Annotated in this window: 59 protein-coding genes and 1 pseudogene; 54 read left to right on the top strand and 6 right to left on the bottom strand. The window is 71.8% G+C overall.

Features of this window, described 5'->3' with window-relative positions; genetic code table 11:
* The 24 genes and pseudogenes from J7I97_RS33980 to J7I97_RS33865 all read left to right on the top strand — a co-directional run.
* A pseudogene (locus J7I97_RS33980) lies at nt 1-659 on the top strand (hypothetical protein); the annotation flags it as partial.
* A 130-nt stretch (nt 660-789) separates the two neighbouring features.
* Nucleotides 790-999 (top strand): hypothetical protein, encoded by a 210-nt coding sequence (locus J7I97_RS33975; protein ID WP_214943140.1) that lies wholly within the window; start codon nt 790-792, stop codon nt 997-999.
* Between the two features lie 91 nt (nt 1,000-1,090).
* A complete protein-coding gene (locus J7I97_RS33970; protein WP_214943137.1) occupies nt 1,091-1,621 on the top strand; it encodes a hypothetical protein in 531 nt (176 codons plus the stop codon).
* Between the two features lie 19 nt (nt 1,622-1,640).
* Nucleotides 1,641-2,255, top strand: coding sequence for a hypothetical protein (locus J7I97_RS33965; RefSeq protein ID WP_214943134.1), 615 nt, complete (start codon nt 1,641-1,643; stop codon nt 2,253-2,255).
* 88 nt (nt 2,256-2,343) lie between these two features.
* Nucleotides 2,344-2,817, top strand: coding sequence for a hypothetical protein (locus tag J7I97_RS33960; protein WP_214943131.1), 474 nt, complete (start codon nt 2,344-2,346; stop codon nt 2,815-2,817).
* The gene (locus tag J7I97_RS33955) at nt 2,814-3,086 is read left to right on the top strand and encodes a hypothetical protein (RefSeq protein ID WP_214943128.1); all 273 of its coding nucleotides are present in this window, start codon (nt 2,814-2,816) and stop codon (nt 3,084-3,086) included. Before J7I97_RS33960 ends, J7I97_RS33955 begins: the two co-directional genes overlap by 4 nt.
* A gap of 88 nt (nt 3,087-3,174) precedes the next feature.
* Nucleotides 3,175-3,456, top strand: a complete 282-nt coding sequence (locus J7I97_RS33950; protein ID WP_214943125.1) for a hypothetical protein — start codon at nt 3,175-3,177, stop codon at nt 3,454-3,456.
* Nucleotides 3,453-3,923 (top strand): hypothetical protein, encoded by a 471-nt coding sequence (locus J7I97_RS33945; protein ID WP_214943122.1) that lies wholly within the window; start codon nt 3,453-3,455, stop codon nt 3,921-3,923. The genes J7I97_RS33950 and J7I97_RS33945 overlap by 4 nt, the downstream gene beginning before the upstream one ends.
* Entirely contained in the window at nt 3,920-4,195 is a 276-nt protein-coding gene (locus tag J7I97_RS39285; protein WP_214943119.1) for a WhiB family transcriptional regulator, read from the top strand. Before J7I97_RS33945 ends, J7I97_RS39285 begins: the two co-directional genes overlap by 4 nt.
* Before the next feature lie 136 nt (nt 4,196-4,331).
* Nucleotides 4,332-5,456, top strand: a complete 1,125-nt coding sequence (gene dnaN / locus J7I97_RS33935) for a DNA polymerase III subunit beta (protein ID WP_214943116.1) — start codon at nt 4,332-4,334, stop codon at nt 5,454-5,456.
* A 111-nt stretch (nt 5,457-5,567) separates the two neighbouring features.
* Nucleotides 5,568-5,762 (top strand): hypothetical protein, encoded by a 195-nt coding sequence (locus J7I97_RS33930; RefSeq protein ID WP_214943113.1) that lies wholly within the window; start codon nt 5,568-5,570, stop codon nt 5,760-5,762.
* Nucleotides 5,759-6,265: a hypothetical protein gene (locus J7I97_RS33925; RefSeq protein ID WP_214943109.1), complete on the top strand. Its 507-nt coding sequence runs from the start codon at nt 5,759-5,761 to the stop codon at nt 6,263-6,265. The genes J7I97_RS33930 and J7I97_RS33925 overlap by 4 nt, the downstream gene beginning before the upstream one ends.
* 44 nt (nt 6,266-6,309) lie before the next feature.
* Complete coding sequence (locus J7I97_RS40510; RefSeq protein WP_214943106.1) at nt 6,310-7,104, top strand: hypothetical protein; 795 nt, start codon at nt 6,310-6,312, stop codon at nt 7,102-7,104.
* A 149-nt stretch (nt 7,105-7,253) separates the two neighbouring features.
* Nucleotides 7,254-7,730 carry a Pycsar system effector family protein gene (locus J7I97_RS33915; RefSeq protein ID WP_214943104.1) on the top strand — a complete coding sequence of 159 codons (477 nt, stop codon included), beginning with the start codon at nt 7,254-7,256 and terminating at the stop codon, nt 7,728-7,730.
* A gap of 323 nt (nt 7,731-8,053) precedes the next feature.
* Complete coding sequence (locus tag J7I97_RS33910) at nt 8,054-8,284, top strand: hypothetical protein (RefSeq protein WP_136214702.1); 231 nt, start codon at nt 8,054-8,056, stop codon at nt 8,282-8,284.
* A gap of 100 nt (nt 8,285-8,384) precedes the next feature.
* Complete coding sequence (locus tag J7I97_RS33905; protein ID WP_214943101.1) at nt 8,385-8,888, top strand: hypothetical protein; 504 nt, start codon at nt 8,385-8,387, stop codon at nt 8,886-8,888.
* On the top strand, nt 8,885-9,202 hold the full coding sequence (locus tag J7I97_RS33900) for a hypothetical protein (RefSeq protein ID WP_214943098.1): 318 nt from the start codon (nt 8,885-8,887) through the stop codon (nt 9,200-9,202). Before J7I97_RS33905 ends, J7I97_RS33900 begins: the two co-directional genes overlap by 4 nt.
* A complete protein-coding gene (locus J7I97_RS33895) occupies nt 9,199-9,882 on the top strand; it encodes a hypothetical protein (protein ID WP_214943095.1) in 684 nt (227 codons plus the stop codon). The genes J7I97_RS33900 and J7I97_RS33895 overlap by 4 nt, the downstream gene beginning before the upstream one ends.
* Nucleotides 9,883-10,011: 129 nt before the next feature.
* Nucleotides 10,012-10,434: an NUDIX hydrolase gene (locus J7I97_RS33890; RefSeq protein WP_214943092.1), complete on the top strand. Its 423-nt coding sequence runs from the start codon at nt 10,012-10,014 to the stop codon at nt 10,432-10,434.
* A 241-nt stretch (nt 10,435-10,675) separates the two neighbouring features.
* On the top strand, nt 10,676-11,248 hold the full coding sequence (locus tag J7I97_RS33885; RefSeq protein WP_214943089.1) for a hypothetical protein: 573 nt from the start codon (nt 10,676-10,678) through the stop codon (nt 11,246-11,248).
* Nucleotides 11,245-11,598 carry a hypothetical protein gene (locus tag J7I97_RS33880; RefSeq protein ID WP_214943086.1) on the top strand — a complete coding sequence of 118 codons (354 nt, stop codon included), beginning with the start codon at nt 11,245-11,247 and terminating at the stop codon, nt 11,596-11,598. The genes J7I97_RS33885 and J7I97_RS33880 overlap by 4 nt, the downstream gene beginning before the upstream one ends.
* Nucleotides 11,599-11,706: 108 nt before the next feature.
* A complete protein-coding gene (locus tag J7I97_RS33875; RefSeq protein WP_251059428.1) occupies nt 11,707-12,021 on the top strand; it encodes an HIT family protein in 315 nt (104 codons plus the stop codon).
* A gap of 17 nt (nt 12,022-12,038) precedes the next feature.
* Nucleotides 12,039-12,506 carry a nucleoside 2-deoxyribosyltransferase domain-containing protein gene (locus J7I97_RS33870; RefSeq protein WP_251059432.1) on the top strand — a complete coding sequence of 156 codons (468 nt, stop codon included), beginning with the start codon at nt 12,039-12,041 and terminating at the stop codon, nt 12,504-12,506.
* 39 nt (nt 12,507-12,545) lie between these two features.
* Nucleotides 12,546-13,442: an NUDIX domain-containing protein gene (locus tag J7I97_RS33865; protein WP_251059427.1), complete on the top strand. Its 897-nt coding sequence runs from the start codon at nt 12,546-12,548 to the stop codon at nt 13,440-13,442.
* A 105-nt stretch (nt 13,443-13,547) separates the two neighbouring features.
* On the opposite strand, the gene J7I97_RS33860 is transcribed toward J7I97_RS33865, so the two are convergent.
* Both J7I97_RS33860 and J7I97_RS33855 read right to left on the bottom strand, forming a co-directional pair.
* The gene (locus tag J7I97_RS33860) at nt 13,548-13,799 is read right to left on the bottom strand and encodes a hypothetical protein (RefSeq protein WP_214943080.1); all 252 of its coding nucleotides are present in this window, start codon (nt 13,797-13,799) and stop codon (nt 13,548-13,550) included.
* Nucleotides 13,799-14,020, bottom strand: coding sequence for a hypothetical protein (locus J7I97_RS33855; protein ID WP_214943077.1), 222 nt, complete (start codon nt 14,018-14,020; stop codon nt 13,799-13,801). The genes J7I97_RS33860 and J7I97_RS33855 overlap by 1 nt, the downstream gene beginning before the upstream one ends.
* Before the next feature lie 340 nt (nt 14,021-14,360).
* Here J7I97_RS33855 and J7I97_RS33850 point away from each other — a divergent pair, with 340 nt between their 5' ends.
* The 5 genes from J7I97_RS33850 to J7I97_RS33830 all read left to right on the top strand — a co-directional run bounded on the left by J7I97_RS33850 (nt 14,361) and on the right by J7I97_RS33830 (nt 20,860).
* Entirely contained in the window at nt 14,361-14,768 is a 408-nt protein-coding gene (locus J7I97_RS33850; protein ID WP_214943074.1) for a hypothetical protein, read from the top strand.
* A 56-nt stretch (nt 14,769-14,824) separates the two neighbouring features.
* Nucleotides 14,825-15,877 carry a DUF6292 family protein gene (locus tag J7I97_RS33845; protein ID WP_214943071.1) on the top strand — a complete coding sequence of 351 codons (1,053 nt, stop codon included), beginning with the start codon at nt 14,825-14,827 and terminating at the stop codon, nt 15,875-15,877.
* A 97-nt stretch (nt 15,878-15,974) separates the two neighbouring features.
* On the top strand, nt 15,975-16,781 hold the full coding sequence (locus J7I97_RS33840; RefSeq protein WP_214943068.1) for a hypothetical protein: 807 nt from the start codon (nt 15,975-15,977) through the stop codon (nt 16,779-16,781).
* Between the two features lie 122 nt (nt 16,782-16,903).
* Nucleotides 16,904-19,465 carry a DEAD/DEAH box helicase family protein gene (locus J7I97_RS33835; RefSeq protein WP_308369344.1) on the top strand — a complete coding sequence of 854 codons (2,562 nt, stop codon included), beginning with the start codon at nt 16,904-16,906 and terminating at the stop codon, nt 19,463-19,465.
* A 108-nt stretch (nt 19,466-19,573) separates the two neighbouring features.
* On the top strand, nt 19,574-20,860 hold the full coding sequence (locus tag J7I97_RS33830) for a hypothetical protein (protein ID WP_214943065.1): 1,287 nt from the start codon (nt 19,574-19,576) through the stop codon (nt 20,858-20,860).
* Between the two features lie 54 nt (nt 20,861-20,914).
* Here the strand turns inward: J7I97_RS33830 and J7I97_RS33825 are convergent, their stop codons facing one another.
* Nucleotides 20,915-21,934 (bottom strand): hypothetical protein, encoded by a 1,020-nt coding sequence (locus tag J7I97_RS33825; RefSeq protein WP_214943062.1) that lies wholly within the window; start codon nt 21,932-21,934, stop codon nt 20,915-20,917.
* Nucleotides 21,935-22,151: 217 nt separating this feature from the next.
* Here J7I97_RS33825 and J7I97_RS33820 point away from each other — a divergent pair, with 217 nt between their 5' ends.
* Nucleotides 22,152-22,517 (top strand): DUF6233 domain-containing protein, encoded by a 366-nt coding sequence (locus J7I97_RS33820; protein WP_136214722.1) that lies wholly within the window; start codon nt 22,152-22,154, stop codon nt 22,515-22,517.
* A gap of 318 nt (nt 22,518-22,835) precedes the next feature.
* Here J7I97_RS33820 and J7I97_RS33815 read toward each other — a convergent pair whose 3' ends face one another.
* On the bottom strand, nt 22,836-23,159 hold the full coding sequence (locus J7I97_RS33815) for a hypothetical protein (RefSeq protein WP_214943059.1): 324 nt from the start codon (nt 23,157-23,159) through the stop codon (nt 22,836-22,838).
* An 870-nt stretch (nt 23,160-24,029) separates the two neighbouring features.
* Nucleotides 24,030-24,230, bottom strand: coding sequence for a hypothetical protein (locus J7I97_RS33810; protein WP_052876005.1), 201 nt, complete (start codon nt 24,228-24,230; stop codon nt 24,030-24,032).
* Nucleotides 24,231-24,528: 298 nt separating this feature from the next.
* Here J7I97_RS33810 and J7I97_RS33805 point away from each other — a divergent pair, with 298 nt between their 5' ends.
* The 11 genes from J7I97_RS33805 (at nt 24,529) to J7I97_RS33755 (ending at nt 34,908) form a co-directional block, all read left to right on the top strand.
* Complete coding sequence (locus J7I97_RS33805) at nt 24,529-24,927, top strand: WYL domain-containing protein (RefSeq protein WP_214943056.1); 399 nt, start codon at nt 24,529-24,531, stop codon at nt 24,925-24,927.
* A 382-nt stretch (nt 24,928-25,309) separates the two neighbouring features.
* Nucleotides 25,310-25,867, top strand: a complete 558-nt coding sequence (locus tag J7I97_RS33800; RefSeq protein ID WP_214943053.1) for a hypothetical protein — start codon at nt 25,310-25,312, stop codon at nt 25,865-25,867.
* Nucleotides 25,868-26,076: 209 nt separating this feature from the next.
* Nucleotides 26,077-26,337: a hypothetical protein gene (locus J7I97_RS33795; RefSeq protein WP_214943051.1), complete on the top strand. Its 261-nt coding sequence runs from the start codon at nt 26,077-26,079 to the stop codon at nt 26,335-26,337.
* Nucleotides 26,338-26,951: 614 nt separating this feature from the next.
* Nucleotides 26,952-27,527, top strand: a complete 576-nt coding sequence (locus tag J7I97_RS33790; RefSeq protein WP_214943048.1) for a hypothetical protein — start codon at nt 26,952-26,954, stop codon at nt 27,525-27,527.
* A 282-nt stretch (nt 27,528-27,809) separates the two neighbouring features.
* Nucleotides 27,810-29,348, top strand: a complete 1,539-nt coding sequence (locus J7I97_RS33785; protein WP_214943045.1) for a hypothetical protein — start codon at nt 27,810-27,812, stop codon at nt 29,346-29,348.
* Between the two features lie 100 nt (nt 29,349-29,448).
* The gene (locus tag J7I97_RS33780) at nt 29,449-30,165 is read left to right on the top strand and encodes a hypothetical protein (RefSeq protein ID WP_214943042.1); all 717 of its coding nucleotides are present in this window, start codon (nt 29,449-29,451) and stop codon (nt 30,163-30,165) included.
* Nucleotides 30,166-30,386: 221 nt separating this feature from the next.
* On the top strand, nt 30,387-30,758 hold the full coding sequence (locus tag J7I97_RS33775; protein WP_214943039.1) for a DUF6409 family protein: 372 nt from the start codon (nt 30,387-30,389) through the stop codon (nt 30,756-30,758).
* 106 nt (nt 30,759-30,864) lie between these two features.
* Entirely contained in the window at nt 30,865-32,262 is a 1,398-nt protein-coding gene (locus tag J7I97_RS33770; RefSeq protein ID WP_214943036.1) for a hypothetical protein, read from the top strand.
* 202 nt (nt 32,263-32,464) lie between these two features.
* The gene (locus J7I97_RS33765) at nt 32,465-33,025 is read left to right on the top strand and encodes a hypothetical protein (RefSeq protein ID WP_214943034.1); all 561 of its coding nucleotides are present in this window, start codon (nt 32,465-32,467) and stop codon (nt 33,023-33,025) included.
* 168 nt (nt 33,026-33,193) lie between these two features.
* On the top strand, nt 33,194-33,595 hold the full coding sequence (locus J7I97_RS33760) for a hypothetical protein (RefSeq protein WP_214943030.1): 402 nt from the start codon (nt 33,194-33,196) through the stop codon (nt 33,593-33,595).
* A 77-nt stretch (nt 33,596-33,672) separates the two neighbouring features.
* Complete coding sequence (locus J7I97_RS33755; protein WP_214943027.1) at nt 33,673-34,908, top strand: phosphoadenosine phosphosulfate reductase family protein; 1,236 nt, start codon at nt 33,673-33,675, stop codon at nt 34,906-34,908.
* 391 nt (nt 34,909-35,299) lie between these two features.
* Here J7I97_RS33755 and J7I97_RS33750 read toward each other — a convergent pair whose 3' ends face one another.
* Nucleotides 35,300-35,644 (bottom strand): hypothetical protein, encoded by a 345-nt coding sequence (locus J7I97_RS33750; RefSeq protein ID WP_214943024.1) that lies wholly within the window; start codon nt 35,642-35,644, stop codon nt 35,300-35,302.
* A gap of 727 nt (nt 35,645-36,371) precedes the next feature.
* Here J7I97_RS33750 and J7I97_RS33745 point away from each other — a divergent pair.
* The 13 genes from J7I97_RS33745 (at nt 36,372) to J7I97_RS33685 (ending at nt 45,443) form a co-directional block, all read left to right on the top strand.
* The gene (locus tag J7I97_RS33745) at nt 36,372-37,028 is read left to right on the top strand and encodes a hypothetical protein (RefSeq protein WP_214943021.1); all 657 of its coding nucleotides are present in this window, start codon (nt 36,372-36,374) and stop codon (nt 37,026-37,028) included.
* A 93-nt stretch (nt 37,029-37,121) separates the two neighbouring features.
* Nucleotides 37,122-37,781 (top strand): hypothetical protein, encoded by a 660-nt coding sequence (locus J7I97_RS33740; RefSeq protein ID WP_214943018.1) that lies wholly within the window; start codon nt 37,122-37,124, stop codon nt 37,779-37,781.
* Nucleotides 37,782-37,833: 52 nt separating this feature from the next.
* A complete protein-coding gene (locus tag J7I97_RS33735; RefSeq protein ID WP_214943015.1) occupies nt 37,834-38,043 on the top strand; it encodes a hypothetical protein in 210 nt (69 codons plus the stop codon).
* A gap of 386 nt (nt 38,044-38,429) precedes the next feature.
* Nucleotides 38,430-38,801 carry a DUF3846 domain-containing protein gene (locus J7I97_RS33730; protein WP_214943012.1) on the top strand — a complete coding sequence of 124 codons (372 nt, stop codon included), beginning with the start codon at nt 38,430-38,432 and terminating at the stop codon, nt 38,799-38,801.
* Nucleotides 38,802-38,866: 65 nt separating this feature from the next.
* Nucleotides 38,867-39,133, top strand: coding sequence for a hypothetical protein (locus J7I97_RS33725; RefSeq protein ID WP_214943009.1), 267 nt, complete (start codon nt 38,867-38,869; stop codon nt 39,131-39,133).
* Nucleotides 39,130-39,678, top strand: coding sequence for a hypothetical protein (locus tag J7I97_RS33720; RefSeq protein ID WP_214943006.1), 549 nt, complete (start codon nt 39,130-39,132; stop codon nt 39,676-39,678). The genes J7I97_RS33725 and J7I97_RS33720 overlap by 4 nt, the downstream gene beginning before the upstream one ends.
* A gap of 329 nt (nt 39,679-40,007) precedes the next feature.
* Entirely contained in the window at nt 40,008-40,262 is a 255-nt protein-coding gene (locus tag J7I97_RS33715) for a hypothetical protein (RefSeq protein WP_214943004.1), read from the top strand.
* Between the two features lie 99 nt (nt 40,263-40,361).
* Entirely contained in the window at nt 40,362-40,859 is a 498-nt protein-coding gene (locus J7I97_RS33710) for a DUF6573 family protein (protein WP_214943001.1), read from the top strand.
* A gap of 184 nt (nt 40,860-41,043) precedes the next feature.
* Nucleotides 41,044-41,475 (top strand): hypothetical protein, encoded by a 432-nt coding sequence (locus J7I97_RS33705; RefSeq protein ID WP_214942998.1) that lies wholly within the window; start codon nt 41,044-41,046, stop codon nt 41,473-41,475.
* Nucleotides 41,476-41,733: 258 nt separating this feature from the next.
* The gene (locus J7I97_RS33700; RefSeq protein ID WP_214942995.1) at nt 41,734-43,620 is read left to right on the top strand and encodes a DUF3560 domain-containing protein; all 1,887 of its coding nucleotides are present in this window, start codon (nt 41,734-41,736) and stop codon (nt 43,618-43,620) included.
* 159 nt (nt 43,621-43,779) lie between these two features.
* Entirely contained in the window at nt 43,780-44,577 is a 798-nt protein-coding gene (locus J7I97_RS33695) for a methyltransferase (RefSeq protein ID WP_214942992.1), read from the top strand.
* Nucleotides 44,578-44,699: 122 nt separating this feature from the next.
* Nucleotides 44,700-45,050 carry a DUF3846 domain-containing protein gene (locus J7I97_RS33690; RefSeq protein WP_214942990.1) on the top strand — a complete coding sequence of 117 codons (351 nt, stop codon included), beginning with the start codon at nt 44,700-44,702 and terminating at the stop codon, nt 45,048-45,050.
* A gap of 132 nt (nt 45,051-45,182) precedes the next feature.
* Nucleotides 45,183-45,443, top strand: a complete 261-nt coding sequence (locus J7I97_RS33685) for a hypothetical protein (RefSeq protein WP_214942987.1) — start codon at nt 45,183-45,185, stop codon at nt 45,441-45,443.
* The last annotated feature ends 122 nt before the right edge of the window (nt 45,444-45,565 follow it).

Below are 45,565 nucleotides of genomic sequence, written 5' to 3'. Positions count from 1 at the left end.
CCGCTTACGCAGCACCCGCCGCCTATGGCACCCAGGTTCCCGACGTGAGCACGCGCCTCCTGGCCGACGAGGTCGAAGCCTGGCTCAAGACGATCACCCCCTACGCCGCGCCCGCCCCGGCCCCCTCCGAGCCCGCCCCCGCGGCCGGCTTCGACATTCCCGCCCTGGTGGCCGCCGGCCTCGCCGAGGTCGAGCGCAGCGAGCGGGCCACCGCTGCTGCCCAGGCCGCCGCCCGGCCCACCCTGTTCGACCGCATCACCCGCCGCCACCAGCGCCCGGCCACCCGCGCCAGCGTCCACATCCGCCGCGCCGCGGCCGCGCTGGCCGCTGGCGGCTGGTGCCGCGGAGAACTCCGCGACGCGACCGGCCGCCACTGCATCCTCGGCGCCCTCATGGCAGCCCCGGCCGACGCCGACACGACCAACCGCTCCCACATCTACATCCGCTCCGCGATGACCGAACCTGCCGCGTACGCCCAGCCGGCGCCCGCCTACCGCGCTCGGCTGGAGGCGCAGTGGCGCAGCGAGGGTCGCGACCCGAAGGCCCTCAGCCGCCAGTTCGACATCGCCGTGCACAACAACGTCGCCGTCCCGACCGTGGGCGCCGTCCTCGACCTCCTCCAGCGGGCCGCTGAGCTCGCCGAGCGAGCGGGGGACTGAAAGAGGCGATTCCCCTAGACGTAGTGATGAGTTGTGGGTATAGTTTTCTTGTCGGTGGGGGTTCGGATCCACCTCCGGATCCTCCCTGCTACCCATTCCTCCGCCTCCCAACGACCACAGGGGAACAGCCATGGACAGCAAGCGCCACTTCCGCGAGGCCGAGGACGCCCTCCAGGAGGCTCGCGACCTGCTCAACGGCCAGCCCGGCCAGTTGGCCGAGGCCGCCGTGTGGGTGCAGATGGCAGCCGTTCACGCGCAGCTGGCGGCCGTGGCCCAGAACGCCGAACGGTCCAACCCCACCTGGGACAACGACTGGCAGGGCCCGGTCCTCCCCGACTGAACGCCCGGTGTAGAGGGATGGCACCCCAGCGCGATGCGATCCCTCTGCGCCGGCCCCCCGATCTACCCGAACTCGATCCGGAAGGCACCCCATGCGCATCACCATCGAGCGCTTCCTCTTCGGAGGCGGCCGCTACAGCAAGTACGCCAAGAGCATCGCCCCCGACGCCGAGCAGCTGGTTCGCGAGAAGTTCGGCTCCCTGCCGTCGGCCATCCACGTGATCCTCAACGGCGACACCAGCCAGATGGACCACCTCGTGAACACCGCGGAGGCGCAGCTCCTGCCGGGCATCAACCCGACGCACGTCAACGCCGTCAGCCGCTCGGACCGCCACTCCCGGAGCGCGTTCGGCCAGACGACCATCGGCCGTGACGGCGTGCTGATCGTCCTCCAGATCCCCAACATGCGCAGCGAGCGGGACGTCGCCGAGACCTTCGTGCACGAGCTCGTCCACGCCCACCAGCTCGGCGACCGCACCGCCCGCGGCCTCCACCTCGACTACCTCAACCACGTCTGGGGCCGGAAGCCCATGAAGCCCAACACCGTCAGCGCCTACGAGCTGCTGATCGACCAGCGCGAGACCGAGGCCTACGGCGCCGAGTCCCTGGCCTCTCAGCTCTGAAACCGACAGGAGAACCCTCATGCCGATCCGACTTCCCTGGACCAACCGCGCGGACCGCCGCCGCTGGCGCGCCGCCACCACCTTCTCCGACCTCGCCGAGCTGACCGCACGCTGGCTCGAAGGCGACATCCGCACCCACCCCGGGGTCAAGCCGAACTACGGCCCCGACGACGAGATGCAGCCGCTCACCAGCCAGATGGCCGCCGCGAACCGGGCCGGATTCCTCACGGACTCCTTCCAGCCCGGCCACGACGCCGCCGACTACAACGGCAACCTGTGGGAGCAGCGCGCCGCCGTCACCGGCTTCGTCGCCGACCCCGCGGTCCGCACCCGCCTCGCCGAAGCCGCCGAGAAGGCCGGTCTTCTCCTGCTCGTCCAGTGCCCGGGCGACTATCAGCAGCGAGGCCTGGTCGTCACCCGCGTCAACGGCATGGACTACACCCGGTACGGCCGGACCTGGACCCGCTACGAGCTCCGCGGAGCCTGGCCCAGCAGCCTCATCAACGAGACCGCCTTCGACACGGTCGCCCGCGCCGCCCAGCTCACCATCGCCGCCCGCGCGTTCGAGCCCAGCACCACCCTCTGGACCGTACTGGACGAGGCCCTGCACCTGCCGGCCATGACCGGCCGCTGACAGCCCCCCGCGGTGCCCGGCCCGGTCACGGCCGGCCCGGGCGCCGCCGAGGACCGGACAGCCCGGCCCGCCATGAGACGGAGAACCGATGACCTCCACCACCGTCCCCCACCCCAACCCCGACCCCGCCACCGTGCTCGCCGACATCCGGCGCCGCGTCGCCGCCGGCACGCTGCGGCTCACCGCCGAGATGCTTCAGATCCTTGGCGCCACCATGGTGATCGAAGCCCGTCTGGCCGCGGCCGAGGCGGTCTTCCCCGGGATCACCCGCCTCACCGACGAGAAGTCGGCCGCGCTCGCGGTGTACCGCGTCTCACGCCGCAACATCCCGTACGCCACCTTCACCACCCAGGAGGCGGCCCGCGCCCAGGGTGAAGCATGGCTGAAGCGCTGCCCCCTCCCGGAGGGAACCCGCGCGGGGTGGGTGCCGGAGAACATCGACGGCTACACCGATGAGGACCTCGTGCTCTTCGGTCCCGGCCCGGACGACCAGTCCGTGACCAGTATCCAGATCACTGTGCTGCCTGTCCTCGCCGACTACGACCCGGACGCCGAGGGATGACGATGACCCAGTTCATGTGGGAGGTCGACGTCCCGATAGAGCACAGCGCCACCGGCGAACGCGGTGTCCACGTCTTCACCGGCCTCGCCGAGAACGGCCGCGAGGCCCGCCAGGCCGCACAGCGCGCCTGGGAGATGGCACTCCTGCACACGCTGGCCGGCCAGGACGTCCCCGCCGCCACCAAGCCGACCGACTGGTCCGCCCGCGGACTGCGTGCCGACTGGGACATGCGCTGGGACCAGGCCACGCACCACGACATCGAGCGCTAGATCCGCCCCGGGACGGCCGTCAAGGCCTGAGAAACCGCCGGCCGCCCCGGGCCCCTCACCCGCCAAATACGAGAGAGAGACCACCATCATGCACGCCACCCGCCGCAAGCAGCACAACACCTCCACCACCCGTAGCCTGGGCGCCGCCGGCCGGTTCCTGAAGTCCCTGGCCAAGGCCAACCCCCTCCTCGCCGACCGCGCGTTCGTCTGCAGCCGCTGCGACGTCTCCTGGACGGGCGACGAGGCCGACTGCTGGAACTGCGGCATGCCCGCCACCTTCGGCTCCCACCACCACGGCTCCGCGCTCCACCACCTCCTCGCCGCCACCAAGATCTCCCGCACCCTCATCCCGACGGGAGCGGCGTCATGACCGGCCTCGCCTCCCTGACCTGGCTGATCGGCACCCAGGCCCTCAGCGACCACATCGTGGCCCGCGTCAACGAACTCATTGAGGCCGGCACCACGTACCCGCAGGCCTGCACCGCAGTCACCGACGCGGTCGACGCCGGCGAGGCCTGGGCCATCGCCGCCACCCGCCAGACCTGGGTCCGCCGCCCGGACACCGACGAGGACGACGCCCCGATCCGGCGCCTCTACGTCCTGGAGCGCACCGGCGACACCGTCGTGGTGGCCGACCTCGACCTCGACGAAGACCCCGACGCCTACACCAACGACGGCCTGAAGCCCAGCCACCTGGACCTCGGCGACGAAGAGCAGGGCGCCGTGGTCGACGTCGACCTGCTGAACCTGTACGACCTGACGGCCTGGGAGCCCTTCGAGCACCTGCTGCCCACCGCCGCCGTCCCGGCGGCCGGCACCACGGGGGTGGGGGAGTGACCACCACCGAACCCGCCCCGTGGCCGCAGCTGACCGGCAACGAACCGTGCCGGGCGCCGAAGGCCGACCCCGAGGACTGGACCGGTACCCCGAAGCAGCGCCTGAACGGCAAGCGGGCCTGCCTCAGCAGCTGCCCGGAGTCCACCCGCGCGCAGTGCCTGGCGTGGGCCCTGGACCACCCGTCCCGCGCCGGATCCGCGATCTGGGCCGGCACCACCCTCAGCGACCGCCGCCGACTGCGCGCCGAGCGCCGCGCCGCCTCCACCGGTTGACGGCCACTCCCGCTCACCCGTCCGTCCGGCACGGCCTCTTCCTGCTACCGGACGGACGGCCCCGGCCACTCCCGCACACCCGGGTGCACCCCGGCCCCGGCCGGCCACCCGCCCGCACGCTCGGAAGGGAGCACCGATGAAGCTCCGTACAGACCTCGCCCCGCTCGCGGCCGCCGTCACCGACGCCGCCCGTGCCCTGCCCGCCAAGCCCCCCGTCCCCGCCCTCGCCGCGATCCGGCTGGAAGCCGCCACCGGCACCCTGACCGTCGCCGCCTTCGACTACGAGACCAGCGCCCAGGCCACCGTGGACGCCGAGACCACCACCCCGGGCACCGTCCTGGTCTCCGGCCGGCTCCTCGCCGACATCACCCGCACGATCAAGGGCACCCACCCGGTCGACCTTGAACTCGACGGCGCCCGCCTGCTGCTGACCTCGGGCCGCACCCGCTACACCCTGCACACCCTCCCGCTGGAGGAGTACCCCACCCTGCCCCGCCCCGCCGAGGCCAACGGCACCGTGGCCGGGCCCGCCCTCGCCGAGACGATCCACCAGGTCGCCACCGCCGCCGGCCGCGACGACGCCCTCCCCATCCTGACCGGCATCCAGGCCGAGATCACCGACGACACCATCACCTTCGCCGCCACCGACCGCTACCGCTTCGCCCTCCGACCCATCCCCTGGACCCCCGCCGCAGCCACCGGCGCCACCACCCAGACCACCATCCCCGCCAAGTCCCTCGCCGAAGCCGCCAAGATCCTCGCCACCGACGACCAGGTCCACCTCACCATCCCCGCCTCCCACGGCGTCCTCGGCCTGGCCGGCCGCACGCGGACGCTCACCCTGCGCGCCATGGACGGCCAGCTCCCCGACCACAAGGGCCTGTGGCCCACCGACTTCACCGCCACCGCCGACCTCGACGCCGCCGAACTCGCCGACGCCGTCAAGCGCGTGGCCCTCGTCGCCGAACGCGGCCACCCCGTCAAGCTCCACCTCACCGACGGCGCCCTGATGCTGAGCGCCGGCACCACCGACGACGCCTCCGCCCGCGACCAGGTCACCGCCACCACCGACCTGCTCACCGGCGCCCCCGTCACCATCGCCTTCAACCCCGGCTACCTCCTCGACGGCGTCACGGCGCTGAAGACGGACCGGATCCGCCTGCAGATCGTCAACCCGGTCAAGCCGGCGCTCCTCGTCCCCGCCGATGCGGACCCCACCGCGCTGCGCTACCTGATCATGCCGATCCGCCAGTCCGGCTGACCAGCACCCCGGGGCGGCCACCACGCAGGCCGGCCGCCCCGGTCCGCGGCGCCGACCGCCGCCCCACGTTCGGACACACCACCCCTACGCCAACCACGCGAGGAGAAGCAGATGTTCAAGGCCGGCGACGAGGTAGAGATCCTCGCCTGTGAGGACGACCCCCGGGCCAAGGGCAAGAAGGGCAGGATCGTCGACGAGGTACCGCCCGGCGAGCTCACCGGGGGCCGGTGGACGGTGAACAAGATCAGCATCTTCATCGCCCCGGTCCTGTGCCACGCGCACGAGCTGCGCGCCACGGGCCGATGACGATGGTGGACGCAGGCCAGCAGTGGATGCACTCGCTGCTGCTGTACCTGCGCTGGGGCGGAAGCGTTGTCGCCTGCATCGTCTTCACCTACAAAGCGCCCCACTTCATTGCGACGCTCACCGACATCCTCCGCCCCCGACCCAGCCGCCCGGCCCCGGATTCCAGGCCCAGTGCCGGGCGCTGGCAGGGGATCCAACGGGACCACGACCGCATCAAGGACGAGTACGGGCAGCTCTGCATCGACCCCTGCCGCAGCGCCGAGCTCGCCATTCTCGACGACCTCACGGTCCCCGAGGCCGTCGCCCTCATCCAGGCGCTCGCCGAGGCCAACGACGCCGCTGAGACCACCGACTACCGGACGTACGAGCAGGCCGTGCTGCACCTGGCCAAGGCCTGGCGTCACGCCCAGGCGCTTACCGAGAGCGTCGAACCCTGCACCGTGGTGTCCCGAGCCCTTGCACCTGCGACGCCCAGCACTTCCCCCGGCGCCGAGCTCGCTTGACACCGGGGACACCCGCCCATCCCGAGAGAACGAAGGACCCGTCGATGACCGAGCACCCCAACCGCGACCTCCAGGCCGCCGCCCTCATCGCGGCCGCCGCCCCCGCCACGACCGAGCAGCTGCTCAACCCGTCCGACAACTCCGTCGACCGGCCCAAGGTCGTTACCCTCTGCGGCTCCCCCCGCTTCTGGAGCGAGCTCATCGAGGCCAACTTCCGCGAGACGGTCGCCGGCCACGCCGTCCTGGCCCCCGGATGCGACATGAAGAAGGCCCATCCGCTGTGGGAAGAGCCCGCGGCCGCCGAAGAGCTCAAGGCCGCGCTCGACGCGCTACACCGCTGGAAGATCCGGGCCTGCGACGAGGTCCTGGTCGTCAACACCGGCGGCTATTACGGCGACTCCACCCGCGCCGAGATCACATACGCCCACCAGCTCGGCCGCCCCGTCCGCTACACCGAGCCGGTCGGCCACGCCGTCATCCTCCACCGGCCCGGCCTGGACCCGGTACGGATCGGCCCGTACGAACACGAGAGCCGCGCCGAGGAGATCGCCGCGGGCCTGCGCAGGCAGCTGCACCACACCTCGCACGTGGAGGGCACCGTCATCACCGTCGGCACCTTCCGCCCCGACCTCGACCACCTCGACCCGCAGGTCCCGAGGGACCCGTACGCGCTGGCCGACGCCATGGACAACGACCCCGCCGGCGACGGCACCGGCCGCAACTTTCCTGACCTCTACGCCCGCCTGTGCGCCCAGGAGCCGGAGGCCTACGCGAGCGACCTGTGGAAGAGGGCCTGCTGGGCGTACGACCACATGCACGCCGACCCCACCGACGCGTAGACCCCTGCGCCGCCTGCCCTCCAGCCGGGCAGGCGGCACCCATGGTTGGCAACCTGTAGTTGGCCAAGTATGTGTTGACATGCCTACTCAGACTTGGCATCCTTGGGGTGTGGGCAAGAGCCCGCACCGACGACCGGAGGCATCGAATCATGGAGCTGACCCAGCAGTTACCGCAGGCCGCCCCCACCGAGGCGCGCCTGGCCCAGGCCCGCACCGAGGTGATCGCCGAGATGGGCAGGACCGACGCCAAGGCGTCGGCGCTCCTGACCGTCCTCAGCCTCCCTCTCGCCGTCCTGATCGCCACGGTCCCCGGCCACCACCTCCCGGTCGCCGCCACTGTCGCCGCCGGGATCGGCGCGGCCGCCCTGGCCGCCGCGATGCTCCTGGTCCTGCTGATCGTCCGCCCCCGCCTCGGCGGCGACGTCAGCGGCTCCTACCTCCACTGGGCGACCTGTACGCCCCAGGAGGCCGCCGCCGACATCGCCTCCGACCGCAGCACCGAGCGGATCGTGGTCCTGGCCAAGATCGCCGCGAGGAAGTTCCGCGCGCTCCGGCTCGCCATCGACATCACCGCCGGTGCCGTCGCCCTGCTGGTCCTCGCCGGGATCATCGCCCTGGCCGCCTGACGAAGGAGACCTTCATGCTCGCCGAGCTGATCCGCCGGGCCCTCACTCGCCGAACCGCCACCCGGACGCACTTCGCGAACTACTAGTGCGGCAGGTGCGGGCTCTCGATGAAGATCACCAATCAGAACCCCGACCGCATCGGACCCATCCTCGACATCGCCCTCGCGCACGCCTGCAAGCCCTGGCCCAAGGCGCTCTGACCCCCGGGGCGGGCGGCAACACCGGCTACCAACCAGGCCGCTCGCCCCGGGCCAGCCCAACCCGCTCTCAACCGGAGCAGGGGGCAGCTACATCGTCCCTCAACCGTCACGGAGCTGATCACCATGACCCCCACCAGACCCGACACCCCCGAGTCCACCGCCGCCAAGGCCCGCCTCGACAAGGCCGCCGAGGCCCGCGACAAAGCCATCGAGACCGCCCACCGCGCCTACTGGGCCGCGGTCAAGGCCGAGATGGACGCCAAGACCCTGACCCAGAAAGCCGTTGCCGACCACCTCGACTTCAGCCGCGAGCACGTCCGCAACCAGGTCAACCGCTACACCGCCGACCAGTAGGCCGGCGCCGCAGATCCCGGGGACGGCCGCAGCATCGGCCAAGAGGTACGGCCGCCCCCGGGGCTCCCCGTCCAGAGCAGAACCGAGGAGAACACTCATCATGAACCACCGCGCCTCGACCTTCGCCGCCGCCTACGCCTTACTGCGCGCCGCGGCAGATCACGCCGACCACTGGGGCCAGTCCGATTTCGACTCCCAGGCCAAGGGCGCCACCGACACCGCCCCGGTGAAGTACAAGCACGAGGACGGCACGGTCACCATCGTCGGCACGGACGGCGGCCGCCGAGCCTGCCTGCACCACGTCCTGCAGTACACCGCCACCCAGGGCCTGGTCCTCGTCGCCGGCACCCGCGCCCTCGGGATCCGCCTGCACCCGGCCGCCCTGGCCGCTGCCCTCGCGGTCTCGGGAGCCACACACTTCGCCGCCGATCGCCGGGTGCCCCAGGGCCTCCTCCAGCGACTCGCCGAGGCCACCGGCAAGAAGAACTTCTTCAACCTGGCCGACTTCGGCATGAACGGCCGGTACTGCCTCGACCAGAGCTGGCACCACTCGTGGGAGACGCTGGCCGCTCTGCTCGTCACGGTGAAGGCGTCCCGCCGGTGAGCGCCGGCGTCGCCACGGCCGTCGCCGCCATCCGTCTCGGCCTGCACGCGCTGCGCGAGAACGCGCTCGGCGACACCGCCGACCACGAGGACCAGGCCGCCGTCCTCCAAGCCCTCTACGACGACCGCGCCCAGTCCGGCAGCGTGCTCGGGATGATCTCCGACCTGCTCACCGACATCGGCGTCCGGATCGAGGAACAGGGCGAAGAGGACATCGCCGAGGTCATCGACGAAGCGGCCGCGTACGTCCAGGACTCCGCCGGCCAGCGCCTGGAGCGCGCCCGCGCGGCTCTCATCGCGCTGGGGGCATCGTGAGCATCACCGGCCACGAAGACAGCCTGCCCGCCGCGTGCGAGGACTGGGGCTACCGGCCTCACCTGGCCGGCCTGCGCCACGGCCACTTCCATCAGGCGCCCGACCTCGCGGCCCGCATCAAGGCCGCCCCGGCCGAGGACGACATCCGCTTCCGCGGCGAGCACCTGAGCGTCCACATCATCGACGGCGCCGCGTATGCGGTCCTTTGGGAGGAGTGGTTCAGCCCGGCCGCCTCCACCTGGGTCCAGCACCCCTCGGCGGCCGCCGCCCGCAGCTGGACCCACCAGCTCGCCGCGTCCTGGCTGCGCGACGAGGCGGGGTCCTCCCACGGCGGCGGCACCCTGCAGAGCTGGGACGGCGGCACCTGGGCCGCCGAACGCAACCTGACCGCTGGCCGCTGGCACCTGGCCATCGGCCTCCAGCCCGGCGTCACCTACACCAGCACCGAGACCGAAGACCGCTCCGCCGGCTGGGCGTTCCTCACCGAGACCCTGACTGCCGCCGGCTACCCGCCGGAGACCTGGCCCGCCGCGATGCGGCAGATCCGTCACCACGACCGCCCCGCCCCCGACCCCGCCCCGGCCCCCGCGCCCGTAACTCCGCCCGGGCCGGACACCTGGTGCACCCTGCTGCGCCGACTCCTGGCCCGGATCCTGGCCGGCCTCGGCCGCGCCCGGTAATTCCAGCACCCCTAGCGCCAGACGCCGCCGCGGGCGGTCGCCCGGCCCGGAGGCAAGCCGGCCTCCCGGCCGGGCGCCGCCGTCGGCCCCGGCCGGGAGGCGCCCGCCTACATCAACGGAAAGGCCAACATGACCGACAGCGAGACCGAACCCATCTACACCGCCGACGTGGTGGCCCTGACTCCCGGAGGGGATGTTCTGCTCGTCGAGCGCAGCCGGCCGCCCTTCGAAGGGGCCTGGGCGCTCCCGGGGGGTCATGTCGGCGCCAAGGAAGCGCCGTTCGTGGCCGCCGCCCGCCAACTGGCCGAGGAGACCGGTGTCCAGGTCTCCGTCGGCAGCCTTCACCAGATCGGAGTCTGGGACCAGGTCGGCCGCGACCCGCGCGGCGCGTACGTGACCTTCGCGTACATGGTCATCGTTCCCGACGGCACGGTGGCCGTTGCCAGGGACGACGCCCGCACTGCCTGCTGGTGGCCGGTGAAGAACCTGCCGGAGAACCTGGCCTTCGACCACGCCGACATCATCGGCGCTGCCGTGACGCCGAACTCCTGAGGCAGGCCGGCACCCGGGTGTCGCACGGCCGGGCCGGACGCGTATCGCCGCAGCGGCCGGCCCGGTCGAACCCGAACCCCTCACCGCCCCCGACCGCGTCGCCGCAGGTCCGGGGGCGGCGGCGTGCCACAAGCCGGATGCGCCAATAATTAGTTGGCCAAGTTCATGTTGACACGCCAATTCAGAGTTGGCATTCTTGAGGGGTCGGGCCGCCCGGGCCCGCAGCAGGAAGGAAGAACGCATGGACCTGTGGGCCGTCATCGCCATCGCCGTGCTGATCGGCGCACTGGCCGGAGCCGCGGCCGCTCGCCGAAACCGGCCCGAGCCGCACGCCACCGTCCACCACCCGGCCGCCCCGCAGCCCGCCAAGACCCCGCCGGTCCAGTGCATCGGGATCACCCTCGACGAGATGCGGACCTTCGAGCGGGTCCTGTTACACGCCGACGAGAGCAAGCGGCGAGCCCGCCCGTACGAGAGCAACGGCACCTACATCACCGAGCTGATCGGCCGCCTCTACGAGAGCGCCGGCGCGGCCTCCGTCCTCCAGCCCGACCCCGACACCGTCCGAATCCCCCTCCAGAAGCACGACTTCCACTGGCTGCGCTACGCGATCCGCGACATCGACATCCACCGGGGCAGCGCGGACACCGCCGACGAAGGCCGCCTGCTCCTCAACCGCTTCCACGCCTTGCTCGGACAGGCCCGCGCCGTGGTCTTCCTGGGCGGCACCCCGGCCTTCCACCCCGACGCCAAGTCCGCCGGTCCCGGCACCCTCCAGCTCAGCACCGCCCCCTACTCCGAGGAGTCGCAGTGACCGAGCAGGCGCCCGCCCCGAACCGCCTCGCCCAGATCACCGGCATCGAGACCCCCGCCCGCGCCAGCCTCACCGCCGACGGGGGAGACCTCGCCGACCTCGCCCCGGCCGCAGCGGCCGCGCTCCGGCTGCTCGCCGACGCCATCACCCGCGGCCACGCCAACCAGGACGACATCGTCCAGGCCCTCAAGGACGCGAGCATCCACGACGCCTTCGCGGACGTCCTGGCGGCCGCCGCCCATGCCGTGATGGGGGAGAGCGAGGACCCCTACGACATCGACTACAGCCTCCCCGCCGACAACCTCAGCGGCGCGGCCAGCGAGATCCGCGGCATCTTCCGCTGGATCTGACTACCTCGCACGAGACCCATCGACCACCCACCAGGAGAGGCCCGTCGTGCAGAACTGCGCCTTCTGCTCCATCGCCGCCGGCCAGGCCCCGGCCGCCATCGTCCGGGAATGGCCCGACGCCCTCGCCATCCGCCCCGCACCGGCGGGGTGACCGAGGGCCACGTCATGGTCCTGCCGCGCGTCCACGTCCACGACGCCGGCACCGACCCGGAGGTGACCGCCGCGGTGATGCGCCGGGCCGCCGAGCTGATGGCCGAGCTCCCCGCCGCCAACCTCATCACCTCGAAGGGAGTCGCGGCGACCCAGTCCGTCTTCCACCTCCACGTCCACGTCGTGCCGCGCCAGGACGGCGACGACCTGCCCCTGCCCTGGACCCCGCAGCACGCCGCCCGCGCCGCCGCGCAGAACGGAGCCTCCTCGTGACCGGCATCAACCTCGTCATGGCCCGCGAGCCCATCCCCGCCGGCCCGTCCGTCTTCCTCGCCGGCCCCACCCCGGACAAGAGCGCACCCGTCCCGTCCTGGCGGCCCGCCGCCGCCGAAACCCTGGCCGCCCAGTGGACCGGCGCCCAGCCGCTGACCGTCCTGAGCCCCGAGTCCCGGCACGGCCAGCGCGCCGACCGCTACGAGACCCAAGTCGACTGGGAGACCGACGCCCGCGCCGCGGCGAGCGCGATCCTCTTCTGGATCCCCCGCGACCTCAAGACCATGCCGGCCATGACCACCAACGTCGAGTTCGGCTTGGACGTGTCGACGGGCAGGGCGGTGCTGGGTTGCCCGCCCGACTGCCCCAACCCCGAGAGGAACCGGTACCTGATCTACGTGGCCCGCCGCCACGGCGTGCCGGTGTGCACCACCCTGACCGCCACGGCCGCCGCCGCCCTCGCGCTCGTCCCCGGCAACCACTGATCCCGCCGCACCGACCAGTCACCACGGAAGGAATCCCTGATGGAACGCGTCTACCTCAACCAGCGCAGCGGTGAGCGCCGCATCCACGTCGAGATCGACGAGCCGGAGATCGCCGAACTGCTCGCCGAACTCGGTGAGTCGACGACCCCCGCCCTTCGCCAGCTGGCCGAGATCCTGGACGCCGCACACCGGCGCTTCGGCCACGGCGCACCTGAGCGCACCACCACCGAAACCGTCCCCGCCGGACTCCGCAGCTGGGACGTGCCCTGGCCGGAGTACACGCCCACGGACGTCACGCCGGCCGAGCTGCTGCCCGAGGCCCTGGCCCAGCACGTACCCGGCTGGGCCGAAGGAGCCCCGACGCCGGCCGACGTGACCGACTGGGACGTCCGACAGGCCGCCGCGCTGGTGCCCTTCGAGCGGGACGCGCGAGGCTGGCCTCTGCACCCGACGGGTCGCACCGGCCGTACCGGCAGGAACCTGGGCCGGTGGGGCGAGAACGCGGCTGCGGACCCCATCGTGGTCGCGGGGAACGGCACAGACCGCCGGGTCCTCCTGATCACGCGGGACGACATCAAGGTGGAGGCCATCCCGGGAGGCATGGTCGATCCGGGCGAAACCGCCCCGGCCGCTTTGGTCCGTGAGCTGCGCGAGGAGACCGGTGTCGACCTGGCCGGCCATCAGCCGGTCATCCTCGGCCGGAGCCTGGTCGACGACTGGCGAGCCTCGGACCACGCCTGGGTCGCCTCCACCAGCGCGATCTACCTGCTGCCCGCCACCGTGACGGCCATCGCCGCCGATGACGCCCTCGACGCCAACTGGTGGCCCTTCGGCTCCCTCGACCAGCTCGAAGCGGAGATCACGGCAGCCGGCCGCACCCTCTACGCCGCGCACCGGCCGCTTCTGCAGCGCGCCCTCGACCACCTCAACCGGTAACCCGAGTCCGAGAGAGCTTCGGACCGGTCCCGGCCCGACGCGCAGAGCCCCGGACATGAAGTCCGGGGCTCTGCTGCGACCAGGTGCTCGGGGCCGGCCGGGAAGTCAGTCGGTCTCGATGTAGGCGACCAGAACTAGCGTGCCCAGGGCGGTCGGCACGTACAGGATCCGGACGCCGTCCTCGCGGTGCTCACGGATCGCACCGTGCTTCGACAGCACGCCGATCTCCGGATCCTTCGAGACGGCCACCAGTACCGGGTCGAGGCGGAGCCGCTCGGCCTCCGTCATCTTCTCGATCTGCTCCTGCGCCACGTCGTAGAAGACGATCCGCGCGCGCCTGGGCGCGTGTCGGCCCATCAGGCGACGTGCGAGGTTGGGGCGGAGTCGTCGAGCGGGGGCTGTCCGAGCTTTTCGCGCAGCTCCTCCCAGGAGGTGACGGCGTCCAGGTCGACACCCTCACCGGCCAGGCGCTCCAGGACGTAGGCGATCCGCGGGTCGCCGTCAGCCATCTCCCGCGCGTCGGCCCGCAGGGCCTCCTGCTCGGCCGGGTCGAAGACGATCCGCATCGCGGCCTCCAAGTCGTAGATGCTGCAACGAGGCTAGCGCAGGCGCGCTCCACCGGAACCCGGAAGGCGAAGAGGTGCGGAGCCCGGCTGCCGCGCGGGGCTTTCTGCGGCCGGCGGAGACGAAAGCGGCCGGCGCCCACTTCCGCCGAGGCGGGTGGCAAGGGCGCCGGCCAACCGAAAACACACACTCCGGGAGACCCGAGAGGCGTATCTCGCTTCCGAGTGTATCCGTACGAGGCGGCGTTGCGGATCCAGTCCACTTGCCAACGATGATGTAAGCTAGGTAATGTTGTCTTGTTCGCGGGTGGTGGCAGCCCGCGGCACCGAACACACACCCCACCCAGGAGGCCCCATGCCCCTCACCGTCACCCACCCCGCCGGCAGCGCGACGCAGACCGCAGCCGCCGCATCCGCGTGGCCGGCCACCGCCGCGGCCGCCGACGCCGAACTCGCCCACCTCGCCGAGCTCCTGGCCGACGCCGGCGTCACCGCCGTCCCCGCCGCGGGCGTCCTCGCGGCTCCCGGCCTCGCCGCCGGCCCGGGAGACACCGCCGGCATCCGGGTGCGCACCACCAGCAACCCGCCCCACGCCCTGTACCTCATCGCCGCCGGCCGCCTCACCCCGCACACCACCGCCGGCAGCGCCTTCGCCCACCTCCGCCCGCTCATCGAGGCGGCCGCCCGCCCCTGCGACGGATGCGGCGCCGAGGCCGGCGAGACGTGCAACCCGGGCTGCCTGCCCGACCCCACGACCGACTGACACCCCCCGCCGGCGGGGCGCGACGAGCGCCCCGCCCCGTGATGAAGGAGAAGCACGTGATCCGCGCCGGCCGCCTGCCGTACGTCCAGACCATGTCCGACCTTGCCGATGCCCTCGGCAAGAAGCTCACCACGCTCCGAAACCAGAAGCCCTACGCCGCGGAAGGCCACCCGGCGCCGATCAGCTCGCCCGACGCCCGCAACCAGCTCTGGGACTCCGAGCAGACCAAGGCCTTCTACGCCGGCGAGCCCATCCCCGAGCTGCCCCAGGTCGACGACGACGAGGACCTCCTTGACCGCCACGAGGCCGCCCAGGTGCTCGGCATCGAACCCGTCACCTGGAACACGTACAAGAAGGACCCGGCCCTGGCCGCCGGCATGGTCCTCGTGCCCGCCGGCCCCAAGGGCACCGAGCACTGGCCCCGCCGCCTGGTCCTCGCGTACAAGGACAGCCGGCCCGGCCGCGGCGCCGGCGGCGGCCGCCGCGAGGGCAGCGGCGACATGATCCCCCGCGACGAGATCCTGCCGCGGATCGCCGAGCTCCTGGACGCCGATCCCGCCGTCACCGTCGAGACCGTCTCCGACACCCTCGGCATCACCAAGTTCCCCACCGCGCAGTCCGGCCTGGCCACCCTCCGCGGCCGCAGGATCGCCGACCTCGTCGAGCAGCAGCCCGGCCTCGACCTGAAGGACGCCGCTCTCCAGCTGGGCTACCCCGCCATCACCCACCGCGCCGCCGTCGCGTTCGCCGAGCGGGAGCTCCGCGCCCGCGGCGCCCAGCCCTACCTGCAGCACACCGCCGACGTCCTGGCCGCCGCCGGCATCGCCCAGCAGGCCCAGGTGGAGATGCGCCAGCTCGACGGAGGCGCCGTCGCCGCCGCCGTGCTGCTCGACACCGACCAGCCGGCCGCCGCCGCGGTGTGGGACTCCCGCTACGGATGGCGCACCTCGACCAGCCGCCGGCACCCCATCGGCAAGGACACCGACACCGCGCCCGAGGGCGAGGGGATCCGCTACCTGGGCAGCGGCCTGAGGCCCGAGCCCGAGGAGCTCCTTGCCGCACTGCGCGACGGCCGCAAGGGCACCAAGCGCCCTCACACCAAGCCCTGACCGCGCACCGGCGACCGCGACGCGGGCACCGACGCCTGCACGCACGCAGTCCGGACCGGACCGTCGACCACACCCACGCAGACGAGGGAGACACAGCGTGAGCACCGAGCAGCACGACCCCGACGTATACGGCCAGGAGCTGGCCCGCATCGGCCATCACCAGAGCGAAGCAACGGGTGCGAGGTTCACTGTCTTCCAGGCCCTGGCCGCTGCCGGGGTCTCTCCAGAGCAGGCGGACGAGATCGTATCGAAGCTGGAAGCCGGGGCCGTGGCCGGAGCCCACACCTGGATCTCCGAGAGCAGCCCCCCGCACGGGTCTGAGCAGCGGTTCGAGGACGGCTGGTTCGCCGGTGTCCGCGATGTCGCAAGCTATCTGCTGCGCGTCGCCGACACCACCGCCACGACCCAGCGCGGGCTCGCCGCCTCCAGCGCCCTGCTGCTCGCGCACCATCGGCAGCCGGCCTCCTCTGCCTCAACACCCTCGGCTCAGGAGCCGGCTCCGGCGCTGGACACGGAGAAGGTCCTGGCCGCGGCCCGACGGTGCACGTGGGCCTTGGCCGCCCCGAGCGAATTCCTCGGCCCCGAGGCGTCGGACGAGATCCTCGCCGCGGCGCTCGGCGCCGTGCGCGAGGACGAGAGGGCCGGATACGCGGAGCGCCTGGAGGCGTTCGCCGAGCAGCACCGCGCGCGCCTGGAAGAACTGCTGCGCGCGTACGGGCCGGGTAGCGCGCCGGCGTCGCACGGCCGCTACATGCTGGCCGGTCGGCCCGAGAGCCTGATCATCTGTGAGCGGATGGAGGCCGTGCCGTTCCTGCTGCGCAGCCAGTGGGACAAGGCGCTGGAGGCGGTCCTCCTGGACGACCTTGAGTTCGCGTGGGGGCCGCGCACCCGCTTGAGCAGGTGAACCGGCGAGGCAGACGCCGATGGGCCGTACGGAGCTATCCGTGCGGCCCATCGCTGTACGGCACACCTGCTGAAATTCAGGCCACCTTGATCCCGAATCCGGGGGAGAATGACCCGTTCCGGGTGAGCATCAGCCCACCCGTCGACTGGGGTGGGGAGGCCAGGATGCCGCTGGACTGGGATCGGATCGGCACAGGGGACAGTGAGGCCCTTTTGAGGCCTCGGGACATCTATTCCGGGCTGGCCGACCGCCCGTGGCCCTACCTGCGCCACGAGCAAGGTGAAGTCCTCGACGCATGGTTCGACCGGCGTGACGACCGCGACGTGGTGATCAAGCAGAACACCGGAGGCGGCAAGACCGCGGTCGGCCTGCTGATCGCCCAGAGCACCCTCAACGAGGGCATCGGCAAGGCCGTGTACCTGGCGCCGGACAACTACCTCGTCAAGCAGGCCCGCGCGGAAGCGAGCAAGCTCGCCGTCGCCACGACCGAAGACCCCCAGGACCCGGGGTTCCTCGCGGCGCGGACCGTCCTGGTGACGAACTACCAGAAGCTGATCAACGGCAAGTCTCAGTTCGGCGTTGTCGGCGACGGCAAGCAGCCGGTCGACCTCGGCGTCGTCGTGGTCGACGACGCCCACGCCGCACTCGCGCGGACCGAGGACCAGTTCCGGCTCCGCGTACCCATTGGCCACGATGCCTACCAGGCCCTGCTGGACCTCTTCCGCGAGGACCTGCGCCACCAGGCCCCGAACGCCTTGGCCGACCTTGAAGCGCGGGACTTCAGCGCGCTCGCCACCATCCCCTTCTGGGCGTGGTCGGACAAGAACGAGCAGGTCCTGAAAATCCTGCACCCGCACCGCGGCGAGGACGGCTTCAAGTTCGCGTGGCCGCTGATCGCGCACGTCCTGCCCCTGTGCTCCGCGACGGCGACGCCCACGGCGATCGAGATCCGGCCCTCGTGCCCGCCCATCGACCGCATCCCCTCCTTCGCCCGAGCCCGCCGTCGCGTGTACCTCACCGCCACCCTGGCCGACGACAGCGCCCTGGTCACTGACTTCCAGGCCGCCCCCGCCCTGGTCGCCCGGCCGATCACACCGGGCAGCGCAGCCGACCTCGGCGAACGGATGATCCTCGCACCCATCGCCCTCAACACCGCCCTCGACAACGACGCCGTGCGCCAACTGGCCCGCGAGTACGCAGACGGGGACCGGGACGGCGACGGGGTGCCCGACGCCGACCCGATCAACGTCGTCGTCCTCGTACCCAGCGCCCAGGCCGCGGCCGCTTGGAAGCCCTACGCCGACCGCACCCATCACGTGCAGGACCTCGCGGCCGGAGTGAAGGAGCTTCAGGAAGGCCACGTGGGCCTGGTGGTCCTGGTCAACAAGTACGACGGCGTCGACCTGCCCGCCGACGCCTGCCGCCTGCTCATCCTCGACGGCATCCCCAGGCCCCTGGACGCCGTGGAACGCCGAGAGTCCGTGGCCCTGGCCGACAGCCCCGTGCGCCTCGCCCGAGAAATCCAGCGGATCGAGCAGGGCATGGGCCGCGGCGTCCGAGACAGCGAGGACTACTGTGCGGTCCTCCTCCTCGGTGCGAACCTCGCACTAGCCCTCCACGAGCCCCGGCACCTCCAGCTGTTCTCACCCGCGACCCAGGCCCAACTGGCCCTCAGCCGGGAAATCGCCGAACAGATCCACGGCGGCGGCCTGAACGACGTTCGCCACGCGCTCGAAGCGTGCCTGGCCCGAGACCCCCGGTGGACCGGACGCAGCCGCCGCGCCCTCGCCGAGGTCCGCTACACCCAGCTCGGCACTGTCCGCCCGGAGGCGGTGGCCCTGCGAGAAGCCTTCGACCTGGCTGCCACCGGCCTCCCGGAAAAGGCGGCCGACCGCCTCCAGAAGACGATGAACACCCTCGACGACAAGCCGCTGCGCGGGTGGCTGCGCGAGCAGAAGGCCGCCTACCTCCACCCGATCAACGCCAAGTCGGCCCAGCAGAGCCTCGTCACCGCCGTCGGTGAGAACCAATTCGTCCTGCGCCCCCTCGCCGGCGTGGCCTCTGCCCAGATCAAGCCGGCCGCCGTGCAAGCGCGCGCTGCGGCCGAGTTCCTCGCCAATGAGTATGCCGACGGCGTCACCCTGGTGCTCGGCATCAAGAAGCTCCTCGAAGACGTGGTCTGGGAGGTCGAAGAGCGATCGGACGATGCAGAGCACGCCTGGCACCGCCTGGGGCTCCACCTCGGATTCGTCAGCACCCGGCCCGAGAAGCAGGAGGGCAAGGGCCCGGACAACCTCTGGGCCCTGACCTCGGACCTGTTCGCCGTGACGGAGCTCAAGACGGGCTGCGTGACGGACACCATCGCCAAGAAGGACCTGGGACAGCTCGGTCAGAGCGTCGACTGGTGCACCGGGAAGCACCCAGAGGTCAAGGCCCTGCCGGTGATGCTGCACCGCAGCCGCGCCGCCGACCAGTACGGCACCCCGGTCCCCGGCATGCGGGTGGTCACCCCGGGGAAGTACGAGCTGCTGCGCACTGCCATCATGAAATACGCCACCGCACTCGCCAGCGACCTTGGCAATTGGGGTGAGGAACAGGCTGTCGCTGAGCAGCTCGTGCAGAGCAAGCTGACCGGCGCCAATTTCTTTTCCACCTACGCCGAAACCTGCCGCACGGCCCCGTAGCGCGAGGAACATCCGACCAAGCCGCCGCAGCCTGCCCCCGGAACGTGGTCGATCCGGGGGCCGGCTGCGGGCACGATGACACGGACGCCGACTTCAAGGGGGAAACGGATGAGCGCGAGCTGGGAGCGTGCAATCGCCGAGCTGCACGCACAGGGCCGCGCGGCCCGGGCCGCGGCCGACCGAGTCCACGAGACCAGGGCCGACGTACGGCAGCGGACCACTGCGGCCGCGGTCCACTACGCGGCCGAGACCGACTACCTGCGCAGCGCCCTCACACTGCTGCGCGCGCACCTCGCCGACGGACGGCCTCCGCGGCGCCTGCCCGCCGCCCGTGTATGGCCGCGGTCCGTCCGCGACCTGTGGAAGGACCGGGTCCTGGAGCGGACCAGCGGCCTGTGGCAGACGGTTCCGGGAGCCGCGGTGGTCGATCAGATGCGCAGCGCCCCGGCATCGCCGTTGTTGGACGTGGTGATCGAGCAGGCCGAGGCGCTCCAGGCCAGCCTCCACGGTCACCGCCGGCACCCCAGGATGTACGAGAAGTACTTCCCTGAGCGCGACGGCGGCGTGCGCCCGGACGGGCGCGGCCGCCCGGCCCCCACCGTGCCCGGCTTCCCCGACCCCGGACATCCGGTGAACCTTAACTTCGCCGGCGGAACCGGGCTGCGCATCCAGCCGGCCCGCGCTGAGGAGGCCAACCGACTGAAGGACGACGAGTTCGCGGTGCACCGCCGCTCCCTCGCCTTCGGCGACGCGGTCCTGGACCTGCTCGTCGAGTCCCGCCTCGACGGCACCCGCCCACAGGCCGGACGACTGCGCGGCGCGGGACAGTGGGTCGGCCGCGAGGACGACCTGGTCCCGGCCCGTGCGGAGTGGCCGGCCAAGCTGGGCGGCTTCCAGGCGGTGACCCTGGCCGGGCTGGGCCTGCTGGTGCTGGCCTGCACGGCCCTTCCGCTGACCTTCGGCAACCGGGCCGACGTCCTCTCCCACTACACCCTGCTGTTCGCGGCATCCGGGGCCGTCGCGCTCGCGGGGACCGCGCTCATCCACCGGACCGGGCCCCGGCTCATCCAGGCCCCCGGCCTCAAGGCCGCGGCACCAGGCATCGCCGCCGGACTCCTGGCGATCGCGGTGTGGCAGGGCCAAGGCCCCGTGGCCGAGCACTTCTTCGCCGGCCCCTACGAGCGCTACGAACGCGAGCTCGCCGACGGATGCCTGTCCGCCAGCCCCTACCGCAGCGACGCGGTACAGACCCGCGTCGAAGACGGCGTCCTCTTCGTCACCCCCACCAGCCGCGGAACGACCCTGCGTCTGGGGCCCGCCGAAGACGGCAGCACCCACCCCCTCCGGCCGGTGGACGCTGCGACGCGCAAGGTCCTCGACGACTTCCGGTGCTGACCGACCGCTCGGGGCAGAGCCCGGCCGGACCTCCGGCCGCCCGCCCCGAAGGCGTCAGCCGACCTGCCGGTAGCTGGCCGCCGGCCCCACCGTGCCGGACCCGAACCGGGCATTGAGCAAGTCGATCGCCTTCTCCGCCCGCAGTCTGCGCTCGCGGCCCTGGTCGAAGGACAGCTGCTCGGCGACAGCGGCCGCGTCGACCAGCTGCTCGCAGCGCAGCGCGATACCGCGCACCCGCGCCCGCTGGAAGCCCAGCGCTCGGAACATCTCGTACGCGGTGTCGCGGAGGTCCTCGGTGTGCGCGCTCGGGCCGCCGGGCAGCTGGCGGCTTCGGTGGACCTGGGACCGGTCGGCCAGGGTAACGGTCATCGTGATCGTCCTCGCCGCCTGGCGCCGGGTCCGCAGCCGGTCGCCGAGCTCGACCGCCAACGACAGCAGCGCGGCACGGACCGCCTCGGGGGAGAGGGTGTCGAGGGCGAACCGCCGCTGCGCGGCCGTGCTGTGCGGGAGCTCCGTCGGCACCACCACCCGGCGGTCTATGCCGCGGGCCACCTCGCGCAGCTGCCGGCCCGCCCGCCCGCCGAGGACCCGCTGCACGGCCGCCTCCGGCAGCTGCGCCAGCAGACCGATCGTGTGCACCCCGAACTGGACCAGGCGCTGCTCCTGGGTACGCCCGATGCCGTAGAGCTCCCCGACCGGTCGGTGGTGCAGGAACGCGGCCACCCGCTCCGGCCCGGCCCCGACGGCGACCAACCCGCTGCGCAGGGCGTCCCGGGAGGCCATCGCGGCCACCGACCAGGTCGGGCCGACGCCGATCACCACCGGCAGCCCGTACAGCGCCATCGCCCGAGCCCTGATCATCAGCCCGAGCTCGGCCGGGTCCCGGTCGAAGAAGCGGACGCTCCCTGACACGTCCGCTACGAGCACCGACGGCGGGACCGCCTGGACCACTGGGGTCACGTCCGCCACCAGGCCGAGGAGCAGCCGGTAGATCACCGGGTCCACGTCCACGGGGCAGCGCAGATGCAGGATCGAGGAGCCGGCACCCACCGGATCCCTCTGCTCGTCGTCCACGGCGACACCTCCCACAGCCACCGTATCGAAAATTTATTCGAACAGGCACGCCGGAAAGCGGAACGAGAGATTCGAACAGAGATACGATACTGAGGTGATCTACAGAGTCCTGTCCCGCCCGTGCCACCCCGGACGCACACCGGCCCGCACGGAGCTGCCGGCCAGGGAGACCGGCACCCCTGCGGACCATCTCCAGCCCCACAGGAAGGCGTAGGCGATGCCCGCCGGACGCGACCTCGACTGGCTCCTGCCGCCCGACGTCGAGCGACTGCGGACGCTGGAGCGCTGGTGCCTGGTGCTGCTGGAGCTGATCCGCGGCCGCATCGCCGAGATCGAACGCCGGGACCGCGTCACCGAAGCGGCCCGCAACGGGCCGGCCGTCACCCCGCTGAATGAATGGAAGCTGGAGCACCCCATCGGCAGGGGAGGGCGCATGCTCATCCACACCGCCGACTGCCGCCTCGCCTCCGGCCGGACGCGGCCCACCACCCGCGAGCAGGCACTCGACGCCCTCCGCCAGCCCCAGGTCGAAACCTGCTCGATCTGCCCGGCCGCCCAAGAGCTCGGCATCACCGACCCCTGAGCCCACTGCACGCGGCCTCCGCCGAGGACAGCCCAGGCTGCGGAGCCAGCACTCCCAATGGCTCCCGCGATCAGAGCCGGGCCGGCTTGCCCAGCCCGGCGAACCAGGCTTGCCCACACCATCCACAGGCTTGCCCAGACCGGTGCGCCCATGGCTTGCCCAGGAGATGGCCAGGCTTGCCCAGCCTGCAAAACACCAGTTCAAAAGGTTGCCGGGCCCAACACCTCAACATGCCCACTCCCCAGATACGCCAGAACCCGCCACGGGGTGATCTTGTCGGTGAGGGCGGTGACAGGGCGGGTCTACGGCGCCGCCGGGTTACTCCTGCGTCTTGATCCCGATCGCCGGGTTCAGGTCGTCCAGCTTGACCTTCAGGCCGGGGGCATGCAGGAGTGCCGCCGCGATGAACGCCCCGTTAGAGACGTACGTGCCGGTCGCGTGCTCCATCACATGCTTGAGGTGGTACGAGGAGCTCTTCCCCGGCGCCTCAAGCCACGTCTGCTCAGCGATCCAGGCGTGGGCGGCCAGAACCTCGTCGAGACAGACAGGCGTCGGGGCGAAGGCGCTGCGGCCGTATCCGTTCTCGCTCAGCTGCGGGTGGGCGGCGATGAGGGCGTCGATATCGGCCTGTGTGACGGTCATGTCGGCTCTCCTTCTGGTTAGTTGGGCTCGGGACATTGTGTCCCGAGCTGCGGGGCTGCGTTGCCAGGATTGGTTTGCCCGAGGCCGGACATCCCGGCCGGCCCTGATCCAGTCGAAGCCCGGGGCGGCAGGACGGTCAGGCGCTGTGCGGATCGTGCCCGCGGACCTCCCGACCTACCCCAGCAGCAGGACCTCCGAGCCGCTCCCGGCAACCTGTCCCACGCCCGACGCCGACCACTGCGGGAAGTGCGGGACGACCGTCGCGATCGGGGGCTGGATGATCGCCACGCTCGGCCTCTCCTGCCCGGACTGCTACGACGTGATGTCCGGCGAACCCGGCCGCCACGACCTTCGGTACCACCGTCAGCGGTAGCCAGGAGCCGGCCTGTCCGGCGCTCTGCGGAGGTGGGCAAGCCCATGCCGGAGCGCCCCCGCGACAGTTGCACCGGAAGGGGGCTGGAGGGTTGCCTGCAGAGGTGCACTAGGAGTTGCACCGGAGGTGTGACCGGGAGTGGGACCCCCACTTTTTCGATCTTGAGCATCGTGCCTGGTCAGGCCCCGTGGGCAAGCCCCCTCGCCACGACGACACCTCTTTCTCCGCGATAGCCGGAGGAAGAGGCATGCTTCTTCTCAGGGCCGGGCCGGCCTTCACCACCACGGTCCAGTCCAGCTCAGCTCAGGCCAGCTCGGACCGGCCCCCACGGTCCGGTCCGTGCCTCGGCCGGCTCCCTGCTCCCCGCTGCGGATCCGGCGCGGTCCGCTGCGCGGCCCCGGCCCCGGACACCGCGTGCGCCCCCCGCTCGAAGGCTGCGCCCGGACATGCCAAAGCGGCCCCGCCGGGAAGGCGAGGCCGCTTGGTGTGGAGCTGATTCAGTGCATCTCCCAGTCGACGCAGCGGCGCTGGGGGAGCGGCGGCTCGACGCCGAGGCGCAGCGCCAGCCGGACCGCCGCGCGGTCCTGCTTGTGTGCCGCCTGCTGGTGAGGCTTCCGGCTCCCGTCCTTCAGGTGGGAGATCCAGGGCCGCTCCTGGAGCTGCAGGTGCGCGGGGCGGTCGTGGAAAGTACGGGCCATCTCGGGGCTCCTCGCTGTGGATTTGTAGCGGTGCGTGTCTCGCGGTCGCTGATCGGCTGCCACCGCCGATCAACTGAGACAACCTTAATCTCTACTCGTCACTTCCGTCAAGCGGAGATGCTCGGTGAGTTGCCGCGCGTCGCGGCGCGGGCGGCCGGATGGGTGAATGCGAAATCGGGTCGAGAAAAAGACCGTTCCGGCTTCCCTGAAGTGATGAGTGTGAGTTATAGTTGTCTTGTTGGTCGGGAGTGGCACCCGGCCAACACCCCCCGAACTCACAAGCTCCAGGGAGAAACCCGTGTCGAACTCCATGAAGATCACCGCCGGTCAGACCACCACCCGCACCCTGACCGACCTGATCCGCGCCATGGACGGCCAGCGCGCCACGACCATCACCTACGTCGACAGCAAGGGCGACGAGTCGGTGCGCACCATTGAGATCCACAACATCCTCACCACCAGCAAGGGCGGCATCATCGTCCGCGCGATGTGCCGCACCCGGGGCGAGATGCGCTCCTTCACCCTGGAGCAGATCAAGGCGTACACCGTCCACCGCATCCGCTTCGTCCTCGCGGTCCCGGAGGAGAACGCGTCGGACGTGACCCCCCTCGCCCACTTCGTCTTCACCGCGCAGGAGCTGGTTGACCTGGAGCTGGAGCGCGACTACCCGGCGCCCAAGCTGAAGCTCGCCGCATAGGCGAGCGGGCCCGCCCCGCCGGGGCGGGCCCCCGCCACGCGCCCACCGCCGGGGGCCCGCACCGCCCCCGGCCACCCGCTCGCAGAAGGAACCGACGCTGACCCAGCGCAACGCGCAGCCCGAGACGACCGACTGCCCGGGATGGGGCGAGCCGTGCGGCAACGAGACCACCGACAGCGCCGATCTCTGCCCCGACTGCTCCACCGCGCGCCTGAACGCGCAATCCCCCCCGGATCCCCCTCTAGCCCCCTGGCCGCGCCGGGCGGACGGAACCGCCCCACCCGCCCGGCCCCCGACACCGGCAGCTCTCCCGCTGCGCCCCATGCCACGCCCGGCCCGCCCCGCCCGGGGCGATCCACCCTCTCCCGACCCTGGAGGCCACGTGCCCGATGCCGACTCCTACGACTGGCGAACCGCCCCTTGCCCCGAGTGTGCGGATCCCGCCGCCCTCCTCGTGCCCGGCGACAGCGACCGCGCCGACATCCTGCTCTGCACCCGCTGCCCCATGCACAACCGCCTCCCGTACCGCGACCCTGCCGACATCCGCGCGCACCTCCCGTTTGGGGCCGTGCTCGCCATGCGCGGCGGAGCGCTGCGCATCGGCCTCCCCGCCGCGCCGCGCGGCCTCACCGCGTACACGCGCACGGTCGTGGCGCTGGCCACGGAACACGGGCTCCTCCCCGTGTGGCGACCCTCCACCCGTCGCCATCATGTGACCCTGGCCGCGCCCGGCCCCGACGGTGCCTGGGGGTGGATGGAGGTAGGCGCCCGCTCCGGGAAGATCCTGCGCGCCACCATCCACCCGCACGGGCGCGGTGGGCCCGGGGTCCGTGCCACCGGGCCGCGCGGCGCCCGCCAGTTGGTCGCCCGCCTCTCCGGCCTCGGCTCGGTCGCCGGTCACTTAGCGACTGAGGGGGAAGCGGAGAAGGCGCCCCGCTGACCCTCCCGGTCGGCGGCGCCGCCGACCGGGAGGGTCCGGTGTCGGCGGCCGCAGTCCACCTCGACCCGGGAATCTGACGAACAGTCAGGGAGCGGGGGAGTTGCGTAAGTGATGTGTAGCAGTTATTGTTGTCTCGTCGGGACGGGGAGTCCCGAGGCGGCAGTGGCAGCCGCACACCGAATACTCACCACCCCAAGATGGAGCCCACCATGAGCCGCACCATCCGCATCCGCAACACCGAAGACGCCGTGGCCGTGATTGCCGCCCACACCGCCCGCGTGATCGCCGCCGCCGGTCACCCGGGCCATGACCTGGGATCCGTCGGTCAGATCATCACCTCAGACACGGTCCTGCAGACGATCCGCACCGCCTACAACCGTCGCATCGCCCAGGGCGCCACGCCCAAGGATGCCGTTATCGCCGTCGGCCAGTCCCTCATCGCCCACTACTGCAACAGCGCCGGTATCTGAGCGCCCCGGGCCGGGTGCCCCCGCCCCCGGCCCCCTCGCCCTGGCCATGCTCCACCGCGAGGCCGCATTCAAGGTCCACCTGAACTGGGTGCGCCTCGCCGCCGTCGGCGTGGACAATGCGCGCCCCTGCAACCGGCAGATTGTCGCTCACTGGGACCTCGCTCGGCGTACAGCACTCCCGCACCCCGGTGCCCGGCCTGCCTCGGGCCCGGCGCCGAGGTGGGCCCCTGGCGCACGAGCCCGACGGGGGATCCTGTGCGCCACGGTCCACCCATACGGGCGCGGTGGGCCGGGGATCCGTGCCGCCGGGCCGCGCGGCGCCCGCCAGTTGGTTGCCTGCCCTCTCCGGCCTCGGCTTGGTCGCCGGTCGCGCAGCGACTGAGGGGGAAGCGGAGAAGGCGCCCCGCTGACCCTTCCGGCCGGCGGCGCCGCCGGGTCCGGCCGGGCCCGGTGCCGGCGGCCGCAGTCCACCTCGACCCGAGAATCTGACGAATAGTCAGGGTGGGGGAGTTGTGCAAGTGATGTTCAGAGGTTATTGTTGTCTCGTCGGGACGGGGAGTCCCGAGGCGGCAGTGGCAGCCGCACACCGAAAACCGCATCACCCAAGGAGACCCGTGAACACCTCCCGCGCCGCGTACGCCGTCCTCGACGCCGCCCGCCGCCTGTACCCCGCGGCCATGACCGTGGACGTCTACAACTACGGCGGGACCACACGCCCGGACGTGTTCAAGGCCGACACCGAGCAGGACCGGATGCTCCCGCACTTCACCGTCCGCTCCGTCGGTGCGGCCCTGGACGCCGCCGCCGCAACGTACGCGGCCCTGGCCTTCGGCCCCCGCTCCGCCTGGCCCAAGCACTTCACCATCACCCACACCGGGCCCCTGGACGTCGCCGACGCCGACCGGACCGCTGGGGACCACGTTTTCAACGGCCGCGTCTGGACCGGCATCGGTGAACAGGCCATCCAGGCGGCTCACTACGTGCTCGCCTACCGGCGAGACATGAGCCGCTCCGAGACCCTGCGCATGGTCCTGCAGTTCCAGTACGACACGGCGGTCAGGAACCTGGAGCTGGCCACCCGCGCCCCGAAGGGCTACCCCTACTTCTTCGCTCTCGCCCGCTCCATCGTCAAGCACAACCCCGTGAGCCCCGTCGCCGCGTGGGTCGCGGCTGGCGCCGCCACCCGATAGGCGACCCCTCCGGCCCGGGCCCCGTGCGGGCCTGGGCCGCTCCATGCGGTCATGCCCTCCCCTGGGGCTCCAGCGGCGGGCGTCGGCGCTCCCCTGGGGCGCCACGCGTCAACCCGGCCCGTGTCCCGCCCCGGCGACGCGGGGCGGGACCAATTCGACTACGGCGAACCGCCGGGAGCGCCGCGCCGACGCGCGCTGGCGCGGCCGACGAGGCACATCAGATACGCCCCCGCGGCAGTGGCAGCCGCGGGCCCCGAACACGCACCCCGCACGAGGAGACTCATGCCCCTGCCTACCCTTACCCGGACGGCCGTCCACACCACCCGGCTCGCACGCCCCGCCGTCCGACGTAAGCGCCCGACCGTCCTCACCTGGGGTCTGGGTGCGGATTCGACGGCCGAGATCCTCATGTTCCTCAACGACCCCGTCGCCCACGGCCTGGAGCCCGACCTGTCCGACCTCGTGATCGTGCACGCCGTCACGGGCGACGAGTTCAGCGACTCCCTGTCCTTCGCCGACCGCCTGGTCCTGCCGCTCCTGCGTGCATGGCGGGTGCGCCTGGTCCAGGTCTGCCGCGGCGGCCCGCGCGACGCCGACGGCGTCCTGGTCCTCGACGACACCCGCGCGCCCCGCCGCATCCACGCGGCCGGCCCCTGGCGCCTGTCCGACGAACTGCGCACCGCCGGCACCGTCCCGATGCTCGCCTCCGGCCAGCGACGCTGCAGCATTCGGTTCAAGGGCTGGGTACTGGACACCTGGGCCGCCCACGAGTTCGGCACCGAGACCTTCCGCCGAGTGATCGGCTACCACGCCGACGAGACCGGCCGCGCGCTGAAGGACTCCGCCATCCAGGACCAGCTGAACACCGCCGCCGGCCGGATCATCTGCGAGCCGGACTACCCCCTGATCCGGGCAGGCATGGCCAGGACCGCCGTCGAGCAGTACGTCCTCGACAACCTCGGCGAAATGATCTTGAAGAGCCACTGCACCATGTGCCCGTTCACCGGGGTCTGTTCCTCCCGCGACCTCTACGAGGAGCGGCTGCGCGCCCACCCGGTCGAGGCCGCGCAGGTCCTGCGCATGGAGTACATCTCGCTCGCCCTGAACGAGCGGATGTCGCTCTACGGGCCCGCCGGATCCCTCCACCGGCGCTTGGCCGAGGACGGCCGCAACCGGCCCGTCCTGGACACCTTCCAGGCCGACCTGGAGCAGACCCCGTACGCGGTGTACGAGGTGCGCCGCCTCACCGGCCTCGGCCGCACGAAGGACTGCCGGCGCTGGCACGGCAAGAGCTGCACGGAGCCGAAGTGGTGGTGCACCCAGCAGCGCAAGCCCCGCTGCCGCCGCATCCACACGGTCGTCGACCAGAACGGCGCGCCGGTCGACGTCGCACCGCAGTGCCTCGGCGACGACGAGCGGTGCCGCGGCGCGCAGCAGAAAGGGCCGACCTGGCGATCGGTGCGCACGGTCTACGAGGCGCCCCGGGAGCGGGCGGAGGAATTCGTCACCCGGTTCGCCGAGCGATACCCCAACCGGGCCCGCCTGGTCGCCGGGGAAGCCTCCGGGATCCGGCGCGCCCACTACCTGCCCGACTCCGAAGGCCTGCCGCACGCCGAAGCGTTCATCGTCGCAGCACCCGCGGGCGTCGCCGACAAGCAGCGCCCGGGGTTCGAGGAGCGCTGGACGGGGCACACCGGCGCCAGGCCGGTCTTCCGGCCGCTGCGCGAGCTGCCCAAACCGGCGCCGCGCCGACGGTCGGCCGGGGGCCCGGCACCGCTGCACCGGGCCAAGGTCATCGGGGACGTGTTCCTGATCGCGTGACCGCACTACTTGCAAAGTGATGAATCGCGTGTATAGTTGTCTCGCAGGTCGGCGGTGGCAGCCGACTTCCCCCCGGAACCACGCAACTCGGAGGCACTTCATGAGCACGCAGACCCTCAGCACGTCCCGACTCGACGCCGTCGTGACCGAGGGGACCGGACACGGCTTCGCCCGGATCCGCCTCGCCGACGGCCACGCGATCACCCTCAAGGTGCAGCCCGGCGCCCCCGCCGCGGAGGAGGTCCTTCTCTCCCCGGGCCTCACCGCTCCCGGAATCGAGGCCTGGGAGAACGAGGACTCCTGGGAGGACTGGCTGACCGGCGGCACCCTCGGCAACGAAAGCGGGATGTTCCTGGACGTGCCCACAGACGCGCTCCGCGACCTGATCGCCCAGCACGGAGGCGAGCACGAGGACCAGGACGGCCAGGACCCCGCGCCGCGCGCCGAGGCCGCCACCGCCGAGCAGGCCGCGCAGGACCTGCCGGGCGAGATCGCCGACCAGCGCGGGGCGTTCGAGCACGGCTACGGCGCCGACGACATCCGCAACGTCTTCGGCCGGATCTACGACGCGGGCGGACCGTACCTGGTCTGCGTGTGGGAGGTGGCGGACGACTACGGGTTCGGCGGCAACGCCGAGTTCTACGCCGAAGACGAGGACTGCCGCCTCTTCGAACTCCGGCCGGACGTCTACCGCTGGCTCACCGGCCAGCAGGAGAACCCTGGGCCCGTCGACACCTGGATCGGCGCGCACCGACCCGAGCTGGTCGAGTTCGCGGCCACCGACGACCGCCACAACTACGCCCAGACCGAGCGCTGATCTTCCCTCGTGTCCGGTGGTGGCGGGCATCCTCGCCCCCACCGGACACGGGTCCGTCGGCCCGCAGCCGGCGGCCCGGCTCCCGGCCGGCTCGACCCTCCGTCGCCTGCGGCGTCGCCGGGCGAGGGTGCCTCCTTGCGTAAGTGATGAGTAGTGGGTATAGTTTTCTTGTCGGCGGGGGATTCCCGCCGACATCCCCACCACTCTCCAAGGGAGTTCACATGACCGTCGCCACCGCCTCCACCGTCCAGACCGTTCTGGAGCCGGGCACGGTCGTGCGTACCCCCCGCTACGACGAGGGCAAGAACACCGGCGAGCGCCGGGCCATCGTTGTCGGCCTCTGGAACGAGAACGACCCGAAGGCTGGGTACAAGGTGTGGTTCTACACGCTCGGCGCCCCCTCGTTCGCGCCGAGGACCCTCGGATTCGCGTTCGTTGGCGAGCCCACCGTGGTGGGCACGGTCGACGACATGTCCGAGCGCACGCTGATCCGCCTCCACCGGTGGCTGCGGGACGTCGACCAGTTCTCCAAGGCGCGGTACCGGATCCAGAAGGCGGGCCTTCGCAAGCGCGCGATCCGCCTGGGCCGGTAGGCCCGATGCCGGGGGCGGCCCACCGCCCCCGGCCCTCCCCCCAGCTGGGTCGGCCGTGGCAGCCGGCCAGCACCGAGAGCACACCTCACACGCAAGGAGCCCCGTCATGGCCCGTACCACCTTCGTTGCCTCCACCGGCTGCACCCGCACCAGCGAAACCCGCCACTACACCCACGCGGTCACCGTCGATCGCCGCGAAGGCGAGGGCCGCATCGTGCACACCTGGTCCATGTCCGCGGCCAATGTCGCCAACGCGGCCCGGAGGGCCGGGCGTGCGGGCTGGAAGAACGTCGCGGTCGAGGAAGTCGCCGTCCAGGCCCAGCCGGTCCGCACCCGCAGGACGACCCCCGCCCAGACGCCCGCCGAGGCGCGGCCGGCCCCGGCCGAGGAGCGCACGCCGCTCGCCCTGTACTCCGTACGCCCGGCCGCGGGCGGGGGCTTCGACGTCGTCAACAGCTCCGGCCTGGTCGTCTCGGGCGACTGGCAGACCGAGGCCGGCGCCCAGGAGCGCGCCGAGTTCCTGAACGCCCAGGAGAACCGCAAGCGCGCCGAGGATGCCCTGCCCCAACCGCAGCGGCGGGTGTACGCCGTCGTCAAGCGCGACGGCGCGATCGGCGCCGGATACGGGCACAACCTCACCGCCGTCCGGAGCCTGCACGGGGCAGGCCTCGTCAAGCTCACCGAGTACGGCCCCGGCTCCTGGAACGCCGTCCACGTCCCGCCGCCCGCCGCCGGCCCGGCCGAGGCCGCCCCGGCCGCCGGTACGGGCGTACTGCCCGAGGACGCCGAACACCCGGCCGCCGCCGCCGCGGTGACCGCCCTGTCCGGACAGCCGCTCGCCGACGTCACCGGCCCCGACGACCTCGGCGAGGTGGCCGGCTACTGGGTCCGGCCGGACGGCACCAGCGGCCGCCTGACCGTCGGCTGGGTCGAGGACGGCAAGCTGACCACCGGCGCCGACGGGCGGCCGCCCCTGGCCGCGCTGTGCGTCGCGAAGGAGCTGTTCGAGCGCACCGAAGGCTGGCTCGTCGAGCCCGGAGACCACCCGTCCCTGCTCGTCTGGCACGTGCCGACCCTGGAGGCCGCAGCCACGCAGGGCGCCGCCGTCGAGCAGGACCGGGGCGCGATCACCGACACCTGGACCATCACCCACACCGACCTGCCCGAGGGCCGCTCCTTCCTGAGGGTCGAGGCTCCCGACTCCGCCGCCGCCTTCGCGGCCGCCCTGGCCACGCGCGGCGGCCGCCTGGTCCAGCAGGCGGGACACCGGCTCGGCGCGCGGCGCCTGCGGGAAGCGGACCTGGTCCGCACCGTCGGCGAGCGGGTCCGGCATGTGGCCAGCGGTCAGACCGGCACCGTCGAGGCGGCGGACGTACGGATGGCCGGCGCCCGGGCGTACCGGGACGGCGTGACCGTCGCCGTTGACGGCCGGTCCCGCAAGACCGCGCGCTCCCTGGAGTGGGAGCCCCTGCCGGCGGCCGAGGACCCCGAGGCTGCCTGCTGACGGCCCCCGCCCGGCCCCACGGGGCCGGGCGGCTCTCCTTCCCCGGGGGGCCGCCCACAGCACCCCCGGTGTCGTCTGCGGATTTCTGCCGGGAAGCAACGGCGAACCCTTGCGAAGTGATGAATAACGAGTATAGTTGTCTTGTGGTCGACGGTGGCAGTCGGTCGCACCGGACACACATCCTCGGACCCTTCGGAGAGACATGATCATCCGCACGCCGCTCCCCAACGCCCTGCACGCAGCTGCCCGCGCCCGCGCCATCGCCGGTATCGCCCGACGCAGGAGCGTGCTCAACCACCCGGCCGAGGAAGCGCTGACCACGGTCGCCGAACTCCTCGACGACGTCGCGCTGGCCTTCGAGACCGACCTCCCCCAGGTCCTGGACGGTGTCGTGATCACCAACACGATCCCCTTCGACGCCTCCCTGCTCCTCTCCATCGCCGAAGACGTCATCGTCCAGAACAGGGCGACCGGGCTCCCCGACTGCCTCGGCCAGTACGTCACCAGCGCCGTGTTCGGCACCCTCGAACTGCCCCGGCTCCTGCACCCCGTCAGCGCCCAGCTCGCTGCACAGGAGACCCGCCTGCGCGTTGCCCTCCAGCTGCTGCACGAGCGCCACCTGACGGGAGCCGGTGAGCGGCCGGAGGCGACGGCGCTCTACCTGGAAGCCGCATTCAAGCTCCACCTGAACTGGGTCCGCCTCGCTGCCGCCGTCGCCGTGGACAACGCCCGCCCCTGCAACCGGCCGACCGTCGCTCAGTAGTACATCGCGGGGCGCACAGCGCCCCGCGCCCCGGCGCCCGGCCCCACCTCGGGCCGGGCGCCGGGGCCAGGCCCCACCTCGGGCCGGGCGCCGGGGCCAGGCGCCCCCTGCGCACGACAACGGCCCGCACGGCAAGACACCCCCACCCGCTCGACGCAAAGGAACGCGATGACCATCCGGAATGAACCCACGGAAGGCGACCTGCTGCTCGCCGAGCTAGCGGCCCTGGGCCGCCGCGCCTTCCCCGGGGAGGAGGGCGGCATGACCTTCCTGATCATGGCCGCCGACCCGGGCGCCCCGCACGACGAGGACGCCGCCTACGGCGTCCCGCACGTCCTGATGTACGCCGGCGAGCGCGCCGACCGGCCCGCGGCCGACCACCGCGACCCCTGGTCCGCGCACCTGCACGCCGCCGACGGCACCTACCTCACCACCCTCGTCGACGGTTCCCCCACGCCGCTCGACGCGGCCGCCGACGCCGCCCGGTGCGCCCGCGAGGTGACCGAACGGCTCAGCCGGCGCCGCAGCAGCAACATCCCGCCGGTCGCACGCCGGTTCTGCACCTTCTGATCCACTCCCGACCGGGCGGCAGTGGCAGCCGCCCGGCGCCGAACTCACCACCCCGAACCGCGAGGAGCCCCATGGACATGAGCACCCGCCGCCAGCTGCTGGAGGTAATCCGGCGCGCCCACCAGGCCGACGCCGCGTACACCGCCGCCGACCGCGCCCGCGCCCGGGCGGCCAAGGCCGCCGCTGCCGCGCACACCCGCATCACCCACGACCCGCAGCTGCAGGCCGGCGCCGACGAGCTGGCGGCCGCGCATGCCGCGCACGCCGGCCTCGTCCGCCGCGAGCAGGAGGCCCGCGCCAAGGTCCGCCGGACCTTCACCGCGGCCCGCGCGGCCAACCGCACCCTCGCAGCGCTCTACACCCCGCACGCCCCCGGCCGCGGAACCGGCGGCCAGCGCCGGTCCGGAGTCGCGGCCAGCCTCCTCGGCGAGCTCGCCGAAACGCCCCGCGAGCTCATCCTGGCCGCGGACAAAATCGTCGTCTCGACCAGTGCCGGCAAGGACTCGCTCGTCTGCGGGCAGCGCGTGGTCACTCTGGCCGCCGAGGCCGGCTGCCTGGACAAGGTGGTCCTGGTCCACGCCGACCTGGGTGAGGAGTCCGAATGGCCGGGCGTCCGCGAGCTCGCCCAGCGCCAGGCCGAGCGCTGGGGCGTCGAGTTCATCGTCGTCCAGGCCGACCGCGGCCTGCTCGGCCTCGTCGAGAAGCGCAAGATGTGGCCGGACGCGGCCCGCCGGCTGTGTACCTCGACCCTGAAGCGGGACAAGATCGCCCCGCTGTTCAAGCAGATCACCGATGTCCTCGGCCTGGACGAACAGGCCCTGATCCTCTCCGCCCTCGGCATCCGGGCCGCAGAATCCCCCGCCCGGGCCCGGAAGCTGCCGCTCGCCATCGACATGCGCGCGAGCACCGGCCAGCGCATGGTCCTGACCTGGCACCCGATCCTGGAACTCTCCGAGGCCGACGTCTGGCAGCAGATCGCCGACGCCGCCCTGGAGTACCACCCCGTCTACGACGCGGTCATCCCTCGCCTGAGCTGCGTCTTCTGCGTGCTCGCCGGGCGGGACGTCCTGGTGCGCGCCGTACGGCTGTGCTGGGCCCTGGGCCTGGACCTGCCCACCCGGTACGTCGCCCTGGAGGAACACATCGGCCACAAGTTCCGGGAGAAGCTCAGCGTCGCTGAGATCGTCGCCGAGGCCGCCCGCGTCGAGGCGGAGGAAGGCCCTTTGGTGTGGGCGCGGGGGGACGCGCTGCGGCGCCACGTCGGCGAGGAGGCCGCGGCCGACTACCTCCGCCGGCTGGCCCTGGCTGCCTGACCGCCGGGACGGATCCCGAGAGCAGGGAGCGCGCTCCTCCTGGCCATTAGTGATGCATTGTGGGGATAGTTATGTCGCCGGTCGGGAGTGGCGTTCGACCGGCGACCGAACGCACAGCACGCGGCCGCCGAACCGGCCGACCCGAGGGGAGCGGCCCATGACGGACGCTCGGACCGCCGAGCGCAGCGCCGACCCCATCCGCATCACCGGGGTCGGTACCGACTCCGAGGGCCTGGCGCACCTCCTGCCCGACCGCGGCGACACCATCGCCCGCTGCGGCTTCACGGACTGGCAGGGGCCGAGGCCCTGGTGCCGGTCGAGGTGCCGCAGCGGCACCGGCGGTGCGCGCCGGCGGACTTGGTGGCGCTGGCCGCATAGCGAGCGCTGGGTGCTATCCCAGAGTGGTCAATTCCCACTTCGCACTGCCGTCGTCAACCTCATCATCCGAGGCGAGCCGGATCAGCGCTCCGGTGGGCAGTGCAGCTCCCCGCGCGATCGTGTTCACGAAGTCGTCAGCGAGAGCGGTGGCCTGCTCATGGGCTTCGTCGTCGTCCGCCTCATCCACGCGGGCGTAGATCCCAGAGTCGATCACCAGGAGGTCGCGGTGGCCCGTGACCTTCAGCAGGAGTTTGTACGACTGGTAGTAGACCTGGCCGCCGTCCACAGTGATGCCCACGATGGTGTCGCCGCGCACCAACTCGTCCCCGACGCGCACCCACACGTCGCGCTTGGCCACTGCTCCACCACTTTCCGCCTGAACTGATCCGGTACGGCCTCAGCGTAGCGACCGAGGCGATCGTCGAACTCGGCCTACCCCGACGAACTCACCTTCCAGGCTCAAGAGATGGAAGACTTCCGTACGAGTTCCGGCCCATGGCGCCCAGGATTCTGCGGACCCGCGCGCCTTCCCCTGCAGCGGCGCCAAGGCGCCCACCAGGACAGCTCTGCCGGCCCGCGACCTCTACACGGGCAGCTACCACATCCTGTGCCGACAGGCGGCCGAGCGCCTCGCCGGCGCCACCGGCGACGTCGTCGTCCTCTCCGCGCAGCACGGCTCACCTCGGCATCCTGCCCGGCCCGCGGCCGGTCGTCGCCCTCGGCGGCCGCGCCTACGTCCAGGCCGTCACGCAGCTACGCCCGGACACCCTGCAGCCGCTCGCCGGCTGCCGAGGCATCGGGGAGCAGCGCGCCCGCCTTGCCCGCCTGGCGAGAGCCGAGCGGCCGCTCGGAGTCCTCCGCCAGCTGACCGCCGCAGCCGCGCCCACAGCCTGAACGGCGACAAACCAACTGGCCTCGCCCGTATCGGGCGAGGCCAGTTCTGCGTAGCGGAGCGGCAACGGGGGCGGCTCTGAGCAGCGAAAACGGGGCCGAAGATCTCCCGAGAATGATGAATGTGATGTATAGTTGTCTTGTGGTCGACGGTGGCAGTCGACCAGACCGGAAACCCACACCCTGGAGAACGCATGCCCCTGGACTTCACCCACCCGCAGGAATTCAGCTGCTTCGGCACGCTCCACCCCGACCACCTCGTGGCGTGGTCCTTCGGAGACCCCCACGTCGAGTGGGAGCTCACCGGCCTCTTCTCCGGCCCCGGCGCGTACACCACCGTCCCGCTCGATACCGAAACGGACATGCACTACCGCCCCGGAGACCAGGGCGCCCCCAACATCGTGGCGCAGCACCTCGCCGCCCGCTACGGCTTCGACGGCCTCGACGTCCGGGGCGCCGTCCACTTCACCGGCCCGAGCGGGGAAACCGACCGCGCTCTCGGTATCGCCCCGGACGCCTTCGGCGTCCTCTACGACCGGGTCAAGGACATCTGCGCCGCCCTCGGCGTCCGCACCTGGTGCAAGGTCCTGCCGCAGGAGACGGTCAACCCCCGTTTCGACGACCTCGCACCCGGAGACATCTACTGGTTCATGGGGCGCTACCCCCACCGCTTCGTGCGCTTCGACGACTTCCCCGCCGACAGCGTCACTCTCCAGAACATCCCCGAAGCCCGGATTCTCGTCTGTGAGGACGAGTTCGAGATGACCGCCTACGGCACCTGGGACTGCCGCGCGGACCGCGCCCCCGCCGGGTACTGGCAGCGCACCGGCAACCAGCTCCTCAGCGCCTGACCCGACCCTTCCCCCGGCCCGGCGCCGGGGGAGGGGCTCCCCAGCCGACGGCCGGCCTCACCGCCGGCCCCCACACGCCACCCAGGAGGAACGATGCACACCACCCTTCAGGAGTGCCAGGACGCACTCGAAGCGGCCCAGGGCCAGGCCCAGGGCCTGACCCGAACCCTCACCGCCACCCTCGCCCACATGCACCCGCACGCCGCCTACCTGGTGCTGCGCCGCGACACTCGCTCCGGCGAACTCCACCTCGACAGCCTCCGGACCGCCGGCGGTGGCACGCAGTGCGCCTTCGACGACCTGGCCCAGCTCCCCGAGGTCACCGACCCCGAACTGCGCACGGCCTGGGGCAGGACCGACCCGCGCGACCCTCAGGCCCTGCTCCAGGTCCTCCGCGACCTCGACCGCCTCGGCGCCCCGTTCGTCCGGCTCCCCGACGCCGCCCAGGAGCAGGCCGACCCGTACGAGGACACGGCGGCCCTGCTGTGCATCGTGGTCAACGCCGAAGCGTCCGAGCCCGAGGGCCACGACCGGGAAGTGACCGCGCACCTCGCCCTGACCGTGACCGAGCAGGTCACCTACGAGTTCACCACCGAGGTCCAGGTCCCCGCGTACATCGCCAACAACCCGAGCGCCCTCCACGGCTACCTCGCCGACAACGAGGACCTCTGGCTCGACGACCTCGACCCCGTCAGCGGCGTCACCATCAACGAGCGCAGCCTGGACGATGTCGAATTCACCCTCGCCGCCTAGCCCCCCACGACCGCACACGGGCGCTGAGGGCGCCCAGGAAGGCACGCAGCACATGCCGGAGTACAGCATCGGCTGGAACGTCGAGATCGACGCCGACACGCCCGTACACGCCGCTTTCGAGGCGCTGGCTCTCCAGCGCGACCCCACGTCCTGGGCCACGGTCTTCACCGTCCACACGGCCGACGGTGACGTGGTCGTCGACCTCAACCCCCACCAGCCGGGCCCGCCGCGACTGAGCGGCCCCTGGACGCTGACCGCATAGCCCCCCGCACCTCCTCGCGCCCCGGCACGGCCCCCAGCCGCGCCGGGGCGCAGTCGTGCCCGGCCGCAGGACATCTCGCCGGCCGTGCGGGCGGGCGTTTCCTCCAGGCCTGTGGGCGCGGCCGGCGCGCCGCCGGCCGGCCGGGGAGCCTCCACCGCGGCCGCCTTCGGCCCGCGGCCGGCCGCTTCGACGCCGGGCCCTGGAGCCCAGGACGGGCCGGCGGCGTGCGCGCGAACTCCGCCGGCGGCCCTCAGGCATGCCGCTGAACAGGGGAAATAGGGGCCCGCGATGTTCTGAAAGTGATGTGTAGTTGGTATAGTTAAATCGTAGGTCGGCGGTGGCAGCCGACCCGCACCGAAAACCAACTCCCAGGAAAGGGGACCCCCATGCCCACCCTTCTTCAGGACAGCTACGCCCTGCGGGTCGAGCCCACCGGCGGATTCAGCCTGCTCGACTGGGGCGCCGACACCTGCCCGCAGGACGCGCTCGGCGCCGACCAGGTCCGTTCCATCGACCTGACCACCCAGCTGATCATGTGGACCGACGAGCTGGCCGTCCCGCTCGGCCTCCCCGTCAACGCCCCCGCGCGCCAGCTCCTCCGGGCCTACCAGGCCAACCCCAACCCCGTCTGCGGCGTGGCCGTCTTCACCGGATCCACGCGCGGCGGAGAGCTGCTCGGCCTCACCGAGGACCAGGCGCTCATGCTCGTCGACCGCTACTTCAGTCGTCACCGCGACGTCCCCCGGCCGCGCCGCTAAGCGCAGGTCACCCCGGGCCCCGGAACCGAATTCCGGGGCCCTCGAATTCGACGAAAGGAAAACCCGTGAAATACACCATCATCGGAGACTGGTACGAAGTCTGGGATCTCGCCGATTCGTTTGCGGTCGTCGCCGAGGGAGCGGATTTCGAGGAGGCCAAGGCGAACGCGGCCGCCGCCGTGCTGGAAACCTTCCCGTGGCGCGCCGAGGAGGACGGCGAGACCCCCGAGACCCTCTGGGGAGGCGACAACGGCGCCTACGTGGTCGCCGCCTTCCTCGGAGACCTGGGCGCCCAGGCGGTCGACGCCGCGAGCTTCCGGCTGATCGCATGACCGCCACCGAGACACAGACGTACACCGTCATCGGCCTGACCCTCGACGTCGACCGCACGGAGTTGCTCATCGCGGCCGTGGTCGCGGGCACCGTCGCCGACCAGGTCGAGCTGCTGGCCACCAGCGAGGAGGACTTCACCCGGTGGGCCGAGGAGTTCAACGCCCCCGACCCGGACACCGCCGCGGACCTGGCCTACGCGTTCTGCCGCGACTTCGGCTACGCCGAGGAAGGCACCGCAGGGGAGTACCTCCAGCGGGTCCTGGCCGAGGCGGGCATCGAAGCCACCAGGGGCGCGCACCCGGGGTCCGGCTGCTCCTGGATCGCCGTCCCCACCCCCGACGGCGGCGAGGTCCTGCTCACCGGCCAGGACAGGCGCGAGGCCGAGGTGGATTACCCGCTGACCGATCACGCCGGTTGGCTCGCCTGCGTCTTCGAGGAAGACGGCGTCGAGTTCACCGTCCTGTACGACTCCCACACCCCCGACCTGGCCGCCGACACCGCCGCCGCCGTCGCGGCCGTACGCACCAGCGTCACGACCGGCTAGACGCCCTCCCACCCTGCGCCCCCACCGTGCCCCTGCCGCACGGTGGGGGCGCACTCGTGTTCCGGTCGGCAGGTGTACCGGGCAGCCCGTGGCGGACTCCCTCCCGCACCCTCGGCGCGCCGGCCGCGGCATGTTCCAGCCGCGCCGGCCACGGGAGAAGCGCCGGCGGCGCCTACGCCGCCGGCGGAAGACGGGCGGCCGCCAATTCACCCAGGTGGGCGGGCTGATGAGGACACCGAAAGTGATCCAAGTGTGTTATAGTTGTCTTGTTGGTCGGCGGTGGCAGTCGACCACAAACCGAATCCACGCACAGCCGTGAGGAGACACTCATGTCCGACACCCTGCTCCGCACCCTCGACCTCATCGAGCCCGGCGACCTGGTCCTCTACCACGGCAGCAAGCCCGAGCACCACGGCTTCTACCTGGCCCGGCTGTGCGACTGCTTCTACTGCGGACGTGCGGACCACCTCGGGAGCGCCGACACCCGCTACCACCTCACCGACCCGTTCGCCGAGGACTCGGACGCCTGCGTGGTGCACCACGTGCGCCGCGCGTCCATCACCCGGTCGTCCGCCAACGCCTGACCCTCTCTCGGGGCGCAGCCACCCGGCTGCGCCCCGCCCCGGGCGGCGGGGAGTGGCACCCCGCCGCCGCTGAGAACACAGCTCACGAAAGGGCGGCCCATGACCGACAAGACACTCATCGACGGCACCGCCAACCCGGACAACCTGGGCCCCGACGCGATGCGCTGGACCCCCGAGCCGGAGCAGCCGGCCGTTTCCGTGGCCGACCTCTTCGGAGGAGTCATCCACGCGTACAGCCGCGCCAGCGCCCTCGCCGACGGGGCCCTGGTCGCCGTCGGCGACGACATCGCCCGCGAGGCCGGGTTCACGGTCCCCGTGGCCCTCACCGCGGCCGCGTGGGCCGACTGCGTCGCCTGGACGGACGAGGACAACCGGCAGACCTACCAGGACGAGTCGGGACGCCTCTGGGACGTGCTCCGGATGACCCACTACGCCATCAGGCGTTCGAGCGACGGGAGCTCCTGCCCCGTCGAGCTCTACCGCGTCCCCCGCGACGGAGAGAGCCATGAGAGCGAGCGGGCCTGGCTACTCGCCACGTGCGGGCCCGGCGACGGAATGGAGCCCGTGCTCACGATCTCCCTGCCCGGCGAGGACTGACCGGCGAAAGCGGCGCCCACCCCGCAAGAGGTGGGCGCCGCGCAGCAGCGCTACCCACGTGCGGAAGTTCCCTCGGAAAAGATCCACAAAGCCTCCCGGAAATGATGAATGCGAGGTATAGTTATCTCGTTGGTCGGTGGTGGCAGCCGACCCGGAAACCGGAAGCAGACCGAGAGGAATCGGCATGACAATCACGTCGCAGGACCGGACCCCGTACGAGGTTGAGCGCTCCGCCGCGCTGGTGATGGGCTTCGTCAACGCGGTGGGGGACGGCTGTCACCATCTCGCCGTCGCGGCATCGGCGAACGGCGGCACCCTCTCGGCTTCCGTGCCGTTCCACAACGACGGAGAGACGAGCGACCTGGACCCGGACGACGCCCTTGAGGCGATGACGGTGCTCACGCTCGCTGCCGTGGTGGGCGGTGGCGCGGTGATCCGCACACACTTCGCCGACCAGACCTCCGAAGTCAGGGGCTGGAAGCTGGTGGAGTTCTACGCCAAGCCGCTCAGCGCCTCGGAGATCTTCGGCGCCTACTGCACGGATGCGGCAACCGGTGAACTGATCCCGCCGGAATGGGGTGTGGAGTACGTGGCCGCACCCCGTCTGACGGTCTGAATCGGGGGCTCCGGGGCGCGGGTGCTTTGCCCGGCCCCGGAGCCTCTCCGGCCTGACCCTGCCCCCCCGGCTGCCTCTGCGCGGCCTGCGCACGGCGGCGCCGGCGGCTGCCTCGCCGGGCCGGCCGTTGCGGCGGCGCCCCGCAGCCGGGAAGCGCAGTAGACAAAGTGAGTTATTGCAGTTATAGTTATCTCGTGGTCGGCGGTGGCAGCCGACCACAACCGGATCCACATTCTCGGCTCTCAAGGAGACGCCCGCATGACCCAGTACGTCGCGACCAAGTACGTGTCCGCCGAGCTCCGCAGCCGGCTGAAGGCCGAGTTTCCCGGGGCCAAGTTCTCCGTCCGCACCGGCACCGGCACCGGTTCCGCCTGGATCTCCGTCAGCTGGACCGACGGTCCGGACACCGAGGCCGTCAGCCGGATCGCGGGCCCCCTCCACGGCGCCCACTGGGACGGGTCCACGGACAGCTACGTGCAGACGAACAACGAGGTCACCGTCACCGTGGACGGCAAGCAGATCACCGGCAAGCCGATCGTGGACGGCATCAACACGCACCGCGACTTTTCTGACGATGTCCTCGCCGAGGCGAAGGCCCTCTGGTCCGCCGCCTTCGACGGAGCCGACCCGGACGCGCCCGGCCCGATCCGCGACACGGCCTACGTCTGCGGAAAGCACCTGCCCGACACCTGGGCCCCCCAGCAGGTCCACTTCATCGCGCGAGAGATCGTCGCCCCCAAGCGCTGGAAGGCCGCCCAGGCCGCCGCGAAGGGCTCGGCCAAGACGACCGCCAAGTCTCGCCGGAAGGCCCCCGCCAAGGCCGACCCCGGCGCCGGGATCACCATCAGCTACACCGCCGAGGCGGGCGTCACCGTGACCGGCACGACGTTCGGCGACGGCGCCGCCCCGGTCCTCCGTACCCACGGCTTCGACTGGAGCCGCAAGGCCGCGCACTGGTACGTCAAGGGCACCCGGGGCGACCAGTCCAGCGCCGGGCTGATCGCCGCTCACACCGCCGCCCAGGCCCTGCGCACAGCCGGAATCACGGTCACGGCCGAGCTGCCCGAACTCCCCGCCGACACCGTTCTCCCCGCCGCCCCGGACCCGGCCCCGGCCGAGGACGTCGAGGCTGACGACGACGTCCCGGAGGACTTCGCCGGGATCGTCCTGCGCCACAGCCGCGCGGGCGGCACCCTTGCCGAAGGCACCGCCCGCGGCGACGGCTCCGCCGAGATCCTCAGGGGCCACCGCTTCCGCTGGTCCCGCAACCTCGGCTGCTGGTACCTCCCGCACTCCCGCGACAAGGCCGCTGACCGCTTCACCCTCAACGCGCTTGCCGAGGCGCTCCGCGAGGCCGGGCACACCGTGCACGTCACCGTGCGCGAGGACATCGCCCGCAGCTTCACCGAAGCTGAGGCGGAGCGGGAGGAGCGCGCCGCCGACCGCGCCGAGCGGTTCAGCGACCGAGCCGACCGGGCCGCCGGCGCCTCCACGGCCGCGTTCGCAGAGGCCCGCCGCATCGGCTCCGGCATTCCCTTCGGACAGCCGATCCTGGTCGGCCACCACTCCGAGAAGCGCCACCGCGCCGCCCTCGACCGCATCGACAGCAACATGCGAAAGGGCATCGACGAGGGAGACCGAGCGGAGCACTGGGCGGGCCGCGCCGATGCCGCCGCGCACTACGAGCAGCACCGCAAGGATCCGGGCCGCACCCTGCGCCGCCTCAAGGAGCTTGAGGCCACCCTCCGGGGCCTGGAAAAGCTGCTGGCAGGGGAGTCCGCGTTCGGTTCCTCGTGGGACATCACCAAGCCGGAGAACGTCGCGGAACTCACCCGCCGCCACGCCGAGACCGCCGACCAGATGACCCACTGGAGGGAGATCATTGCGAAGGCGGAGGCCGACGGGGTCAAGCTCTGGTCCCGCGCCGACTTCGCCAAAGGCGACTACGCCCGCTCCCGAGGCCGCTGGTACGAGGTGCTTCGGGTCAACGGCGCCTCGCTCACCGTTCCCGGAGGCCCGGACGTCCAGCCCGTCATCGACCGGAACACCCGTGCGTACTCCTGGGACGACCGCATTCCGTACGACGACATCAAGGGCCGCATGAGTGCCGAGGACATGGCTGCCCGCCTGGCACTCAAGAGCTGATCAGGGCACGGCGGCCGCCCCTTCAGGGGCCGGCCGCCGCCCCGGAATGGGCGGGACGAACACGGCCGAGAGTGATGAATATGCGGTATAGTTGTCTTGTTGGTCGGTGGTGGCAGCCGACCACGAACCGAATTCACAAAGACTTTGAGGAGCTCCATCGTGACCATGACCCGCGAAGAGCAGAAGGCGCACCGCGAGGCCCGCCGACTCGTCGCCCTCGCCCGCGACCTCACCGAGGACGAGAAGGACACCGTTGCCGAGCACTGGCAGGAGTCCAGTAGCGTCACGAACAAGCTCGACGGCGCCCACTTCACACCGCTGTCCCTCGCGTCCGACCTCCGGTTCCACGTGGTCGGCACCCGGATTATCGACCTGTGCGCCGGTGTGGGCCGACTCGCCTACGCCGCCCGTGAGCTCTACAGCCGCCGGTGGGAGGGTCTCCCGCCCCGCGAGATCGTGTGCGTGGAGAAGAACCCTGACTACGTCGCCGTGGGCCGCAAGCTCATGCCCGAGGCTCGGTGGATCGTTGCCGACGTGCTGACCATGGACGCCGAAGAACTGGGTTTGGGCGAGTTCGACACCGCCATCGCGAACCCGCCTTTCGGCCCCCGAGTCGAGCGCCACGGGTCCGGGCCCCGCTATCGGGGTGACCGGTTCGAATTCCACGTCATCGACTGTGCGTCCACCCTCGCCCGGCATGGTGCGTTCGTCATCCCCCAGCAGTCCGCCCCCTTCGAGTACAGCGGTCAGCCCTGCTTTCGGCACCGCCCCAGTGAGCAGTACGCCCGTTTCCACCGTGAGACCGGTCTGACGTTGGGCGAGAACATCGGCATCGACACCAGTTACGACGGCTACCGGTGGCGCGGGGTGTCGCCCACGGTCGAAGTCGTCATGGCCGATTTCACCGATCCCACCAGCGGACTCCTTCCGGCACCTCCGTACCGGGCTGCGCGTTAGGTCTGGCTGCTCCGGGGCAGCGCGGTCCCCCGTGAGTGATGAAAGCATGGTATAGTTGTCTTGTTGGTCGGGGTGGCAACCGGCCAACACCGGAAACTCACACTGCGACAGATGGAGTCATCATGACGATCGCGCCGACCGCCCTGCTCATCACCCCTGAGGCCGAGGTCATCCCGGTCGACCTGCCCGGCGCCTCCGGAGACCGACTGACGGTCATGTACTCCCTGATGCGCTGCGACCAGGTGGACGTGGTGGCCCTGACCGACCAGCTGGACATGTGGCTGGACGACAACGGCCTCTACACCCAGCCGGTCAACCCGATGGCCACGCTGCTCGCGCGGCGCTTCGGCCGGACCTACCAGAACTACCACGGCCCCGTTCTGCTGACCGGCGGAGCGGACGACGAGGGGGAGACCCTGCCGCTCAACAGGGACAAGGTGCTCGCCATGCTGGCGACGCTCGCCGACCTCTGACGGCACCCCCGGGGGGAGCAGCCGGAACGCTGCTCCCCCCGGGCGAGCCACCTGCCGATGCCGTATCCGAGAGGGATGGAGCCCCGAATGTCTGTCACCTTCTTTGCTGACGTTGCTTCCGAAGAAGTCAACATGGCCAACGCCAACGCGGCCCGTGTGCTGGGCGTGCTTGGGTACGACGAGTTGGCGGGTGATGCGGAGGCTGACGACTTCCTGGGAAGGGTGCTGGTGGCGCTGGCGTTGGTGCCGGTGGATGCTGGACGCCCGGCGACGGCCGAAGGCCGCTTCGTCGACTGTGGGCGTAGGGCGGGGTACATCCAGGAGCGGCTGGAGGAGCTGCGGGGGCTGGCCGAGGAAGCGCGGGCGCGGGGGCTGCCGGTCTACTGGGGGTAGCCGGGCCCCGCCGGCGGTCTGGAAGGGGCTGGGTGGTGGGGTGTTTTGACGGTGTGTTGGTTGTGTGGGGGAGGCCCGGAAGGGCCTCTTTCTCTTTTTCGGAGTGGCTTCCTATTCGTTTC

The organism is Streptomyces sp. ISL-87 (assembly GCF_018614095.1).
Classification (GTDB): Bacteria; Actinomycetota; Actinomycetes; order Streptomycetales; family Streptomycetaceae; genus Streptomyces.
The sequence above is the reverse complement of the archived record's forward strand: the minus strand, read 5'-3'. Positions and strand labels throughout refer to the sequence as shown.

Coding starts and splice junctions, on each gene's coding strand:
- J7I97_RS33815 (WP_214943059.1), bottom strand. CDS start 23,159: ATGACCGTCACACAGGCCGATATCGACGCCCTCATCGCCGCCCACCCG.
- J7I97_RS33760 (WP_214943030.1), top strand. CDS start 33,194: ATGACCATCCGGAATGAACCCACGGAAGGCGACCTGCTGCTCGCCGAG.
- J7I97_RS33830 (WP_214943065.1), top strand. CDS start 19,574: ATGAGCGCGAGCTGGGAGCGTGCAATCGCCGAGCTGCACGCACAGGGC.
- J7I97_RS33950 (WP_214943125.1), top strand. CDS start 3,175: ATGCACGCCACCCGCCGCAAGCAGCACAACACCTCCACCACCCGTAGC.
- J7I97_RS33720 (WP_214943006.1), top strand. CDS start 39,130: ATGACCGCCACCGAGACACAGACGTACACCGTCATCGGCCTGACCCTC.
- J7I97_RS33960 (WP_214943131.1), top strand. CDS start 2,344: ATGACCTCCACCACCGTCCCCCACCCCAACCCCGACCCCGCCACCGTG.
- J7I97_RS33705 (WP_214942998.1), top strand. CDS start 41,044: ATGACAATCACGTCGCAGGACCGGACCCCGTACGAGGTTGAGCGCTCC.
- J7I97_RS40510 (WP_214943106.1), top strand. CDS start 6,310: ATGACCGAGCACCCCAACCGCGACCTCCAGGCCGCCGCCCTCATCGCG.
- J7I97_RS33885 (WP_214943089.1), top strand. CDS start 10,676: ATGGACCTGTGGGCCGTCATCGCCATCGCCGTGCTGATCGGCGCACTG.
- J7I97_RS33820 (WP_136214722.1), top strand. CDS start 22,152: ATGCCCGCCGGACGCGACCTCGACTGGCTCCTGCCGCCCGACGTCGAG.
- J7I97_RS33850 (WP_214943074.1), top strand. CDS start 14,361: ATGCCCCTCACCGTCACCCACCCCGCCGGCAGCGCGACGCAGACCGCA.
- J7I97_RS33690 (WP_214942990.1), top strand. CDS start 44,700: ATGACGATCGCGCCGACCGCCCTGCTCATCACCCCTGAGGCCGAGGTC.
- J7I97_RS33785 (WP_214943045.1), top strand. CDS start 27,810: ATGCCCCTGCCTACCCTTACCCGGACGGCCGTCCACACCACCCGGCTC.
- J7I97_RS33975 (WP_214943140.1), top strand. CDS start 790: ATGGACAGCAAGCGCCACTTCCGCGAGGCCGAGGACGCCCTCCAGGAG.
- J7I97_RS33775 (WP_214943039.1), top strand. CDS start 30,387: ATGACCGTCGCCACCGCCTCCACCGTCCAGACCGTTCTGGAGCCGGGC.
- J7I97_RS33910 (WP_136214702.1), top strand. CDS start 8,054: ATGACCCCCACCAGACCCGACACCCCCGAGTCCACCGCCGCCAAGGCC.
- J7I97_RS33780 (WP_214943042.1), top strand. CDS start 29,449: ATGAGCACGCAGACCCTCAGCACGTCCCGACTCGACGCCGTCGTGACC.
- J7I97_RS33930 (WP_214943113.1), top strand. CDS start 5,568: ATGTTCAAGGCCGGCGACGAGGTAGAGATCCTCGCCTGTGAGGACGAC.
- J7I97_RS33765 (WP_214943034.1), top strand. CDS start 32,465: ATGATCATCCGCACGCCGCTCCCCAACGCCCTGCACGCAGCTGCCCGC.
- J7I97_RS33965 (WP_214943134.1), top strand. CDS start 1,641: ATGCCGATCCGACTTCCCTGGACCAACCGCGCGGACCGCCGCCGCTGG.
- J7I97_RS33755 (WP_214943027.1), top strand. CDS start 33,673: ATGAGCACCCGCCGCCAGCTGCTGGAGGTAATCCGGCGCGCCCACCAG.
- J7I97_RS33860 (WP_214943080.1), bottom strand. CDS start 13,799: ATGGGCCGACACGCGCCCAGGCGCGCGCGGATCGTCTTCTACGACGTG.
- J7I97_RS33685 (WP_214942987.1), top strand. CDS start 45,183: ATGGCCAACGCCAACGCGGCCCGTGTGCTGGGCGTGCTTGGGTACGAC.
- J7I97_RS33915 (WP_214943104.1), top strand. CDS start 7,254: ATGGAGCTGACCCAGCAGTTACCGCAGGCCGCCCCCACCGAGGCGCGC.
- J7I97_RS33810 (WP_052876005.1), bottom strand. CDS start 24,230: ATGGCCCGTACTTTCCACGACCGCCCCGCGCACCTGCAGCTCCAGGAG.
- J7I97_RS33870 (WP_251059432.1), top strand. CDS start 12,039: ATGGCCCGCGAGCCCATCCCCGCCGGCCCGTCCGTCTTCCTCGCCGGC.
- J7I97_RS33925 (WP_214943109.1), top strand. CDS start 5,759: ATGACGATGGTGGACGCAGGCCAGCAGTGGATGCACTCGCTGCTGCTG.
- J7I97_RS33795 (WP_214943051.1), top strand. CDS start 26,077: ATGAGCCGCACCATCCGCATCCGCAACACCGAAGACGCCGTGGCCGTG.
- J7I97_RS33945 (WP_214943122.1), top strand. CDS start 3,453: ATGACCGGCCTCGCCTCCCTGACCTGGCTGATCGGCACCCAGGCCCTC.
- J7I97_RS33890 (WP_214943092.1), top strand. CDS start 10,012: ATGACCGACAGCGAGACCGAACCCATCTACACCGCCGACGTGGTGGCC.
- J7I97_RS33710 (WP_214943001.1), top strand. CDS start 40,362: ATGACCGACAAGACACTCATCGACGGCACCGCCAACCCGGACAACCTG.
- dnaN (WP_214943116.1), top strand. CDS start 4,332: ATGAAGCTCCGTACAGACCTCGCCCCGCTCGCGGCCGCCGTCACCGAC.
- J7I97_RS33745 (WP_214943021.1), top strand. CDS start 36,372: ATGCCCCTGGACTTCACCCACCCGCAGGAATTCAGCTGCTTCGGCACG.
- J7I97_RS33730 (WP_214943012.1), top strand. CDS start 38,430: ATGCCCACCCTTCTTCAGGACAGCTACGCCCTGCGGGTCGAGCCCACC.
- J7I97_RS33770 (WP_214943036.1), top strand. CDS start 30,865: ATGGCCCGTACCACCTTCGTTGCCTCCACCGGCTGCACCCGCACCAGC.
- J7I97_RS33955 (WP_214943128.1), top strand. CDS start 2,814: ATGACGATGACCCAGTTCATGTGGGAGGTCGACGTCCCGATAGAGCAC.
- J7I97_RS33715 (WP_214943004.1), top strand. CDS start 40,008: ATGTCCGACACCCTGCTCCGCACCCTCGACCTCATCGAGCCCGGCGAC.
- J7I97_RS33740 (WP_214943018.1), top strand. CDS start 37,122: ATGCACACCACCCTTCAGGAGTGCCAGGACGCACTCGAAGCGGCCCAG.
- J7I97_RS33865 (WP_251059427.1), top strand. CDS start 12,546: ATGGAACGCGTCTACCTCAACCAGCGCAGCGGTGAGCGCCGCATCCAC.
- J7I97_RS33700 (WP_214942995.1), top strand. CDS start 41,734: ATGACCCAGTACGTCGCGACCAAGTACGTGTCCGCCGAGCTCCGCAGC.
- J7I97_RS33970 (WP_214943137.1), top strand. CDS start 1,091: ATGCGCATCACCATCGAGCGCTTCCTCTTCGGAGGCGGCCGCTACAGC.
- J7I97_RS33905 (WP_214943101.1), top strand. CDS start 8,385: ATGAACCACCGCGCCTCGACCTTCGCCGCCGCCTACGCCTTACTGCGC.
- J7I97_RS33735 (WP_214943015.1), top strand. CDS start 37,834: ATGCCGGAGTACAGCATCGGCTGGAACGTCGAGATCGACGCCGACACG.
- J7I97_RS33875 (WP_251059428.1), top strand. CDS start 11,707: ATGGCCCGACGCCCTCGCCATCCGCCCCGCACCGGCGGGGTGACCGAG.